The organism is Streptomyces dysideae, from assembly GCF_001514305.1.
GTDB lineage: Bacteria > Actinomycetota > Actinomycetes > Streptomycetales > Streptomycetaceae > Streptomyces > Streptomyces dysideae.
Window position 1 is genome coordinate 1 of sequence record NZ_KQ949122.1, and the last position, 57,671, is coordinate 57,671.

42 protein-coding genes and 2 pseudogenes (1 of these 44 running past the window's edge) are annotated in these 57,671 nt (G+C 69.8%); 9 read left to right on the top strand and 35 right to left on the bottom strand.

Annotated elements, in window-relative coordinates; translation table 11 throughout:
* Nucleotides 1-121: 121 nt before the first annotated feature.
* The 7 genes from ispG to AQJ91_RS43065 all read right to left on the bottom strand — a co-directional run bounded on the left by ispG (nt 122) and on the right by AQJ91_RS43065 (nt 8,811).
* Entirely contained in the window at nt 122-1,279 is a 1,158-nt protein-coding gene (gene ispG / locus AQJ91_RS43035; RefSeq protein WP_067033921.1) for a flavodoxin-dependent (E)-4-hydroxy-3-methylbut-2-enyl-diphosphate synthase, read from the bottom strand.
* 212 nt (nt 1,280-1,491) lie between these two features.
* Nucleotides 1,492-3,402, bottom strand: coding sequence for a recombinase family protein (locus AQJ91_RS43040; RefSeq protein ID WP_067033923.1), 1,911 nt, complete (start codon nt 3,400-3,402; stop codon nt 1,492-1,494).
* A 183-nt stretch (nt 3,403-3,585) separates the two neighbouring features.
* Nucleotides 3,586-4,878 carry a M50 family metallopeptidase gene (locus AQJ91_RS43045; RefSeq protein WP_199848176.1) on the bottom strand — a complete coding sequence of 431 codons (1,293 nt, stop codon included), beginning with the start codon at nt 4,876-4,878 and terminating at the stop codon, nt 3,586-3,588.
* Between the two features lie 8 nt (nt 4,879-4,886).
* Nucleotides 4,887-6,143, bottom strand: coding sequence for a 1-deoxy-D-xylulose-5-phosphate reductoisomerase (dxr, locus tag AQJ91_RS43050; RefSeq protein ID WP_067033927.1), 1,257 nt, complete (start codon nt 6,141-6,143; stop codon nt 4,887-4,889).
* Between the two features lie 89 nt (nt 6,144-6,232).
* Entirely contained in the window at nt 6,233-8,164 is a 1,932-nt protein-coding gene (locus AQJ91_RS43055; protein WP_067033929.1) for an acyl-CoA dehydrogenase family protein, read from the bottom strand.
* Between the two features lie 111 nt (nt 8,165-8,275).
* The gene (locus AQJ91_RS43060) at nt 8,276-8,575 is read right to left on the bottom strand and encodes a GH12 family glycosyl hydrolase domain-containing protein (RefSeq protein WP_234383389.1); all 300 of its coding nucleotides are present in this window, start codon (nt 8,573-8,575) and stop codon (nt 8,276-8,278) included.
* Entirely contained in the window at nt 8,572-8,811 is a 240-nt protein-coding gene (locus AQJ91_RS43065) for a hypothetical protein (RefSeq protein WP_067033932.1), read from the bottom strand. Before AQJ91_RS43065 ends, AQJ91_RS43060 begins: the two co-directional genes overlap by 4 nt.
* 269 nt (nt 8,812-9,080) lie before the next feature.
* On the opposite strand from AQJ91_RS43065, the gene AQJ91_RS43070 reads away from it, so the two are divergent.
* The 3 genes from AQJ91_RS43070 to AQJ91_RS43080 all read left to right on the top strand — a co-directional run bounded on the left by AQJ91_RS43070 (nt 9,081) and on the right by AQJ91_RS43080 (nt 13,565).
* Nucleotides 9,081-10,094: a LacI family DNA-binding transcriptional regulator gene (locus AQJ91_RS43070; RefSeq protein WP_067033934.1), complete on the top strand. Its 1,014-nt coding sequence runs from the start codon at nt 9,081-9,083 to the stop codon at nt 10,092-10,094.
* 70 nt (nt 10,095-10,164) lie between these two features.
* Nucleotides 10,165-12,216, top strand: a complete 2,052-nt coding sequence (locus AQJ91_RS43075; protein WP_067033937.1) for a glycoside hydrolase family 31 protein — start codon at nt 10,165-10,167, stop codon at nt 12,214-12,216.
* A 320-nt stretch (nt 12,217-12,536) separates the two neighbouring features.
* Nucleotides 12,537-13,565, top strand: coding sequence for an AI-2E family transporter (locus AQJ91_RS43080; RefSeq protein ID WP_067033939.1), 1,029 nt, complete (start codon nt 12,537-12,539; stop codon nt 13,563-13,565).
* Nucleotide 13,566: 1 nt separating this feature from the next.
* Here the strand turns inward: AQJ91_RS43080 and AQJ91_RS43085 are convergent, their stop codons facing one another.
* Nucleotides 13,567-15,495, bottom strand: coding sequence for a rhamnogalacturonan lyase (locus tag AQJ91_RS43085; protein WP_067033941.1), 1,929 nt, complete (start codon nt 15,493-15,495; stop codon nt 13,567-13,569).
* A 143-nt stretch (nt 15,496-15,638) separates the two neighbouring features.
* Here AQJ91_RS43085 and AQJ91_RS43090 point away from each other — a divergent pair, with 143 nt between their 5' ends.
* Nucleotides 15,639-16,826, top strand: coding sequence for a sulfotransferase family protein (locus tag AQJ91_RS43090; protein WP_067033943.1), 1,188 nt, complete (start codon nt 15,639-15,641; stop codon nt 16,824-16,826).
* A gap of 52 nt (nt 16,827-16,878) precedes the next feature.
* Here AQJ91_RS43090 and AQJ91_RS43095 read toward each other — a convergent pair whose 3' ends face one another.
* The 5 genes from AQJ91_RS43095 to AQJ91_RS43115 all read right to left on the bottom strand — a co-directional run bounded on the left by AQJ91_RS43095 (nt 16,879) and on the right by AQJ91_RS43115 (nt 23,656).
* A complete protein-coding gene (locus AQJ91_RS43095; protein WP_067033956.1) occupies nt 16,879-19,380 on the bottom strand; it encodes a CBM35 domain-containing protein in 2,502 nt (833 codons plus the stop codon).
* Nucleotides 19,381-19,480: 100 nt separating this feature from the next.
* Complete coding sequence (locus AQJ91_RS43100; RefSeq protein WP_067033962.1) at nt 19,481-20,311, bottom strand: carbohydrate ABC transporter permease; 831 nt, start codon at nt 20,309-20,311, stop codon at nt 19,481-19,483.
* Nucleotides 20,308-21,231 (bottom strand): carbohydrate ABC transporter permease, encoded by a 924-nt coding sequence (locus AQJ91_RS43105; protein WP_067033965.1) that lies wholly within the window; start codon nt 21,229-21,231, stop codon nt 20,308-20,310. The genes AQJ91_RS43100 and AQJ91_RS43105 overlap by 4 nt, the downstream gene beginning before the upstream one ends.
* A gap of 2 nt (nt 21,232-21,233) precedes the next feature.
* On the bottom strand, nt 21,234-22,562 hold the full coding sequence (locus AQJ91_RS43110; protein ID WP_067033972.1) for an ABC transporter substrate-binding protein: 1,329 nt from the start codon (nt 22,560-22,562) through the stop codon (nt 21,234-21,236).
* A gap of 56 nt (nt 22,563-22,618) precedes the next feature.
* Complete coding sequence (locus tag AQJ91_RS43115) at nt 22,619-23,656, bottom strand: LacI family DNA-binding transcriptional regulator (protein ID WP_067033974.1); 1,038 nt, start codon at nt 23,654-23,656, stop codon at nt 22,619-22,621.
* A gap of 110 nt (nt 23,657-23,766) precedes the next feature.
* Between AQJ91_RS43115 and AQJ91_RS43120 the strand changes: the two genes are divergently transcribed.
* Nucleotides 23,767-25,893, top strand: coding sequence for an alpha-galactosidase (locus AQJ91_RS43120; RefSeq protein ID WP_067033978.1), 2,127 nt, complete (start codon nt 23,767-23,769; stop codon nt 25,891-25,893).
* 10 nt (nt 25,894-25,903) lie between these two features.
* On the opposite strand, the pseudogene AQJ91_RS56870 reads toward AQJ91_RS43120, so the two are convergent.
* Together AQJ91_RS56870 and AQJ91_RS56875 are read right to left on the bottom strand one after the other, a co-directional pair.
* Nucleotides 25,904-26,038: pseudogene (locus AQJ91_RS56870) on the bottom strand (TetR family transcriptional regulator); the annotation flags it as partial.
* Nucleotides 26,039-26,192: 154 nt separating this feature from the next.
* Nucleotides 26,193-26,534 (bottom strand): hypothetical protein, encoded by a 342-nt coding sequence (locus AQJ91_RS56875; protein ID WP_234383390.1) that lies wholly within the window; start codon nt 26,532-26,534, stop codon nt 26,193-26,195.
* Here AQJ91_RS56875 and AQJ91_RS56880 point away from each other — a divergent pair.
* A complete protein-coding gene (locus AQJ91_RS56880) occupies nt 26,521-26,877 on the top strand; it encodes a hypothetical protein (protein ID WP_234383391.1) in 357 nt (118 codons plus the stop codon). The two genes, AQJ91_RS56875 and AQJ91_RS56880, sit on opposite strands and share 14 nt — an antisense overlap.
* Nucleotides 26,878-27,083: 206 nt before the next feature.
* Here AQJ91_RS56880 and AQJ91_RS43130 read toward each other — a convergent pair whose 3' ends face one another.
* The 11 genes from AQJ91_RS43130 to AQJ91_RS43180 all read right to left on the bottom strand — a co-directional run bounded on the left by AQJ91_RS43130 (nt 27,084) and on the right by AQJ91_RS43180 (nt 41,293).
* Complete coding sequence (locus AQJ91_RS43130) at nt 27,084-27,653, bottom strand: hypothetical protein (RefSeq protein WP_067033983.1); 570 nt, start codon at nt 27,651-27,653, stop codon at nt 27,084-27,086.
* Nucleotides 27,654-27,698: 45 nt separating this feature from the next.
* Entirely contained in the window at nt 27,699-28,247 is a 549-nt protein-coding gene (locus tag AQJ91_RS43135) for a hypothetical protein (RefSeq protein WP_067033986.1), read from the bottom strand.
* A gap of 109 nt (nt 28,248-28,356) precedes the next feature.
* A complete protein-coding gene (locus AQJ91_RS43140) occupies nt 28,357-28,950 on the bottom strand; it encodes a hypothetical protein (RefSeq protein ID WP_067033990.1) in 594 nt (197 codons plus the stop codon).
* Nucleotides 28,943-29,461, bottom strand: a complete 519-nt coding sequence (locus tag AQJ91_RS43145) for an RNA polymerase sigma factor (protein ID WP_067033999.1) — start codon at nt 29,459-29,461, stop codon at nt 28,943-28,945. The genes AQJ91_RS43140 and AQJ91_RS43145 overlap by 8 nt, the downstream gene beginning before the upstream one ends.
* A gap of 829 nt (nt 29,462-30,290) precedes the next feature.
* Complete coding sequence (locus tag AQJ91_RS43150; RefSeq protein ID WP_067034004.1) at nt 30,291-31,004, bottom strand: glycoside hydrolase family 12 protein; 714 nt, start codon at nt 31,002-31,004, stop codon at nt 30,291-30,293.
* Between the two features lie 40 nt (nt 31,005-31,044).
* Complete coding sequence (locus AQJ91_RS43155; RefSeq protein WP_067034007.1) at nt 31,045-33,246, bottom strand: glycosyl hydrolase family 95 catalytic domain-containing protein; 2,202 nt, start codon at nt 33,244-33,246, stop codon at nt 31,045-31,047.
* Nucleotides 33,243-35,225 (bottom strand): beta-galactosidase, encoded by a 1,983-nt coding sequence (locus AQJ91_RS43160; RefSeq protein ID WP_067034009.1) that lies wholly within the window; start codon nt 35,223-35,225, stop codon nt 33,243-33,245. The genes AQJ91_RS43155 and AQJ91_RS43160 overlap by 4 nt, the downstream gene beginning before the upstream one ends.
* A complete protein-coding gene (locus tag AQJ91_RS43165; RefSeq protein ID WP_067034011.1) occupies nt 35,225-37,447 on the bottom strand; it encodes a sialidase family protein in 2,223 nt (740 codons plus the stop codon). The genes AQJ91_RS43160 and AQJ91_RS43165 overlap by 1 nt, the downstream gene beginning before the upstream one ends.
* Nucleotides 37,448-37,599: 152 nt before the next feature.
* Complete coding sequence (locus AQJ91_RS43170; protein ID WP_067034013.1) at nt 37,600-38,535, bottom strand: carbohydrate ABC transporter permease; 936 nt, start codon at nt 38,533-38,535, stop codon at nt 37,600-37,602.
* The gene (locus tag AQJ91_RS43175; protein WP_067034016.1) at nt 38,532-39,572 is read right to left on the bottom strand and encodes an ABC transporter permease; all 1,041 of its coding nucleotides are present in this window, start codon (nt 39,570-39,572) and stop codon (nt 38,532-38,534) included. The genes AQJ91_RS43170 and AQJ91_RS43175 overlap by 4 nt, the downstream gene beginning before the upstream one ends.
* A gap of 26 nt (nt 39,573-39,598) precedes the next feature.
* The gene (locus AQJ91_RS43180) at nt 39,599-41,293 is read right to left on the bottom strand and encodes an extracellular solute-binding protein (RefSeq protein ID WP_067034019.1); all 1,695 of its coding nucleotides are present in this window, start codon (nt 41,291-41,293) and stop codon (nt 39,599-39,601) included.
* A 370-nt stretch (nt 41,294-41,663) separates the two neighbouring features.
* Between AQJ91_RS43180 and AQJ91_RS43185 the strand changes: the two genes are divergently transcribed.
* Nucleotides 41,664-44,519 carry a glycoside hydrolase family 3 C-terminal domain-containing protein gene (locus tag AQJ91_RS43185; protein ID WP_067034022.1) on the top strand — a complete coding sequence of 952 codons (2,856 nt, stop codon included), beginning with the start codon at nt 41,664-41,666 and terminating at the stop codon, nt 44,517-44,519.
* Between the two features lie 97 nt (nt 44,520-44,616).
* Here the strand turns inward: AQJ91_RS43185 and AQJ91_RS43190 are convergent, their stop codons facing one another.
* The 3 genes from AQJ91_RS43190 to AQJ91_RS43200 form a co-directional block, all read right to left on the bottom strand.
* A complete protein-coding gene (locus AQJ91_RS43190) occupies nt 44,617-46,062 on the bottom strand; it encodes an aldehyde dehydrogenase family protein (RefSeq protein ID WP_067034024.1) in 1,446 nt (481 codons plus the stop codon).
* 247 nt (nt 46,063-46,309) lie between these two features.
* Complete coding sequence (locus AQJ91_RS43195; RefSeq protein WP_067034027.1) at nt 46,310-47,983, bottom strand: PucR family transcriptional regulator; 1,674 nt, start codon at nt 47,981-47,983, stop codon at nt 46,310-46,312.
* A 103-nt stretch (nt 47,984-48,086) separates the two neighbouring features.
* Entirely contained in the window at nt 48,087-50,201 is a 2,115-nt protein-coding gene (locus AQJ91_RS43200; RefSeq protein ID WP_079085644.1) for an ATP-binding protein, read from the bottom strand.
* A gap of 233 nt (nt 50,202-50,434) precedes the next feature.
* Here AQJ91_RS43200 and gabT point away from each other — a divergent pair, with 233 nt between their 5' ends.
* Entirely contained in the window at nt 50,435-51,769 is a 1,335-nt protein-coding gene (gene gabT / locus AQJ91_RS43205) for a 4-aminobutyrate--2-oxoglutarate transaminase (RefSeq protein ID WP_067034033.1), read from the top strand.
* 190 nt (nt 51,770-51,959) lie between these two features.
* On the top strand, nt 51,960-52,835 hold the full coding sequence (locus AQJ91_RS43210) for a phosphatase PAP2 family protein (protein WP_079085645.1): 876 nt from the start codon (nt 51,960-51,962) through the stop codon (nt 52,833-52,835).
* A 5-nt stretch (nt 52,836-52,840) separates the two neighbouring features.
* On the opposite strand, the pseudogene AQJ91_RS56885 reads toward AQJ91_RS43210, so the two are convergent.
* The 6 genes and pseudogenes from AQJ91_RS56885 to AQJ91_RS43235 all read right to left on the bottom strand — a co-directional run.
* Nucleotides 52,841-53,034 (bottom strand): annotated as a pseudogene (locus tag AQJ91_RS56885) (hypothetical protein); the annotation flags it as partial.
* Nucleotides 53,035-53,043: 9 nt separating this feature from the next.
* The gene (locus AQJ91_RS43215; RefSeq protein WP_067034036.1) at nt 53,044-54,471 is read right to left on the bottom strand and encodes an NAD(P)/FAD-dependent oxidoreductase; all 1,428 of its coding nucleotides are present in this window, start codon (nt 54,469-54,471) and stop codon (nt 53,044-53,046) included.
* A 31-nt stretch (nt 54,472-54,502) separates the two neighbouring features.
* On the bottom strand, nt 54,503-55,303 hold the full coding sequence (locus AQJ91_RS43220; RefSeq protein WP_067034039.1) for an ABC transporter permease: 801 nt from the start codon (nt 55,301-55,303) through the stop codon (nt 54,503-54,505).
* Nucleotides 55,304-56,233: an ABC transporter permease gene (locus AQJ91_RS43225; protein ID WP_067034042.1), complete on the bottom strand. Its 930-nt coding sequence runs from the start codon at nt 56,231-56,233 to the stop codon at nt 55,304-55,306. It lies immediately after the preceding gene.
* The gene (locus AQJ91_RS43230; protein ID WP_199848177.1) at nt 56,233-57,396 is read right to left on the bottom strand and encodes an ABC transporter ATP-binding protein; all 1,164 of its coding nucleotides are present in this window, start codon (nt 57,394-57,396) and stop codon (nt 56,233-56,235) included. The genes AQJ91_RS43225 and AQJ91_RS43230 overlap by 1 nt, the downstream gene beginning before the upstream one ends.
* Nucleotides 57,397-57,401: 5 nt before the next feature.
* Nucleotides 57,402-57,671, bottom strand: partial view of a polyamine ABC transporter substrate-binding protein gene (locus tag AQJ91_RS43235; RefSeq protein ID WP_067034047.1) — the end only. 978 nt of this gene lie beyond the right edge of the window; the window shows 270 of its 1,248 coding nt (coding positions 979-1,248); the start codon falls outside the window, past its right edge; its stop codon occupies nt 57,402-57,404.

Genomic DNA, 57,671 nt, shown 5'->3' on the forward strand with positions numbered 1-57,671 from the left:
CTCGGGCTGTTGTGGTTGGTGGGCGGCTGAAGGTAGTGGGGGCTGATCGCGCCCACGCGGCGGAGCCGCACATCGATACAGCCCCGCGCCCCTTCAGGGGCGCAGCCGCAGCCCCCTTTTTTTAGCCCGCCACCGATACCGACGGCTCGCCCGAGGTGATGCCGTCCGCCTCCATCTGTTCGGCCAGCTTCATGGCCTCCTCGATGAGGGTCTCTACGATCTTTGACTCGGGGACGGTCTTGATGACCTCGCCCTTGACGAAGATCTGCCCCTTGCCGTTGCCGGAGGCGACGCCGAGGTCGGCTTCGCGGGCCTCGCCGGGGCCGTTCACGACGCAGCCCATGACGGCGACGCGCAGCGGGACCTCCATACCGGTCAGGCCCGCCGTGACCTCTTCGGCCAGCTTGTAGACGTCGACCTGGGCGCGCCCGCAGGACGGGCAGGAGACGATCTCCAGGCCGCGCTGCTTGAGGTTCAGGGACTCCAGGATCTGGATGCCGACCTTGACCTCCTCCGCCGGAGGCGCGGACAACGACACACGGATCGTGTCACCGATGCCCTGGCTGAGCAGCGCCCCGAAGGCCACCGCCGACTTGATCGTGCCCTGGAAAGCGGGACCGGCCTCGGTCACCCCCAGGTGCAGCGGGTACTCGCACTGGGCGGCGAGCTGCTTGTACGCCTCGACCATCACGACGGGGTCGTTGTGCTTGACCGAGATCTTGATGTCCCGGAAGTCGTGCTCCTCGAAGAGGGACGCCTCCCAGAGGGCCGACTCGACCAGGGCCTCAGGGGTCGCCTTGCCGTACTTCTGGAGCAGGCGACGGTCCAGCGACCCAGCGTTCACGCCGATACGGATCGGCGTGCCGTGGTCCTTCGCCGCCTTGGCGATCTCCTTGACCTTGTCATCGAACTGCTTGATGTTGCCGGGGTTGACGCGGACCGCCGCGCAGCCCGCCTCGATGGCGGCGAAGACGTACTTCGGCTGGAAGTGGATGTCGGCGATGACCGGGATCTGGGACTTCTTCGCGATCACGGGCAGGGCGTCCGCATCGTCCTGGGTGGGACACGCCACACGCACGATCTGGCAGCCCGAGGCCGTCAGCTCGGCGATCTGCTGAAGCGTCGCCCCGATGTCCGACGTCCGGGTCGTGGTCATCGACTGGACCGACACGGGGGCGTCACCGCCGACCGCCACGGATCCGACCTGGATCTGCCGGCTCTTCCGACGCTCGGCAATCCTGGTCGGAACGGACGGCATGCCGAGAGAAATCGCAGTCATCTGCTGTGCAACCCCAAGTCGTGGATCAAGGTCCGGTCCCGTCAGCAGCGGGCTCCGGCCTTCGAGATTACGGCACGAGCGTGAACGGAAGCGCACGGCGTCCCATCGGTTCACCCAATGGCGCCCCATCGCAGCGGGCCGGGCATGGCGCCCGATCGAGAGGACATGCTCTCTGGCTGATCACCATGCCCGGACCTGCCCGTTCTGGATGATCAGTAGAGAGCCTCGGCGTCGAGGTCCGTGCGGATGACCAGCGCCGGGGCGGCCTCGTAGCCCAGGACTGGTGTGCTCTCCCCCTCCTCGTTGAGGATCTTCACCATGTCCGCCCACACGCCGTCCGCCAGCCATGTGCGCTGCCTGCAACGAACCTTCCGAGAATCACCGAACTGCTCAGGAAGGTCACGCCACAGGATTCCGGTGCGCAGACGGTGCAGCATTCCTGTGCATGCCGCCCGCAGGTTCAGGGGCGAGCGGAAGTGGTGGGCCGGATACCTGGAGCGGAGCAGTTCTTCAATGCGATCCCACTGGCTGTCCGTGGGGTCGGGCGGGACCAGTGTGCCCGTGCGCTGGTGCCACTCCACCGTGAGACACCGCGTCCCCTCTCGGTATCGGAACGTGGGATCCGCGATTTCCACGCGTGCCCCTGTCAGCTCGATCATGCGGCGTTGCTCGGACTGTGTGAGAGAACGGATGTCCGGAGCCACCGATCCCAGAACGGCTGTCCGCCGGGCGGCCGTGCCGTCCACATTCTCAAGTTCGTCCAGCCACTCCCGTGCATGGACCAGGACTCTACGGAGGACTTCCAGATCCGATTCGATCTGGCGGACTGCCACAGCGACGATCCGATCCCCCTCCACCCGGCTCCGCAGCACATCGAGTTCCCCTCCGTACTCTGCAACGAGCCGCTCCAGCGACCTCACGCGCTCAATGTGCCGGATCAAATGCACCGACGCATCGTCGGAAATCGGCAGCATGGGCCTGCGTCCCGATGGAATCGCGGCCAGCACGGCATTGACGTGTGCAATCACCTGCTTCTCAATGTCATCGGCGGGCAGGAAGACACACCCGCAGGAAGAGGCAGCACCCCACCCGGAACAGCGGTAGGTGCGTACGCCGGCCTTACTGCGGAAGCAGCCGACGTACGGCAGCCCACACGAGCCATGGATACGCCCCGCGAGCGGGTACTCCCCATTGGGTTTGCGGCGCGGCCTGGTCAGTTCGGCCAGTGCTTTCTGAAACGTCTTGATCCGATCTGCCGAGAGAATCGGAGGCAGCGGAATCACCACGCTGTCGCCGTGCAGTGGCTGTCCATCGTTTCCGAGCCTGGTGCAGTTGCCGTTCCACTGCCGATCGAGGCGGCGAAAGACCACTTCGCCGAGAAACGTCCCGCTCTTCAACCGATGAAACAGGTTTGCTGGCGTCCAGCGCTTTCCACTGCGCGTCAGGGCCCCGCGGTCGTTCAGCTCGTTCGCGAGGTCTTTGAGTCCGGGCACTCCGCCGATCACGAGGTCGGCGATGAGAAGCACCACTGGCGCCTCATCCGGATCGGCTTCGAGAGCGGACCCGAAAACCCCCTTGCCGCTGATCCTGTAGCCGTACGGGGCCGGACCACCCGGCCAGCCACCGTCGACCGCCTTCAACTGCCGCCCGGCCTGGGTGCGGGAGAGAATGCGCTGGTAGTCGGCCTCCACGGCCTGTGCCAGCCGATCGACCGTGAGCCACCGTTCGAAGCCCGCCTCACCCAGGGGTTCGGTGCAGCACTCCACCTCGCCCCCTGCGTCCTCGATCTGCCAGATACAGCGCCAGATGGCGGACTCCGTCCGTCCCAGACGGTCGAGGCGGTGAACAAGGACGAGCTTCGCCCGCCCCTCCGTGATGTCCTTGAGAAGTGCGTCCAGTCCGGGACGCGAGTACGTCGAGCCTGACTCGCCGACGTCTTCCCGGCACACGACGAGGCGCCACGACGGCTGCTGCTCCATGTAACCGCGGATGGCCTGCGCCTGGGTCGGAACCCCGTACCTGCCCTTCTGTTCCGCGGTCGAGACCCTCATGTACGCGGCGATATCGACGGTCTGCGTTTCCCCGCCCTTGTTATCTGCGCGCGTGGCAGTACCTTGCTGCATGTCAGTCCCTTTCAGACTGGCCAGACCCCAGGGTGTTGACGCACCGCTGGGGTCACCCATGAACAGCAGAAACGTACGAAGGTCGCAGGGGCGGCGAACAGACAAACGCCACCCTTCACTCGTATGGGCTACACGAGTGAAGGGTGGCGCCGGACGGTCACCGTGATAGAAAATGACCGATTTTCAGCTAATCCTGACCGGATTGACAACATCTGCCACCAAAACGAGCAAGGTAAAGCAAATGAAGATCCCCGCCACCACATAGGCCACCGGCATCAGCTTCGCCACATCGAACGGTCCCGGATCCGGCCGCCGCAGTACCTTCGCCAGGTTCCGCCGCAGCGCCTCCCACAGCGCCCCCGCGATGTGGCCGCCGTCGAGGGGCAGCAGCGGGAGCATGTTGAACAGGAACAGGGAGAGGTTGAAGCCGGCGAGCAGCATCACGAACATGGCGAGCTGCTGGGTGGCCGGGATGTCGAGCGTGGCGATCTCACCGCCGACCCGGGCCGCGCCGACGATGCCCATCGGGGAGTCCTGCTCGCGCGGGCCGTCACCGAAGGCGGCGTCCCACAGGGCGGGGACCTTGGAGGGCAGGGCGGCGAGGGAGTCGACGGCGTCGCCGACCCGGTCGGTCATCCAGCTGACGGAGTCGCCGAAGTCCTGTTTGACGACGCCGGTGGCGGCGCTGAAGCCGAGGAAGCCGGCCTTGACGTACTCGTCCTCGACGTAGGCGCCGCTGGAGTCCTTCTTCGCGACCAGGTTGGTGGCGATCTTCGCCTGGAGGGTGACCTCCTGGCCGTCCCGGTCGACGACGATCGGCACCGACTTGCCCGCGCTGTCGCGGATGAGGTCGGAGAGGGTGCTCCACTCGTCGGTGCGGACCCCCGCGAAGGAGACGATCTTGTCGCCGGCCTCCATGCCCGCGGCCTCGGCCGGGGACTGGGGGTCGGACTTCTTGCACTCGTCGCGGTTCTCGCTCTGCGAGATGACGCACGGGGAGACCGAGGCGACGGTGGTGGTCTGCTGCTGGATGCCGAAGCCCATCAGCACCGTGAGGAACAGGCCGAACGCGAGGACCAGGTTCATGAACGGGCCCGCGAACATCACGATGACGCGCTTCCAGGGCTTGCGCGTGTAGAAGAGGCGGGTCTCGTCACCCGGCCTGAGCTCCTCGAACGCGGCCGAGCGGGCGTCCTCGATCATGCCGCGCCAGGGCGAGGTGGAGCGGGCCTCCAGTCTGCCGTCGGGGCCGGGCGGGAACATGCCGATCATGCGGATGTAGCCGCCGAGCGGGATCGCCTTGATGCCGTACTCGGTGTCGCCCTTCTTCCGCGACCAGATGGTCGGGCCGAAGCCGACCATGTACTGCGGCACGCGGATGCCGAACAGCTTGGCCGTGGACAGGTGCCCCAGCTCGTGCCACGCGATCGAGGCCAGCAGGCCGACTGCGAAGACCACTATGCCGAGGATGAACATCAGGGTCGTCATGCACGGGCCTCCGCCGTCTGTGCCGTCAGTTCCCGGGCCCGGGTCCGCGCCCAGGTCTCCGCTTCGAGGACGTCCGCGACGGTGAGTGAGGTTCCCGTACGCGGCGTTCCGTGCTCCTCCACCACCTGTGTCACGGTCTCCATGATGCCGTTGAAGGGCAGCGCGCCGGCCCGGAACGCCTCCACGCACTCCTCGTTGGCCGCATTGAACACCGCCGGGGCGGTGCCCGCGAGCTGTCCCACGTGCCTCGCCAGGTTGACCGACGGGAACGCGTCGTTGTCGAGCGGGAAGAACTCCCAGGTCGACGCCTTGCTCCAGTCGAAGGTGGGGGCGGCGTCGGGGACGCGTTCGGGCCAGCCGAGGCCGATGGCGATCGGCCCGCGCATGTCGGGGGGCGTCGCCTGCGCGATCGTGGATCCGTCTGTGAACTCAACCATCGAGTGGACATACGACTGGGGATGCACGACGACCTCAATGCGGTCGAAGGGAATGTCGTAGAGAAGGTGTGCCTCGATGACCTCCAGGCCCTTGTTGACGAGGGTCGCGGAGTTGATCGTGATCACCGGGCCCATGGCCCAGGTGGGGTGCGCGAGGGCGTCCTCGACGGTGACGTCGGCCAGCTCCTCCTTCGTCCGGCCGCGGAAGGGGCCGCCGGAGGCGGTGACGACGATCTTGCGTACGTCGGCCCGGGTGCCGGAGGCCAGCGCCTGGAAGAGGGCGGCGTGCTCGGAGTCGACCGGAATGATCTGCCCGGGCTTGGCGAGGGCCTTGACCAGCGGCCCGCCGACGATGAGGGACTCCTTGTTGGCGAGCGCGAGGGTGCGGCCCGCCTCCAGGGCGGCGAGGGTCGGGGCCAGGCCGATGGAGCCGGTGATGCCGTTCAGCACGGTGTGGCAGTCGGAGGCGGCGAGCCGGGTGGCGCCGTCCGGGCCGGCCAGCACCTCGGGGAGCGGCTCCCCCGCGCCGTACTGAGCCTTCAAAGCCTCCCGCAGCGCCGGTACGACGTCCTCGCGGGCGACCGCGACGGTCCGCACCTTCAGCTGGTACGCCTGCTCGGCGAGGAGGCCGACCCGGCCGCCGTTGGCGGAGAGCGCGGTGACGCGGAACCGGTCCGGGTTGCGCAGCACGAGGTCTATGGCCTGGCTGCCGATCGAGCCGGTGGAGCCGAGGATCACCACGTCCTTCGGACCGTCACCCACCACAGGGTCGTAGACGAGGTGCGGGTCGGCGAGGGGGGCTGGACTGTCACTCATCCCCCCATTGTGGCCGTAAGGACGGTGTGTGAGGACAGCGCGTCCCCCTCGGAGGGGGATCCGAGGGGGGACGCCCTGTCATGAGTCGGTCACCGGATCGGGCGGTGCACGTTCTCCCGTTCGCTCGGTCCGGGTGTGGCGTCCGCGATCCACGGGCCCTCGCCCGACGGGTCGACGATGCCCTGCTCCAGCCACTCGTAGGTGCCCGACAGCACTCCCTTGACGACCTTGCGGTCGAGGTCGTCGGTGTTGGTCCACAGGCGGCCGAAGAGCTCCTCGACGCGGATCCGGGACTGGCGGCAGAAGACGTCGGCGAGCTGGTAGGCCTCGCGGCCGTGGTCGCCCTCGCTGCGCAGGAGTTCGGCGCGTACGCAGGCCGCGCTCATCGCGAACAGCTCGGCGCCGATGTCGACGATGCGGCCCAGGAAGCCCTGCTTGGTCTCCATCCGGCCCTGCCAGCGGGACATGGCGTAGAAGGTGGAGCGGGCGAGCTTGCGGGCGGTGCGTTCGATGTAGCGGAGGTGCGGGGAGAGGTCGACCTCGCGCTTGAACTCGCCGTACGAGTAGGGGAGTTGGCCCTGGCCTGCGACCAGTTTCGGCAGCCACTTGGCGTAGAAGACACCGGCGTTCGCGCCCGCCTTCGCCTTGTCCGACAGGGATTTCTCCGGGTCGATCAGGTCACCGGCCACCGACAGGTGGGCGTCGACCGCCTCCCGGGCGATGAGGAGGTGCATGATCTCCGTCGAGCCCTCGAAGATGCGGTTGATACGGAGGTCACGCAGGACCTGTTCGGCGGGGACCGCGCGTTCGCCGCGGGCGGCGAGGGAGGCCGCCGTCTCGAAGCCTCGGCCGCCGCGGATCTGGACCAGCTCGTCGGCCATCAGCCAGGCCATCTCGGAGGAGAAGAGCTTGGCCAGCGCGCCCTCGATGCGGATGTCGTTGCGGTCCTCGTCGGCCATCTGGCTCGACAGGTCCAGTACGGCCTCCAGGGCGAAGGTCGTCGCCGCGATGAAGCTGATCTTCGACCCGACCGCCTCGTGGTGGGCGATCGGCTTGCCCCACTGCTCGCGGGCCGCCGACCACTCGCGGGCGATCTTCAGGCACCACTTGCCGGCCGCCACGCAGGACGCCGGGAGCGACAGCCGGCCGGTGTTGAGGGTGGTCAGCGCGATCTTCAGGCCCGCGCCCTCGGGGCCGATGCGGTTGGCGGCGGGGACCCGGACCTGGTGGAAGCGGGTGACTCCGTTCTCGATGCCGCGCAGGCCCATGAAGGCGTTGCGGTTCTCGACGGTGATGCCGGGCGAGTTGGTCTCCACGACGAAGGCGGTGATGCCGCCCTTGTGGCCCTCGCTCTTCGGGACGCGGGCCATCACGACCAGCAGGTCGGCGACCACACCGTTGGTGGTCCACAGTTTCACTCCGTCGAGGACGTACTCGTCCCCGTCCGGGACCGCGCTCGTCGCCAGCCGTGCCGGGTCGGAGCCGACGTCCGGCTCGGTCAGGAGGAAGGCGCTGATGTCGGTGCGGGCGCAGCGCGGCAGGAACTGTTCCTTCTGCTCGGGCGTGCCGAACAGCTTCAGCGGCTGCGGTACGCCGATCGACTGGTGCGCCGACAGGAGCACACCGATCGCCGGGCTGGCCGAGCCCACCAGGGCCAGCGCCTTGTTGTAGTACACCTGGGTGAGGCCGAGGCCGCCGTACTTGGTGTCGATCTTCATGCCGAGGGCGCCGAGCTCCTTGAGCCCGTCGATCACCTCGTCGGGGATCCTGGCCTCGCGCTCGATGCGGGCCGCGTCCACCTTGGTCTCGCAGAAGTCGCGCAGCTTGGCCAGGAACTCCTCCCCGCGCTGCGCGTCGTCGTCGGGCGGGGTGGGGTGGGGGTGGATCAGGTCGAGCCGGAAGCGGCCGAGGAACAGTTCCTTGGCGAAGCTGGGCTTGCGCCAGTCCTGTTCCCGGGCGGCCTCCGCCACCTGGCGGGCCTCACGTTCGGTGACGGTGGGTGGGGTGGGTGTAGCGGACATGAGGCTCACCTCGCCGCGAATCGGGATCTCGGGCCGTTTTGGTTACCGACGGGTGCTACTCGATCGTATGTACCCGATTCAGGGCGAGGCCACCACCCCTGGCGCGGCCGTTCAGCCGATGTCGACGGAGTACGCCTTGGTGTCCAGGCGGCCGGTTCCCTTGAAGACCTCGGTGCCGGACTCGATGCCGGAGACGTACTTGTCGTCGGTCAGCAGCTTGCGGCGGACCAGGGCCTGGGTGAAGTCGTCGAGGTTGAGCGTGGGCTTGGTGGTGTCGGCGCGGCGGACGAAGGAGTGCACCTTCCAGCCGATGTCACCCTCGCAGATGTCCCACATCGCGCCGCCGAGGCTGACGCTGCCGTACTTGGTGCCCAGCGGTCCCGCGCCGCCCTGGCGGTTGAGCCGGATCATGATCTCGTCGGTGGGCTGGTCCTGCCAGGGCAGAGCACACCGCGGCCGGTGACGAGCGGGACGGGGCCGTCCAGGTCGTAGCGCAGTACCGGCGCGACTCCCGGTCCGCGCACCGCCGACGCCGCGTCGGCCTCACACCGGAAGCGCCGCACCATCGACTCGTCCTGCGCCAGTTCGCCCCGCAGCAACGCGGTACGGGCCGATCCACCTGCCGGGTTCGTCCGGTCCCGCTCCATGGCCCCCCACGGCCGGTCATGGTAGGCAGGAACCCGCACCCCGGAAAGGCCGCTCCCGGGAGGACCGGCGAGGCCGGACGAGGGTGGTCCCGCATGGCCGTTCCGGCGGCGCGCCCCCGCTGCCGCCGCCCCGCCCGGCAAGTCTTTGTCGAAGCGCTTCGACAACCTATGGACACCCACTCCCGGTGGAGCTACTGTCGAACCACCCTCACCCGCCCGTATTCGCACTGCGCACTGTCGAAGCGCTTCACAAAAACTTGGAGAGCTGGATGGTCACCCTCGCCGAGGTCGCCCAGCACGCCGGAGTCTCGGCGAGCACGGTGAGCTATGTCCTCAGCGGCAAGCGGTCCATCTCCGGGGCCACCCGGCAGCGGGTCGAGCAGAGCATCCGCGAGCTCGGGTACCACCCGAACGCGGGCGCCCGCGCCCTGGCCAGCAGCAAGTCGAACATCATCGCGCTGATGGTCCCACTGCGCACCGACATGTATGTGCCGGTGATGATGGAGATCGCCATCGCGGTCGCGACGACGGCGCGCATGCACGGCTACGACGTCCTGCTGCTCACCGGCGAGGAGGGTCCCGACGCCGTACGCCGGGTCACCGGCAGCGGGCTCGCCGACGCGATGATCCTGATGGACGTCCAGCTGGACGACGAGCGGCTGCCGTTGCTGCGCGGCACGGACCAGCCGTCGGTGCTCATCGGGCTGCCCGCCGACACCTCCGGACTGACCTGCGTCGATCTCGACTTCAAGGCGACGGGCGCACTGTGCGTCGAGCATCTCGCGATGCTCGGGCACCGCGACATCGCTGTCATAGGAGAAGCCGCGGCCGTCTATGAGCGGCACACCGGTTTCGCCGAGCGCACTCTCGACGGACTCCGGTCCCGGGCCCGGGAGTTGGGCGTACGGCTGCTGCACCGGCCGTGCGACGGCGGATACGACGCGATGGCCGTGACCCTCGCCCGGATCCTCGACGAGCGCCCGGACACCACGGGCTTCGTCGTGCAGAACGAGTCGGCGGTCGAACCCATGCTCGCCCTGCTGCGCCAGCAGGGCCGTGCCGTGCCCGAGGACGTGTCGGTGGTCGCGGTCTGCCCCGACCAGGTCGCCACCCAGGCCTCGGTGCGGCTGACGTCGGTCTCCATTCCCGCGCAGGAGATGGGCCGGCACGCCGTGGAACGTCTGGTCGCCAAGCTGGACGGCCACGGCAAGGACGAAGTGGTGCTGATCGCACCCGAGTTGACGGTCCGGGCGAGCACGGGCCCGGCTCCCGTCAGGTCCTGACCCAGCAGCCTCCGTCCACCTCGCCCTTACCCGGGCACCCCCTGTCTGCCCTCCTCCAGGAGCACGCCACGTGAATCAGCCTGCCGAAAACCAGACCCCGACCGGCACGGTCAGCCTCGCGCAGTCCTCCCCGACCGTCGGTACGTTCCGCGAGCGGGACGGCGCGCTGGAGTGGAGCGGCCGTCAGGAGACCGTACGTATCGAGCCGTGGGGTCCTGACGCGGTCCGGGTCCGGGCCCGGCTCGGCGGACCGGTCCTGGACGGGCTGCCCGGCGCTCTCCTGGACGAGGCCCCGGCGACCGAGTCCGCCGTCAAGATCGAGGACGGGCACGCGTCGCTGACCGTCGGCACGCTGACCGTCGAGGTCGACGCCGAGGGCATGATCCGCTTCCTGCGCACCGGGGACGGCGAGGAGCTCCTCGCCGAGGAGCGCGCCCACTTCTGGTGGCCCGGCCCCCGCCTCTACACGGCGGTCGGCAACGGCTACCACCGGCTGGAGCAGCGGTTCGCCGCGTACGACGACGAGAAGCTGTACGGCCTCGGCCAGCACCAGCACGGGCGGTTCGACCAGAAGGGCCTGGTCCTCGACCTGGTCCAGCGCAACGCCGAGGTCGGCATCCCGGTGCTCACCTCCAGCCGCGGCTACACCCTGCTGTGGAACAACCCGGCGATCGGCCGTGTCGAGCTGGCCGGCAACGGCACCCGCTGGGTGGCCGACTCGGCCCGCCAGATCGACTACTGGATCGCCGCGGGCGCCCCGGCCGAGGGCCAGCGCCGCTACAGCGCGGCGACCGGCCGGACGCCGATGCTGCCGGAGTGGGCGGCGGGCTTCTGGCAGTGCAAGCTGCGCTACCGCACCCAGGACGAACTTCTCTCAGTGGCCCGGGAGTACAAGCGCCGGGGCCTGCCCATCGACGTCATCGTCTGCGACTTCTTCCACTGGACGCACCTCGGCGAGTGGAAGTTCGACCCGAAGGAGTGGCCCGACCCGGCGGCGATGGTGCGTGAGCTGGAGGAGCTCGGTATCAAGCTGGTGGTGAGCGTGTGGCCGTCGGTGTCGCCGCTGTCCGAGAACCATCCGGTGATGGAGCAGCGCGGCTACTTCATCGGCACCCAGTACGGCCCGATGGCGCACGCCGACTGGCCGGACAAGGAGGTCGCCTCCACCGTCCAGGTCGCCTTCTACGACGCCACCAACCCGGACGCCCGTGAGTTCGTGTGGGAGCGCGTCCGCGACAACTACCTGACCCCGTACGGCATCACGGCCTTCTGGCTGGACGCCTGCGAGCCGGAGCTGAAGCCGGGCTTCCAGGAGAACCTGCGCTACTGGGCCGGCCCGGGCCTGGAGGTCGGCAACATGTATCCGGCCGAGAACGCCCGCACCTTCTACGAGGGCCTGCGCGCGTCCGGCGAGGACGAGATCATCACCCTCAACCGCTCGGCGTGGGCGGGCAGCCAGCGCTACGGCGCCGCCGTGTGGTCCGGTGACGTCGGCGTCGACTTCCCGACCCTGCGCAGCCAGATCGCGGCCGGCCTCAACACCGCGCTGTCCGGCATCCCCTGGTGGAACACCGACATCGGCGGCTTCCACGGCGGCGACCCGAACGACCCGGCGTACCAGGAGGTCATGGTCCGCTGGTTCCAGTTCGGCGCGCTGTCCCCGCTGATGCGCCTGCACGGCTTCCGCGACCCGGGCATGCCGCTCGGCCCGGCCATGACCGGCGGCCCCAACGAGGTCTGGTCGTACGGCGAGAAGGCCGGCGCGATCCTGGAGCAGTACCTGCGGCTGCGCGAGCGGCTGAAGCCGTACGTCCTCCAGGTCATGCGGGAGGCGCACGAGGAGGGGCTGCCGGTGATGCGGCCGCTGTTCCTGGAGTTCCCCGAGGACCAGGCGGCCTGGGGGGTCGACGACGCCTACCTGTTCGGCCGGGACCTGCTGGTGGCGCCGGTGCTGACGGCGGGTGCGACGGCCCGGACGACGTACCTCCCGGCGGGCGCGACCTGGACGGACGCGTGGACGGGTGAGACGTACCAGGGCGGTACGGCCGTGACGGTCGACGCCCCGCTGGACCGTATCCCGCTGTTCCTGCGGGACGGAGCGAGCCTCCCGGTCGCCGAGTAGCGGCGGCGGCCGGGAACCCGGCGGGGTGCGGTCGGCCTGTGAGGGAGAGGCCGACCGCACCCGCGCCGTCGGGCCCGTGGGGCCCGGGTCTACGCTGTGGCCCCTCGGCCGCAGCGTGATCTACGGGAGTGCACAACAACATGAACAGCCGTACGGGAGAAGCGCGTAGAGGCCCTCGCGGAAGACGGCCGGGGCGTCGGGTCCGTCCGCCCGTCCATCGGACGCGGACGACGATACGTACCGCCGGTGCCCCCGCGGTCCGGCCCGCGGCACCCGGCATACCCCGCGGCTTCCTCCCGGAACCCGCCCGGCACATCGCCGTGTGGAGCGCGCTCACGCTGCTCGTGACCGGTGTGGTCTCCGTGGGCGTGTGGCTCTGCATCACCTTCCAGACCGCTGTCACACCGGTGCTGCTGGCCCTGCTCGGGACCGCGCTGCTCGGGCCGTTCTACCGGCGGCTGGTGGCGATGAGGTTCAACAAGTCCCTTGCCGCCGCGCTGACTTGTGCGGCCGTGCTGCTGGTCGTGGGCGGTGCCGCGTACATCGTGGTGACCGCTCTGATCGACACCGGGGACCAGATCATCACCTCGCTGCGGAACGCGGCGAAGTCGCTCGGCGACGAGTTCGGTTTCGCCGGGACGTCACTGGACGACCTCGCCAAGAACGCGAAGGAGCTGCTGTCCAAGTTCGGCGGCACCGCGGCCTCCGGGGTGCTCAGCGGGGTCGGTGTCGTCACCGAGTTCATCGCGACGGCGATTCTGGCACTGCTGCTGATGTTCTTCTTCCTGCGCGACGGTGACCGGGCGGCCGCCTCGCTGCACTCGTTCGCGCCGCGCGGCACCGGGGACTCCCTGGAGGTGATGGCCCGGCGGGCCTTCCAGGCGATCGAGGGCTTCATGCGGGGGACGACGATCATCGCCTTCATCGACGGTGTCTGTATCGCCGTCGGTCTGCTGATCCTCCAGGTGCCGGGTGCGCTGGGCCTCGGGGCGCTGGTGTTCGTCGGGGCCTACATCCCGTATCTGGGCGCCTTCCTGTCCGGCGCGGTGGCGATCCTGGTCGCGTTCGCGGACCGCGGCCTGGTGACGGCGCTGTGGGCACTCGGCGTGGTGCTGGCGGTGCAGGTCCTCGAGGGGAACGTGCTCCAGCCGATGATCCAGAGCCGGACCGTGCAGATGCACCCGGCGGCGATCCTGCTGGCGCTCACGGCGGGCGCGTCGATCGCAGGCATCCTCGGCATGCTGCTGTCGGTGCCGCTCACCGCGGCCGTGTTCGGTGTGCTGTCGGAGCTGCGGGCGCGGTACGGGGACGGGGCGGGCGCCCCGTCCCCGAAGGTGGCTGCTGCTTAGGTCACCTGGTGCCGAGGTAGTAGCTGACCTGCGGCGGCTGGTTGTAGCCCGTGTTCTGCCAGGCGACGCCGAGCCGGTAGACCGGGTCGTGCATCAGGGTCGGCAGCCGGAACCCGGTGGGGTGCGGGGTGGCATAGAGACGCAGGGCCGTGGAGTCGGCGTTGCGCCACAGCATCTCCTCGCGCCAGTCGCCCAGCAGGTCGGCGGAGAGTGCCGGGTTGCCCTTGGTCCAGTTGTTGGACTTGGCGTCCTGGTCGAGCCAGATGCGGGTGAGGTCGGTGGAGCCGGTGTACTTCAGGATCTGGGCGTAGCCGACCCCCGCACTCCCCGACCAGCGGTGGTCGAGGAGTTCGCGGTTCGCGTCGCCGTCCCACCAGATCGCCGAGTTGTACGAGGCTCCCCCGCCGAAGGTGGGCACGGCGTCGCTGATCTTCGTGCCGTTGGCCGTGTACAGCCCGCCCGCGCTCGACCAGCACTCGGCGCCTGCGTGGTCGCGGGTGAGGTCGGCGCAGATGCCGCGGCCGACGTCCGTGCCGGTGCGCGTGCCCCAGAGGATCTGGCCGGTGCGAGCGTCGTGCATCTCGTAGCCGTAGGCGGCGTCGGTGTGTTCGTGGACGTTGAAGGACTCCAGGCCGGGGCGGGCCGGGTTGAGATCGCCGACGTGCAGGGCGTCGCCGTGGCCCAGCTTGGTGGTCCACAGGGCGCTGCCGTTGTCGTCGACGGCCATGGCGCCGTAGAGGATCTCGTCCCGGCCGTCGGCGTCGACGTCGGCGACCGCGAGGTTGTGGTTGCCCTGCTGGTCGTAGCCCTTGCCGTAGTTGGTCGAGGAGTTGGTGTCGAACTTCCAGGTGCGGGTGAGGTCGGTGCCGTTCCAGGTGTACGCGGCCAGCGCGATCCGCTCGTAGATGCCCCGGCTGAACACCATGCTGGGCGTGGAGCCGTTGAGGTAGGCGGTCGCGGACAGCAGCCGTCCCTCGCGGTTGCCCCAGGTGTCACCCCAGTCGGAGACGGAGCCGCGGGCGGGTTCGAAGGGGACGGAGTCCATGACGCGGCCGGTCTGCCCGTTGAAGACGGACAGGTACTCCGGGCCGCTCAACACCGCGCAGTTGTCGGCGAGATGGGAGGCGGTCGCGCTGCCGATGACCGTGCCCGCCGAGTCGCGGGAGCCGTCGGAGGTGCGGACGGCCATCTCGGCCTTGCCGTCGCCGTTGTAGTCGTAGACCTGGAACGAGTCGTAGTGCGAGCCGCTGCGCACATTGGTGCCGAGGTTGACCCGCCACAGCCGGGTGCCGTTCAGCTCGTACGCGTCGAAGACCGTCGGGCCGGTGCAGGTACCGGAGTTGGCGACGTCGGTGGCGTTGGACGGCGCCCATTTGAGGACCAGCTCGTACTGGCCGTCGCCGTCGAGGTCGCCGACGCTCGCGTCGTTGGCGGCGTAGGTGTAGGTGACGCCGTCGCGGGTGGTGCCGCCCGGGGGCTTCTGCAGGGGGATGTCGAGGCGGCCGTTGGCCCAGACGGAGGCTGTGCCGCCTCTGGTCTCGGTGCCGTTCACGACGGCGCGGATCTCGTACGTCGAGCTCGAACCGCCGCCGGTGTCCAGGTGGTTGGTCTTGGCGGTCTCCTGGATGAGGGTGCCGCCGCGGTAGAGGCGGAAGGTCACGCCCTCCGGGTCGTCGCCCAGCATGCGCCAGGTGACGAGGTTGCCGCCGGTGGCGGGCACCGCGACCAGGCCGCGGTCCAGCTTCTCGGCGACGCGGGCGGCGGCCAGCGCCTTGGTGGCCCGGTTCGCCGGGGCCGGGATCTCCGGGGCGGCGGCGTCGGCGGTGTGCCGCACGGTCAGCATGCCGCCGGTGCCGACGAGCAGGGCGGCGAGTGTGCCGATGAGGAGCTTGCCGGGGAGACGGTGGGGGGTGCGGCTCGGTCTGGTCATCAGGGCCTCGTCCGTCGGGAATGGTTGTGTTGACGGGTCGCCGCCGGGCCGGGCAGAGGTTGCCGGGTCGGCAGAATGGGCAGGGCTGTCAACTCTCCGGCCCGGACGGCCAACTCACCCAACCCCCGGAAGGAATCCCTCCCGTGTCCTCCACCCCTCTCCCCCTCACCCTGGCCAACCTGGCGCTCCGGCCGGTGTTCGGCGGCCGTCACACCCCCGACCGGACCTTCGAACGGCTCCTCGACCGGGCCGGGCGGGCGGACGTGGACGAGGGGTTCGCCGACGGCTTCCGGTTGCTGCTGCGCCACTGGGCCGAGGACGAGACCCTCACGCCGGTCGGCTGGATGTCCGCGCAGACCCACGTCGGCAGACACCTCGCCAACCGGGCCCGGATCCGACGGCTGATCGCCGAGCACCCGGAGATCGAGCAGGAGCCCATAGAGCGGCCGGTGTTCGTGGTGGGCCTGCCGCGCACCGCCACCACGGTCACGCACGGCGTGCTGTCGATCTCGGACGAGCACCGATGTCCCCTGCTGTGGGAACTGATGACGCCGGACCTCGCGGTACCGCCCGAGAAGCGCCGGAAGGCGATCGCGCCCGCGAAGTGGCTGGTCGGCGGAACCAACCTGTTCACGCCGCGCTTCCGCGACATCCACCCCCTGGTCGCCGAGGGCCCCGAGGAGTGCACGTTCGTCCTCCCGCACGCCCTGATGCCTCTGTCCCAGGCCCGCATCCCCGCCTACCAGGCCTGGCACTACGAGCGGGACTTCGTCCCCGACTACCAGCACCTCAAGCAGGTGTACCAGGTCCTCCAGTACGGCCGTCCGCGGCGCCGCTGGATGCTGAAGTCCCCCATGCACCTGGAGAACCTCGACGCGCTGCGCACGGTGTTCCCGGACGCCACGATCGTCTGGACCCACCGCGACCCGGCCACCGCCGTGGCCTCCTACTGCAGCCTGGTCGAGCACGGCATGGGCGTCAGCGTCCGCCCCCTCGACCTGCACCACATCGGCGCCACCTGGCTTGAACTGCTGAGCCGCTCCGCCGCGCGCGGTGTCGCGGCCCGGGCCGCCATGCCCTCGGAGGCGCTGGTGGACGTCCCGTACTCCTGGCTCGGCTCCGACCCGGCCACCGGCGCCCCCAAGCTCTACGACGCGATCGGCGCCCGCTGGACCGAGGCGGACGCGGCCCGGCTCCCCGGGGTCGTCGCCCGCCCCAAGGGCACCCGCCGGCACACCTACGACCTGTCCCGCTACGGACTGACCAAAGCCGACGTCGACGCGGCCTTCGCCGACTACGACGCGGTGCGGGAGGAGGTCGACCGGGCGTGAACGGCGGGGGCCGGCCCCGCTGGTGAGCGGAGCCGGCCCGTGTGTCCTTGGCCTAGCCGACGACGCGGCCCAGTTCGATGCGGTCGATGTTCGGTGCCCAGGCGCTCGCGTTCCCGAACGTCACCTTGTTGGAGCCCGCCTTCAGGTCGACGGGGACGCCTTGCGTCCAGTAGTCGTCCCAGCTCCAGGTGTTCTTGAAGGTGACCTTCCGGGGCGCCGCGGTCCCGACCGTGATGTCCGCCGTACGGGACATGATGTCCGTGTTGTAGGCGTGGCCGTTGTCGCGCCGGTCGTTGTGGGCGTAGTGGACGACCAGGACGTAGCGGCCGGACCGGGGTGCGTCCACCGTGAACTCGGCGGTGCTGGCGGCGCTGTTGCCGAGCCACCCGATGTAGGACCCGGCGGAGGCGTGCGCGGAGTCGACGAGTTGGGCGCCGACCGCGAGGGTGGCCGCGGCGCCCTCGTAGGAGAGCGTGCCGGCGGTCGAGCCGGCGCCGGAGACGTCGAGGGAGCGGACGGCGGCCTGCTGGGCGGTCGTCGCGACGCGGTTGTTGCCCGCGACGAGGTAGAGCCGCAGGGGCCGGCCGGGCGCCGCCGTGACCGTCTCCCCGTGCAGGGCGAGCCGCACCGGCGCCGTGGCCTGGGACACGACCGTGTAGTAGCCGTCGCGCGGGGCGTAGACGTCGAAGACCGCCTTGTCGCCGGAGCGCAGGACGAGGGCGCCGGTCCCGACCCCGGCCGAGGAGGTGTAGTCGTAGGACGGCCGGCCGCTGATGTCGGCGAGCGTGGCCTCGTACCGGGCGGCGGGCTCGGCGGTGCGGGCGGTCAGGTCGACGCGGTCGAGGGTGACCTCGGCGTCGCCCTTGGCGAGGGTCAGTGTGTGGGTGCCGGCCGGCAGATCGAGGCTGACGTCCTTCTTGGCGCGGTAGGTCCAGTTCTCGGTGGAGGGGTAGGTCACCGTGACCGGGGTGCCTCCGTCGACCGACAGCTTCTGGGTGGCCGGGGTGCCGGACTGGTTGCCGTAGAGAATCGCCAGGTCGTAGGTGCCCGCCTCAGGGACCGTCACCGTGAAGTCGACCTTGCTGGTGGCGGTGTTGAGCGAGCCGACGTCCTTGGTGCCGGAGGCCGCGTAGCCGTTGGCGTTGCTCACCGTGCCCTGGGTGTAGACCCGGCCGCCGGTGATGGCGGCTTCCTCGGCCTCGTACGACGCCGACCAGGGGACGGAGGCGGCGGCCGGAGTGCCGGAGCCGCCGGGGGTGAGGACGATCCGGTACGCCGCCATCTTGTGCAGGCCCCGCAGCGGGACGCTCACCGTGCCGTCGTCCGCGACCTGGACCTTCGTACGCGCGAGGACCCGGGGCGTCGCGTGCTGCCCCTCGTATCCGGACCAGGCGGCCTCGGCGACGGTCGCGGTGACCGTACGGCCGAAGAGGGACCGTGAGACGTTCTGGACCACGACGTCGGAGTCACCGGCCGAGCCGCCCAGCAGGACCTGGGCCTGGCGGCGCGAGGCATCGAGGGAGGCGAGGCCCTGGAGGGTGTCGATGGTGTTGGCCTGCGGCGGGGTCACCTTGACGGTGTTGCCGGTCATCCCGGCGTACCAGCGGAAGAACCACCAGCCGCCGTTGGGGATGTTGGACCGGACGACGTTGCCGTCCATGTTGCCGGCGGCGTCCCAGTAGGCCTGGTTGGCGTACACCTTGTTCCGCTCGAACATCGACACCCACTGCACGAGCTGCCCGGGGACGGACAGGTCACGGCGGTTGGCGTACTCGTCGATGTTGATCTTCAGCGGGGCTATGCCCAACTCCCGCTCGACCGAACGGTAGTTGTCGTAGTGCCCCTGGAAGTCCCGCAGCGAGCCGGAGCCCAGCTCGTGCCAGGTCATCACCTGCGGCAGGACGTTCTCACGCTTGGCGAAGGCGAGGAAGTCGGTCAACAGGCGGGTGTGGTAGGCGGCTTCGTTGGGACCGGCGATCCTGGCATCCGGGTCGATCGCGCGGATCCGCTCGTACACCGTCTTCCAGTCCTTGAAGAACCGGTCCCGGTTGGCCTCGTACTGGGCCTGGTCGGAGACGCCGAGCTGGTACCAGATCTGGTCGGGCTCATTGAACGGGATGTAGACGAAACGGTCGCTGTTCGGGTCGGCCGACACCTCCTTGACGATCTTGTCGACCTTGGGGAGGTAGTCGTCGATGCCGAGGTCCTCGTAGGGCCACTTGGCGTAGATGTCCTGCATCATGACGTTGATCTCGCCGCCGCCGTTGCGGAAGAACGACTTGGAGACCGAGAGCGCGTCGCCGTTGGGGTGCTGGGCGCCGCCCTCCGGCTTCTGCGAGATGCTGGTGATCTTCAGGGGTGCCAGGGCGGCGTCGCTGGGCACGCCGTCGTCGCTGAGGCCGTAGAGGGCGCCGTTGGCGCCGAGCATCACCGGGCCCTCGGAGGCGGCGAGGTCTACGGTGAGGCGCTGTGGGATGGGGGCACCTCCCGCTCGAGCGAAGCCGAGAGTGGGGGAGGCTGCCGCTGGTCCCGCCGCGGGGAGGGTGACTGCCATGGTGGCTGCTCCAAGTAGGGCTGTGATCAGGGCGGTTCTGGTGCGGGATCTGGTGCGGGTGGGGGTGCGGGTGGGGGTGGTCACGCTGCTGGACCTCCGGTTATTTGACGGCTCCACTGGTGATTCCGGACACGATCTTTCGCTGGCCGACGAGGAACACGGCGACCATCGGCAGGCTCATCACCACGACGTACGCGAAGACGAGATGCCAGTTGTTGAGGTAGAGCTGGGCGCTGGCGACCTGGTAGAGATTCAGCGGGAGGGTCGCCCGGTCTCCGCCGCCGAGGATGAAGAAGGCGTAGAAGATGTCGCTCCAGGCGTAGAGCATCACCATGATCGTCGCGGTGGCGATGACAGGCCTGAGCAGCGGGAGGACGATCCGCAGGAAGATGCGGGCCGGTTTCGCGCCGTCGATGCGCGCGGCCTCCTCCAGCTCCATGGGGATGGCGCGGATGAAGCCGGTCATGAAGAAGATCGACGTGGAGAGGTACATCCCGGTGTAGACGGCGATCATGCCCGGCCGGGTGTTCGCGAGCCCGAGCTGCCGCAGCTCCATGACGATGGTGATGACGGCGGGCGGCAGCAGCAGTCCGCTGATGCACAGCGCGTACGCCGCCGAGACCAGCTTGGACTTGCGGCGGGCGAAGACCCAGGCGGCGCCGGCCCCGAGGAGCAGGACGAGGACGACGGAAGGCACCACGACGAGCAGGGAGTTGACGAAGCCGCGCAGCATCTCCCCCTGGCTGACCGCGTCTTCGTAGTTGCTGCCGGGCTGCCAGTGCCGCGGCAGGTCGAGGTTGGGTTTGATGGCCTCCGCCTGCGGCTTGGCGGAGGTGACGGCGACCAGCCACAGCGGTACGCCGACGGCCAGACCTGCGAGGAGGAGGACAAGGGCAGGACGGCCGTACCGCCATGCAACGGCCGGGTTCACAGCAGCTGCTCCCTTCGCCGCAGGCCGACGACCAGCGGGATCGCGACGGCGACCACCACCAGGAAGAGGACGAGGCTCATCGCGGAGGCCTGGGCGTACAGGCCCTGGCCGAAGATCCGGAACATGTAGATGTTGAAGACCTCCGTGGAGGCCGCGGGGCCGCCGCCGGTCGTGGCCTGCACGATGTCGAAGGTGTTCATCGAGCCGATCAGCGCGGTGGTGACGTTGAAGGTGACGGCGGGCGCGAGCATCGGCCGGCGCACCGACCAGAAGGTCCGCCACGGCCCGGCGCCGTCGCACTTCGAGGCCTCCAGCATCTCGCCGGGAATGCCCTTCAGCCCCGCCAGATAGATCAGCATCGACAGGCCCATCCACTTCCAGCCGTGGATGAGGGTGACCACGACCAGCGTCCAGGTAGTCGAGCCCAGCCACGGAATGTCCGTGCCGAGCACCGAGTTGAGGGCGCCGTCCTGGTCGAGGAGTGCCTGGAAGACGTAACCGGTGGCGAGCGCGGAGATGAGCACCGGCAGGAAGAAGACGGCGCGGAAGAACCGGTTGAAGCGGGTGTCGGACTCCAGCAGCAGCGCCAGCACCAGCCCGAAGCCGTTCTGGAACAGCGCCGCCAGCAGGGCGTACAGCAGGGTCGTGCGGATCGCGCGGAGCAGGGAGCCGTCGTCGGCGATGGTCCTGAAGTTGTCGAGGCCGGTGAAGGCGATGTCCGCGTGGTAGGAGGACCAGTTGGTGAACGGGTAGTAGAAGTTGAGCAGGTTGGGCACCAGGAAGAAGCCCGCGAAGACGACGATCGCGGGGAGCGCGAACCACCAGGGGTGGTGAACGGCGGCGCGGGGCAGTCGGCCCACGCCCTTCGGTGCGCCCTGCGCGGACGGCTGCTTTCGCGTACGTACGACCGTGTCCGCCATCGCTAGAACCCGGACGCGCCCTGGGCCTTGGCCACCTGCGCGAACTGGTCCTGGATCGCCTGCGCGACCTGCTGCGGGCTCTTCTTTCCGTAGATCATGTCGGCGAGGTAGAGGTGCGTGTCGGGGGCGACGATCGCCTTGGCCTGGAAGACGCCGATGGCCGTGGGCAGGGCCTCGACCTGGTCCTTGGAGGCCTGCGGCAGCCCGTCGGGGGTGGGCACGGACGGCTGCACGGACGGGATCTTCATCGCCTTGATGTAGTCGGCGTAGTTCGGGCCGAGCCAGAAGGCGAGGAACTGCCGGGCGGCGTTCTGCCGCTTCTCGTCGCCGGTCTTGAAGGCGACGACGCCGTTGGTCTGGTCGGGCGAGTACATGCCGGTCGCGGTGGAGTTGGCGACCGGGAACCAGCCGATCTTCTCGTCGATCTCGGCGGTGGAGTACTTGGCCTGCAACTGGCTCTGGAAGGAGGTGACGTTGAGGACCATGCCGGCCTCGCCCTTCCACAGTGCGTCGGCCTGTCCGGTGAAGGTGCCCGTGCGGTAGTTCTTCTGGGCGAGTCCGGCGTCGAGCAACTTCTCCTTGTACTTCTTGACCGCGGCGACCACAACCGGGTCGGTCCACTTCTCCTTGTTGTGGTTCAGCCCGTCCCACCACTGCTTGTCGAGGTCGGTGAGCTGGACCTGCATCTGCCACTGCAGGGGCCACTTGTCGCCGCCGGCCTCGTAGAAGCCGGCCGCGTCGGTCTTGTCCGTGACGGTGCGGCCGAGGGCCAGGAGATCGTCGTACGACTTGGGGAAGTCCTGCTCGCTCAGCCCGGCCTGCTTGAAGACGTCCTTGTTGTAGTAGACGCCGAGCATGGCGGGGCTGGTGACGATCGCCGCGTACCGCTTGCCGTCGATCATGCCGAGGGACTTCTCGGTGTCGCCGAGCCGATCCTCCCACTCCTCCCCGTCGAGGGTGAGGAGGTTCTGCTGCGGCTGGATGAACGGCAGCGTGGAGATGGACGGCTGCCAGAACATCAGGTCGGGGCGGTCGCCGGAGGCGAGCTTGGTGGGCACGTTCTGCTCGTAGAGGTCCGGGATGGCCTGGGTCTCCACCTCGGCGCCGGTGGCCTTCTCGAAGGCGTCGATGACCCGCTTGGGTGCGTTGACCGTGTTCTGCGCGGTCCACATGGTCAACTTCACGCCGTCGAGACGGGCGGTCGGGTTCACGGCCGTCTGCTGGGCGTCATCCGCGCCGGAGTCACCGGCGGTGGGGTCGCTGCACGCGGTGGCGGCCAGGGCGGAGATGCATATCAGGGCCAGCGCGGGGAGAGCTCTTCTCTTCGTCATCACGTATCCCAAGTGCCTTTCGCGGACGGGTGGTTCAGGACGGCGGTGCCGAGATCTCAGTCGTGGGCGGGCGGCGGCCCCGAGCTCTCCCGCACCACCAGTTCCGGTACCGAGACGGGGTGCGGGGCGATCCGCGCGGACTCCTCCAGCACCCCGTGCAGCAGGGCGAACGCCGACCGTCCGAGGCCGGTGAAGTCGAGGCGTACGGTCGTCAGCGACGGGGTCAGATAGGCGGAGTGCGGGGCGTCGTCGAACCCGGCCACGCTGACCTCGCCCGGGACGGACCGGCCGGACTCGTGCAGGGCGCGCAGCACCCCGAGCGCCAGGTCGTCGTTGCCGCACAGGATCGCCGTGACGGCCGGGTCCTTGGCCAGCCTGCGGCCCGCCGCATGACCGCCCGCCGGGCCCCAACTCCCCTGCACGGGACGGGGTTCCGGGGCTCCGGCCTCCTTCAGCGCCTGCCGCCAGCCGGTGGTGCGGGCGCTGGTGCGCCGGGTGCTGGACGGGATGGCGACGTAGTGCACGGTCTCGTGGCCGAGGGCGAGCAGATGCCGGGTCGCCTGGTAGGCGGCCTCGCGGTCGTCGGCCCACACCCAGGGGTGGCCGGGGTCGGGCGGGGTCGCGGGGGTCTCGACCACGCCGACGACCGGCAGCTCGGCGGGGACGGCACCCAACGCCCGTACACCGGCCGGATCGTAGGCGATCACGATCAGTCCGCCGCCCGCGTCGGCGGCCCGCTGCACCTCGGCGGCGACCGCGGCCTCGTCGGCCGACTCGAGGACGCCTATCCCGACGGCGTAGCTCGCGGCGCGGGCGGCCTCCTCGATGCCCTGGAGGATCGAGGCGTAGCCGTAGTGGGTGGTGTTGGCGGTGAGCACGGTCACGGCCCGGGTACGGCCGCTGGCCAGGGCGAGCGCGGTGGCGTTGCGGCGGAAGCCCAGCTCGTCGATGGCGGCGAGCACCCGTTCCCGGGTGGACGGCTTGACGCTGGGATGGCCGTTGATCACCCGGGAGACGGTCTGGTAGGAGACCCCGGCCGCCGTCGCGACGTCCCTGATGCTCGCCGGGCGCCTTGTGTGACCGGTCACATTCATGCCAGGATTGTGACCGGTCACACAGGGGCCGTCAAGAGACCGTAACGATGGATTCACTCGGCTGACCCAGATGGAGGAACACATTGACCGGTACGGCGGATTCGGCGCGTATGGCCTCCAACCACCCGGCATTCGGGTTCAGTTGGGGGCATTCGGCACTGGAGGCCGAGTTCGCGACCGCCTCGGACGGGACCCTGCGACTGGTACGGCTGGCGCTCCCCCACTCTCAACTTCGTTCGAGCGGGGGGACCCCCATCGGTGACCCGGAATCCGCTGACCTCGAATCCGCCCTACCCCTCGTCGAGTTGACGGCCCTCGGCCATGGCAGCGGCTGGTCGGGCCCGCGTTTCACGGGCACGGCCTTCGGTTCGCGGCTGAGATACCGGGATCACCGCAGCGGCTCGGAGTCGCTGACCGTCGAACTCCACGACCCGGTGACCGGATTGACGGCGTTCGTCGAGCTGTCCTCCCCCACCGGCCTGCCCGTCCTCCGCTCCCGAGTCCGGCTCCGCAACGACGGTACCGAACCTCTCGTCGTCCAGTCGGTCAGCAGTCTGCTGCTCGGCGGGCTGCCGTCGCCGGACGCGCTGGACGTGCACCGGGCCCGCAACGACTGGCTCGCGGAGTGCCGTTGGTACGCCGAGCCGCTGCGCGCCGCCGTCGCCGACATCAGCAGGGACGTCCACCAGCACGACAGCCGGGCCGCCCTCGTCCTCGCCGGGCGCGGCAGCTGGTCCAGCGACGGTCATCTGCCGATGGGGGCGCTGGTGGAGCGGGGCGGCGGACGGGCCTGGGCGTGGCAGGTGGAGTCCCCGGCCGGCTGGCGCTGGGACCTGGGCGAACGCGGCCACGGTACGTATCTGGCGCTGAACGGTCCCAGGGACGCGGAGCACCAGTGGCGGGTACGGCTGGCTCCGGGTGCGGAGCACACCACCGTGCCGGCCGCCCTGGCTCTCGGCTCCGGGCTCGACGAGGCGATGGGCGCCCTGACCTCGTACCGGCGTGCCGTGCGCCGCCCACACCCGGACCACTCGGCCCTCCCCGTGGTCTTCAACGACTACATGAACACGCTGATGGGCGACCCGACGACGGAGAAGCTGCTGCCGTTGATCGACGCGGCGGCCGAGGCGGGCGCGGAGTACTTCTGCATCGACTCGGGCTGGTACGACGACGACACCGAGGGCTGGTGGGACAGCGTCGGCGAGTGGCTGCCGTCGCCGCGCCGCTTTCCCGACGGCGGTATCCAGGCGGTCCTGGAGCGGATCCGGGAGCGCGGGATGGTGCCCGGGCTGTGGCTGGAGCCGGAGGTGGTGGGCGTACGCAGTCCGGTCGCGTCGGCGCTGCCGCCGGAGGCCTTCTTCCAGCGGGACGGTGTCCGTCTCGCCGAGCAGGGCCGCCACCAGCTCGACCTGCGGCACCCGGCCGCCCGCGCGCACCTCGACAAGGCGGTGGACCGGATCGTCGGCGACTGGGGCGTCGGCTATCTCAAGCTGGACTACAACGTCGTGATCGACCCCGGCACCTGCGCTCCCGGCGACCTCGCCCCGGGCGCCGGTCTGCTCGGCCACGCGCAGGCCTACCTGGACTGGCTGTCCGACGTGCTGGACCGCCACCCGGGCCTGGTGATCGAGAACTGCGCCTCCGGCGGCATGCGGATGGACGGCGCCACCCTGGCCGTCGCCCAGCTCCAGTCCACCAGCGACCAGCAGGACCCCCTGCGCTACCCGCCCATCGCCGCGTCCGCGCCCACGGCGGTGCCGCCGGAGCAGGGTGCCGTCTGGGCGTACCCGCAGCCGGAGTTCGAGGACGACCTGATCACCTTCACCCTGGGCGGGGCGCTGCTCGGCCGGATCCATCTCTCCGGCCATCTCAACCGCATGTCCGGGCAGCAACTCGCCCTCGTACGGGACGCCGTGGACACGTACAAGGCGATCCGCGGGGATCTCGCCCGGGCCGTCCCCTTCTGGCCGCTGGGCCTGCCCGGATGGACGGACGAGTGGCTGGCGCTGGGCATGCGGGTGCCGGACGGGCCGTCGTACGTGTCGGTGTGGCGGCGCGACGGAGAGAGCGAACTGCGGTTGCCGGTACGGCACTTGGCGGGGCGTAGGGCCGCGGCGATGGTCCTGCACCCGTCCGCCCCGTCCGCCGGCGCGGCGATCTGGGACGGGGACGCCCTGCGGGTGTCGCTGCCGCACGCGCCGGGCGCGCTGCTGATCCGGCTCACTGCGGGCGAGTAAGGGAGCGGTTTCACGGCAACGCCGCCGCCACCAGCCTGCGGATCTCCTGGTCGAACACGCTTCCGCCATGCACCAGGCGATCGAAGACCAGCCCATCCACGCAGGTGAGCAACGTGACAGTGCGATCCCCAGCGTCCGCGAGGCCGTGACGGTGGCCGCACCCGTCTCCGCACCGGCCCGACCAGCAAGATCACGATCCAGAGCTGGAGTACTGAGCCACGGCATTGGCCCGTGGACGACGGGGGGTTGGGTGTCCCGGGCACCCGTTGAGCCGCGACCGGGTGGACGACGTGGTCCCGTCAGGGCCTGTACAGCGACTTCAGGCTGGTCACCTGACCCGCTCCGTCGAAGACCAGGTCGTACCCGATGCCGTCGTAGAGGCCGGAGTCCAGCTGGTTCAGCAGGGTGACGAACCGGGCCGGGGAGTACGGCAGCAGCTCGGCGCGGCCGGCCCCGGCAACCTCGTCGCGAACCGGGCAGGTCAGCAGAGCCTGGGCGTCCTTGGCCATGGGCACCGTGGTGAACGGGTCCGTGCCCGGGGTGATCTCCCAGGTGTCGAACTGGGTGTTGATCTTCTTCTGGGCGGGCCGCACCGACAGATAGGTCAGTCCGTCCTCGGTCCAGGCCTTGTTGATCGTCACGAACTGCTGGGTGTCAGCAAAGGGGGCCTGGCTGGTCGAGGCCGACGTGTCCTTTGCCGCCTCGCTGCTGTCGGACCGGGTGCCCGAATTCCCGGCGGGCGCGGAAGGCGACGCCTTCTTCTCGGCCTCGGCAGGGTCCGCGGAATCTTTGACGCCATTAGGCCGGGCGTCCGTCTTGTCGGCCGACGCGGAAGATGACGCCGGCTTTGCGGCCGCGGCGGATTCCATTCCATCCGCGGGCTTCTGGCTGCACCCGGTCAGAGTAAGGGCGCCGAGAGCGACAACGGTGAGCCAGCGCTTGGCGGTCCGGCGGCGTGAGATGTTCATCGTCAACTGCTCCTGAAAACCGGTGTGGTTGGGTTACATGGTCTCTACGTCCCACACCTCCACCGGGTTGCATCCCGGTCGGATTTCTATTTTGGGAGTTTCACGAGCGCACCGAACTGTGATGTCGCCGCATCCCCACGCAAAGATCCCGGCCGATCAAGAAGATCGGCCGGGATCTCGTCATCCGTTCCCGAACGAACTCAGGAACTGCCGTTGATTACCTCACTTGACGGTCAGCCAGAAGGCCTCCCTCAGCGATTGGACTCGGCCCTCGCCGTCGTAGTCGACGGCGAACACCCACCGCGGTCCGGTACCCAACCGGCCCAGCAGTTCCCCCAGCCGCATGTCCGCCGGCTTCCCGTCGGTCACATGCTTCACCTCCACCGGGGTCTGCGTCGGTACGGTCACCTTGTGCACCACTCCGGTACGAAGCTGCTCCACGGTGACCTGGACCGTATCCCCCTCCAGCAGCACCACGTCGTACACGTAGCCGAACTCGCTGGCGTACTCCTCGCCCGGGGCCGGCGTCGGGGGCACGAACCGTGAAGTGCTCGGCGCTGTCGGCCTCACGGCGGCTGGTGCCGGCTGTGGACCGAGCCCGACCAGCGACAGGACGCCCACGGCCAGAGCCGTGGTCAGCACCACGCCACCCGATGTCAGAACCGCCTGCTTGCGCCGCCGCCGCTGATCGCCGCGTGCCCTGATCCGCTCCGCGGCCGGCGGCACGGCGAACCGCTGACCCGAGGCGGCAAGATCGGCGAGGTGATCCCCCAACCCGGTCTCGTCAACCATGCGCCACCTCCTCCGCGGTCCCCATGAGGCCCAGGCGTGCGCGACTCACGGCCTGAATAGGGACTGCAGCTTGGCTATCTGACCCTCTCCGTCGAAGCTCAGGTCGTACCCGATGCCTGCAGAGAGCCCGGAGTCCAGTTGCGTCAGCAGGGTGACGAACTCGGCCTGGGAGGACGGCAGAGGCTCGCCCCGGCTGGCACCGGACGCGTCGTCGCCTCGGACCGGGACCGTCAGCAGAACCCGGGCGTCCTTGGCCATGGTCACCGTGGTGAAGGCCCCCGTGCCGGGGATGATCTCCCAGGTGTCGAACTGGGTGTTGACCTTCTTCTGGGCGGGCCGCACCGACAGATAGGTCAGTCCGCCCTCGGTCCAGGCCTTGTCGATCGTCACGAACTGCTTGGTTCCCGCCCACGGGGTCTTACTGGTCGACGGGGCGGCCGTCTGGTCACTGCCGGCCTGTGCGGTGTCCGCCGCCGCGATCGCGGCGGGATCCGTGGACTCCTTGTCGCTCTCGCCGCATCCGGTCAGGACAAGGGCGCCGAAGGCGACGACGGTGAGCAGGCGCAGGGTGGCGCGGCGGTGTGAGGCAGACATGGTCAACGTTCTCCTGGAAGCCGGTGTGGTGGGGTTACACGGTCTCTACGCCGCACACCGTCCCCCGGGTTGCATCCCGGTCAGATTTCTTCGGGGCCTCTGCCGAAGCTCACTCGACGGTCAGCCAGAACGCTTCCCGCAGCGATTGAATGCGGCCCTCGCCGTCGTAGTCGACGGCGAACACCCACCGTGGCCCGCCACGCAGCCGGTCCACCAGCTCCCCCAACCGCATGTCCCCCGGCTTCCCACCGGCCACCTGCTCCACCTCGACCGGGGTCTGCGGCGACAGGGTCACCTTGTGCACCACTCCGGTGGGCACGGCCGTTCCCCGCTCGGTACGAAGCTGCTTCACGGTGACCTGGACCCCGTCCGCCAGCACCATCGCGTCGTACACATAGCCGATCTCGCTGGCGTACTCCTCACCCGGGGCCGGCGTCGGGGGCACGAACTGGGGAGCGTTCCGCGACGGCGTCGGCTTCGCGACGCTCGGTGGCGACTCCGGGCCGGGCCGGACCAGCGACAGGCCTCCCACGGCGACGGCAGCGGCCAGCAGCACGCCGCCCGACATCTGTGCTGCCCGCTTACGGCGCCGACGCCGGTCACCGCGCACCCGGATCTGCTCCGCGGCCATCGGCTCGGCGAACCGCCGGCCCTCGGCGGCAAGACCGGCAAGGTGATCATCCAAGCTGGTCTCGTCAACCATGCTCCACCTCCGTAACTCGGCCCGCCCGCGGATCCAGCTCAGTGTCGGCCAGAATCCTTGCCAGCGCGGCCCGACCCCGGCTCAGCTGTGCCTTGACCGTACCGACGGGGCAGTTGGTCTCGGCGGCCACCTGCTTCACCTCCAGATCGCACAGGTGGTGGAGCACGATGGCCCGTCGCTGCGCCGCGGGGATCTGCCGCAGCGCCTGCACCAGCAGCACGTGGTGGGTGTCCGGCGGCGGTACGTTCGGGGGCGGGCCCTGGCGCCGCGCGAAGGAGAGCGAGGTTCGCACGCGTCGCCACCGGCTGACCGCCAGCCGCCAGGCCACGGTACGCACCCATGCCTCGGGCGCACCGTCCTTGTCCAGCTGGGCCCGGTGCTCCCAGGCCCGGACGAAGGCTTCCTGGACCACGTCCTGCGCCTCAGTGCGGTCGCCGATCATGGCGTACAGCTGGCCGATGAGCCGCCCCACGCTCCCGGCATAAAAGGCGTCGAACGCCTGCTCGTCCATCCCCCGCCTGCGGTTCCTGGTGGCCGTACATCTGTTCAATCATGCGAACGATGCCACCTGGCAGGCTTGTGGCGCAAGGAGCCCGTCACACCACCGAGACCTGCGACGACGGCAGGGTGAACGTGATCACCGGCACGTGCAGGTCCGACGCAAACGACAGCATCGCCCCCTGGCCCGGCCTGCCAGAGCCGCCCGTGGTGAACTGGCCCGCTCCACCGACGACGAACCGGCGGACGAGATCCAGCGCCTGTTCGTGGCTATCGCTGTCCGACCCACTTCCAGTTCGGCAGCACGGAGGAAAAGCAGGCCGCGCTCGACCTCTTCGACACCCGTGCGAGGACCATCGATTACCGCAACGAAGCGCTCCTGAACGTGGGTGACTCTGAATGCGACATGGCCGCGGCCCGCTATGAGGACGAGACCGCGGCCTCCCTGGCTGACTGCCTGGCCAACAGGGCGAGGCTCACAAGGAGGTCATCCCCCAGCTCATGGAGCATGCGGTCAACAACTGACGGCGTCGGCGTTGTTCATTGTGAGCTGTCAGCCGAGCGGCTCATCCGTGATTCTGCGGCGGAGGATGCCGATCTGAACGGGCGACAGCCCGCACGATGCAGCGGTCCGTCTGTCCACGCCGCCGATGACGGCGGTTCCGCGGAGGCGGGCTCCGTCCGCAGCCTGAGCGGGAGTAAATCCCTGATGTCGCCCCCCGACCCGACCGAGGTACGACGAACGGCGCCGCGCCCGTGCTCCCTGCACGGGTATGGAGCATGGGCCTGCCCAGACCCGGGCCGGCGCCGTATGGGGGAACGGCGCCGGCTCGGCTGTTCGGTCAGCTGCTGCTGACCGTCAGGTTGTTCGTGGCGAAGTCCAGGCCGCCGGACGACGAGGTGATCTCGAAGCCGAACTGGACGTCACCGATGGTCTCGTTGCCCATCCAGCCCTTGGTGTCCTTGATCCACTTGAGGATCGGCAGGATGTTGACGTTGCCGGAGTTGGAGTCGGAGGTCCGCAGGAACGAGAAGACCTCGTTGGCTCCGTTGTCGCCCTTGTAGACGTTCCAGGAGTGGCCGCCGAGCGTGACACTGCCCTGCGAGGTGCCCAGCGGGCCGACGGCGCCGTTGTAGTTGACCCAGAGCATGATCTCGTAGTCGTAGTCCGTGTCCCAGATGTCGTACGACGTGTTGTACGCGCCGGACGACGGGACGCTGACGTTGTAGCTGCTGGAGAGCGAACCCAGCGAGGTGATCGTCTTGTTGACCACCTTCTTGGAGTTCGGGTACGACTTGATGCCGCCGGTGTTGGGGTGGTTGGCCCAGACGCCCCAGCTGGTGCCGGAGTTGGCCCAGATGCACTGGCTGCCGGCGCCGGAGCCCCAGATGTTGTTGTAGAGCGTGTAGCCGTTGAGACTGGTGTTGCCCCACTGGTCGCAGGAGTACCAGACGGCGGCGGAGGCGGGTGCGGCGGCGAGGCCGATGGTGGCGCCGAGCGCGAGCGCCGGGGCCAGGAGGGCCTTGCTGACCTTGCTCAGAGTGCGTGTTGCCATGGTGTCCCTTCCATGGGTGGGGGGGGAATTGCGGGGGGAGTTACCACACCTCCAGACGGAGGACGTGGTCTTCTCCGGCGACCAGGTCGAGCGGCTCGGCGCCGGAGAAAGTCCGGAGTTCGACGCGGTGGGTGCGCGTGGGGCGGATCACCGCGGTCGCTTCGTTCGGGGTCCAGATGAGGTCGATCTCGGCGCCGAACCGGGTGCGGATGCCGAGGAGCCGGCCCTGCGGGTACGCCGCCGGGAGCGCGGGCAGCAGGACCAGCCGGTCGGGCGTGGACTGGACGAGCATCTCGATCAGCACGGCCGGGAGCGTGTGCGCCGCGTCCGCGTTGTAGACATGCCGGTTGGGGTAGTGGCCGCTCATCAGCGAGTCGTGGAAGAAGTCGCCGTCCAGGACCTGGCCGAGGGCTTGGGCGACCCGCTCCCCGTCCCGCAGCCGGGCCGCGATCAGGGCGTGGTGCAGGTGGCCGTGCGCGGAGTCGTTCTCGGCGCCGCGGAGTTCGAGGGCGCGGTGGGCGGCCGTGGCGAGGTCGGGGGTGTCGTAGGGGTTGATCTCGTCGAGCGGCCAGACGCCGTAGAGGTGGCTGAGGTGGCGGTGGTCGTAGGTGTCCTCCAGGCCCGGCCAGGCCCATTCGGCGAGGGCGCCGTCGGTGTTGGTCCGGTGCGGCGGGAGTCGGTCGGCGAGGGCCCGCCAGTCGTCCGCCCGGTCGGGGTGGTAGTCCGCGGCCGTGCGCAGCGCGTGCCGGGCGGCGGAGAGGTCCATGGCCGCGTTCACAGTGATCCAGCTCGCGTTGGCGGGCCGGTTCTCCGGGGAGTAGGAGGGGACGATCACCAGGTCGCCGTCGGCGTCGGTGCGGGTGAGGAAGTCCTCGTAGAAGTAGGCCACTTCGGCGAGCGCGGCGGCCAGGCGCGGGTCGCGTTCACCGCGGGTCTCGTCGTGGTCGACGAGGGGCTTGAGGAGCCAGTCGGCGCCCGCGGTCCACACGTGCAGCGGATACTCGCGGCTGAAGTGGTAGATGTGCCCGGACTCGCCGTCGGTGTGCGCGGGGGCGACGACTCCACGGGTACCGAAGACGGCGCGGGCGTTGTCGCGCCAGTGCGGCAGCTGGCCGTGGATCAGGGTGGCGTGGGCGTCCGTCACCTCGGGGAGCGCGGCCGCCGCGGCCGCCGCGGTCTGGAGGTTGACGTTGGCGTCGGTGGTGAACGCGCCCGACCAGGCGGTGTCCCAGTCGCCGGTCCACAGGCCGGTCAGGCGGGGCGGCAGCATTCCGGCGGCGGAGAGCAGGTGGTAGCGGCCGGCGGCGAAGAGGCGTTCAAGGAGGGCGGGGCTGTGCGGGCTCTTGAGCAACTCGGACCCCGAGAGGGCCCGTTCGGCATCGTCGGCGTCCAGGTCGAGGCCGACGCGGAGGTAGGCGGGGCGGTGCGGGTCGAGGTGGCGGGCGAGGAGACGGGCGTACGGGTCCCTGCCGCCGTCGGGCAGCAGGGCGCGCAGCTCACGGGCCTCGGCGAGGGCGTCCAGCTCGCCGGTGTGCCGCCGTACCCGGGTGAGGAGGAGCAGCGAGCGGGCGCCCTCGACCCGGGCGCCGGGCAGCGAGGTGTACGTACGGCCGCCGGAGACGACGGCGAGGGTGACGCCCGTGTAGGCCAGGTCGCTGCCGGGATAGCGGACCCGCAGGGTGAGCGCGGCGCCCTCGGGGGTGAGGACGGCACTGTGTCCGACCGCCAGGTCGCGGGGGGCGTTGGGAAGTTGGTGGTCCAGGGTGAGGTCGGTGGTGAGGCCGGGCTCGGTGACGTACTGGACGATCACGTCGTCGGCGCGGGAGACGAACACCTCGCTGCGCCAGGCTCCGCACCGGGCGCTCACCACGCCGGTGGTGAAGTCGACCTCGCGGCGGTAGTCGTCGCGCCCCTCGGCGGCCGGACGGCGCAACCGCACCTGGAAGGCGGGGTGGAAGGGCTGCACCCACTGCAGCTCCCGCCCGTCGGTGAACCCCTCCCCCGCCGTGACGTCTCCGGCGAGCAACCGGTCCTGGAGCAGCGGGAGTTCGGCGGCGAGGGCGGGGGGACGGGCGCGTTCGCCGCCGTTGGGGCGGACCAGGGTGTGGTGGTTGACGATGACGCGGTCGCCGTTCGGATCACCGAACACCATGATGCCGTGGCGGCCGTTGCCGCTCAGGAAGGCGTCCTCCCAGCGGGTGGCGGGGCTGGGCTCCCAGGTGCCCTGGACGGGGCCGGTCATGAGAGGGCCTCCAGGACGGCCACGCCGTACCGGCCCAGCTCCACGCCGCCGTCGGTGACATCCGTGCCGGTCAGCAGGTCGCGGTGGCGGCCGGGCACCGGGACGGTGACGCCGTCGCGGCTGTGGTTGAGCAGGAACAGCAGCCCGCCCCGGCGTACCGCCTCCACGTCGGCCGGAAGACCGTCGAGGACCGGCCGCACCCCCACCTCCGCGGCGATGTCGGCGAGCAGGGTGCGCAGGGCGTGCGGCTCGGGAAGGGTGGACAGATACCAGGCGCGCCCCTTGTGCAGCACGGCCGGGAGTCCGTCCAGCTCGCCGCCCTTGTACGGCATGACGGAGTCGACGCCGTCCATCGCCTCGATCTCCTCGGACCACAGGGTGCCGTGGAAGCCCTCGACGTCGACCTTCTCGCCGGCGTCCAGCGGCCACCACTCGTGCAGGGTGCGGATGCCGAACAGCTCACGGAGCCGGGCGTCCATGCCGCCCGCTCGCACCCGGTCGTCCTCGTCGGCGACGCCGGTCTGGAAACCGGCGACGAGGGTGCCGCCGTTCTCGGCGTAGGCGACGAGGTTGTCGATCGCCGCGTCCGTCATCAGGTACAGCTGTGGCACGACGACCAGCTTGTACGCGGACAGGTCGTGCTCGGGGTGGGCGAAGTCGGCGGTGGTGTGCGCCTCCCACAGGGCGCGGTGCCAGGCGCGGACGACCTGCTGGTGGTCGACCTCGTGGGAGAGCCGCCCGTCCTGCTCGACGGCCCACCAGGAGTGCCAGTCGAGGAGTACGGCGACCTCGGCGGCCTCGACCCGAGTGTCCGTCACCTTCTCGCCGAGCAGGGCGAGTTCGGCGCCGATCCGCTTGGCCTCCTGGAAGGTACGACCGTGCTCCCCGGCATGACTGACCATCCCGGAGTGGAACTTCTCCGAGCCCTGCCGGGACTGCCGCCACTGGAAGTAGCAGACGGCGTCGGCACCGCGCGCCACGGCCTGGAGGGACCACAGACGGTTCAGCCCGGCCGGCTTGGGATGGTTGACCCCACGCCAGTTGACGGGCCCGGCCGCCTGCTCCATGACCATCCACGGGCCACCACGGGCCTGCGACCGCGTCATGTCATGGATCATCGCGCCGTACTGCCCCCCGAAGGGATCGCGCGGATCCGGATAGACGTCGACGGAGACGACGTCCTCCTGCTCGGCCCACGCCCAGGCGTCCTGGCCCCGCCAGAACGGCATGAAGTTGGTCGTCACCGGAATGTGCGGGGTGTGCCGGGCGACGATGTCGCGCTCGGCGAGGTAGCACTCCAGCAGCGCGTCGGACGTGAACCGTCTGAAGTCCAGCACCTGCGCGGGGTTCTTCATGTAGTGCGCGCGGCGCGGCGGCAGGACTTCGTACCAGTCGCCGTAGCCCTGACTCCAGAAGGCGGTCCCCCATGCCTCGTTGAGGGCATCCAGCGAGGCGTACCTGTCCTGGAGCCAGCGGCGGAAGGCGGCCTCGGCCTCGTCGCCCCAGTCGTAGGTGCAGTACTCGTTGTTGATGTGCCACATCAGCAGGGCGGGGTGGCCGCCGTAGCGGGCGGCCAGGTCCTCGGTGATGGCGGCGGCGTAGCGCCGGTAGGTGGCGCTGGAGTGCGAGAAGTGTTGCCGGGAGCCCCACCACTCGGTCCGGCCGTCCTCGTCACGCGGCAGCGTCTCGGGATGCAGCCGCCCCATCCACGGCGGCGGCGAGGAAGTGGGCGTGGCGAGGACGACACCGATGCCGTTGGCGTGCATCAGGTCCATCAGCCGGTCCAGCCAGCCGAACTCCCGTGCCCCCGGGCGAGGTTCGAGCCTCGCCCAGGAGAACACGCCGAGGGTGACGGAGGTGACCCCGGCGTCCTTCATCAGCCGGACGTCCTCGAGCCAGGTCTCCTCCGGCCACTGCTCGGGGTTGTAGTCGCCCCCGAAGAGGAGGCGACCACGGGTGGCATCGGTCAGGCTCGGCATCAGACGGGCTCTCCGTACTGGACGCCGCGCCCGTTGGTGGCCAGGTACACCCGCCCGTGGATCCGCGGGTCGCCGGTGATCATCTCGCCGGTCCAGCCCCACTGGTGCTGGTCGTCGTTGATCCGCACCCAGGTCTTCGCGCCGTCGTCGGAGCGGTAGACGGCGGTGATGGTCTCGGTGGCGCCGACCTGGTAGATCGCCGGGTAGTCGGCACCGTCGGCGGCCTTGCCGAAGCCGAGGGTGTAGGAGGCCCAGCAGCTCTCGACCCTGGCGAAGCTCGCACCGCCGTCGGTGGACCGGTAAAGCCCGTTCCACTTCACGCTCAGCCACAGGTCACCGGATCTGCCGGGCGCCGCGACCAGTTTGAACTGGCTGTCACCGGAGGGCAGGCCGGTGGCTCGCGCGGCGAAGGTGAGCCCGCTGTCCGTGCTGGCGAGCAGCGTCCCCGTGTCGGTGTCGTACGCGTAGAAGAGCGTCGGGTCGGCCGGGTCGGCGACCGGAGTGGCGCCCTTCGGGAAGGAGGAGACCTCGGCCCAGGTGGCGCCGTTGTCGGCCGAGCGGTGGGCCGGGTACTTGGTGCCGTCCCAGTGCACGAACGTCCACAGCAGCACACTGCCGTCGGCGTTGGTGGCGATCGGCCCCGGTGCGTCCTTGGCGATGGCAGGCTGGGCCGCGAAGGGCGCCCAGGTCTGCCCGCCGTCGTTGGAGTGGGCGCCGTTGCCGTTGTCACCCCAGCCGGCACGGACGACGTACGCCGGCTTCTTCGCGGCCTGGGCGAGTCCCGTCGACGACCCGAAGACGGGGTTGGAGGCCATGCCACGCGAGGGAGAGGCGGTGAGCGACTCGTGGTACATCACGCCGATGTCCCCGTTACCGCTGATCAGGTGCGCCTCTCCGACGGGGGGCGAAAGCAGCTGGCGCGCGGACGCCTCCTCGATGCCGCGGATCTGCGGGGCCCAGTTCTTCAGGTCCCGGGTGCCGTAGAGGGTGGCGCCGGTGCCGTAGAGGATGTGCCGGGAGTCGTACGGGTCGAGGGCGAGCGCCTGGATCCACCAGCCGAACTTGGGCTTGTCGGCACCCCACTTGAGGTAAGGGGTCTCGGACACGTCGAACACGGCGGTGTCCTTGAGGGACGTCCAGGTGCGACCACCGTCGGTGGTCCGGAAGAGCGTGTCGACGTCCGCCCACCGGTTGTTGGTGGAGACGACGACGGTACCGGCCCGCCGAGCGTCCACGGCGACGCCGCCGTACCCGAAGTCGTCGGCGGACCCGTCGGCCGTGGTGCCGCCCGGCTTCACCGGCGTGACGTCCTTCCAGACGCCGGTCGCGGTGCACAGCTTGCGCACGGCGCCGTCGGACTGCCCGTTGGGGCCGGGGGCGTTGGCGTAGGTGATGTACAGGTCGCGCGTGAAGCGGTCGTACGCGGCGCGGATCGGGACCTTGACGGCGGTGCCGGCGGGCTGGCCGGGTACGGCCTCCCAGGTGATCCCGTCAGAGGTGCGGTACAGATTCTTCGTACCGGAGGTGCCGTCGCCGTCGCCCCAGCCGGCGTAGAGGACGCGGCCTGCGGCGACGAGGAAGGTGACGCCCTGCCCGGTGGCGCTCGCGGCACCCGGGAAGTCGGTCGCGGCGGCCCAAGTGGCGCCCCGGTCCGTGGACTTGAGCAGCCCGTCGTGCCGCGTGCCGAGCCACAGGACATCGCTGTTACGCGGGTCGACGAGCAGCCGCTCCCCCGCACCGCGCCCGTCCTCGTTGGCACCGAGCTTCACGGTGAGGTCGGAGCGGGCCCAGGTGGCACCCCGGTCGTCCGAACGCAGCACGGCACCGTTGCCGGCCCAGGACTGGGCGTAGGTGCCGAGGGCGAGGTAGAGGCGGTCGGGGTTCGCGGGGTCGACGGCCATGGCCTCGACACCGAGAAGGTTCCAGTCGTCCCAGCCAAGGTGGTCGGTCAGCGGGACCCAGGTGGCGGCTCGGTCGTCCCAGCGGTAGGCACCGCCGATGTCGGTACGGGCGTAGGCGAGGCCGCGCACGGAGGGGTGGAAGAGGACGCCGGTGACGAATCCGGTGCCGCCCATGACGGCGTTGCGCCAGCGGTAGGTGGGGGTGGTGGCGGTGGGCTCGGCGGCATGCGCACGCCCGGGGAGGAACGGGACGGTGGTGAGCGCGGCGGCGGCCGCGGTCCCGGCAAGAACGGCACGTCGGCTAAGGCGGGACGCGTTCATGACACATACCTCGTTCCAGGAAGGGAGGGTGAGGAGAGATACCTAAGGGGCGCGGGGCTGCATCGATATGCGGCTCCGCCGCGGGGCGCGACCAGCCACGACACACCTGCAGCCGCCGAACTACAGAGAGCCCCCCGCTGGAAAGGCGCAGGTCAACCCTTAACCGCACCCGTGAGCATGCCCTTCTTGAAGTGCCGCTGGACAAAGGGCGAGAGGACAGCCACCGGCAGCAGAGCCATCACCATGACCGCCATCTGCACGGCCAGCCCCGACAGCTGGCCGGTCTTGATGGCCTGGCCCAGCCCGACCGGAGCCTCCTGCTTCTGCACAAGCTGGATCATGACGTTCTGCAGCGGCATCATGTCCTGGTCGTTGAGGTACAGGGACGCGTTGAACCAGGCGCTCCAGTACCCGACGGCGTAGAACAGCGTGATCACCGCGATCACCGCACGGGACAGCGGCATGATGATCTGCCACAGGATCCGGAAGTCACCGGCGCCGTCGATGCGCGCGCTGTCGACGAGTTCCTGCGATATCCCCGTGAAGAACCCACGCAGGACAAGTATGTTGAAGACACTCACCGCACTCGGCAGGATCAGCGCGAGATAGCTGTCCGTCAGGCCGAGGGTCTGCACCAGCAGATAGGTCGGGATGAGGCCGGCGCTGAAGAACATGGTCGCCAGCAGGATCATCAGGATCCAGCGGTGAGCGAGCGATCCTGGGCGGGACAGCCCATACGCGCACAGCACGGACACGGTCATGGAGAACGCCGTGCCGATCAGGGTGACGAGGATGCTGACGATCGCGGCGCGGGTGACCTGGCCGCCGCTGAGCAGCTCCTTGTAGGCGATGAAGGTGATGCCCTTGGGCACCATCACCAGGCCGCCGACCTCGTCGATGGTCTTGCGTGAGGAGAGGCTGGTGACGACGACGATCCACAGCGGGAAGAGGATCGCCAAGCAGGCCAGCGTCAGGGCGAGCCCCTTGCCCGCGAGGCCGGCCTTGGAGGGCTCCTCCTCCCAGGTGGGCCGGGGCGGGGCCTGCCACCAGCGGGGTTCCCGAACCGGCTTGTCGATGACGGCGGTCACTTCTTGTACACCCCCTGCTCGCCCATGAGATGGGCCACCTTGTTCGCGGCGAGGACCAGGCCGAGGCTGATGACGCCCTTGACCAGGCCGGCGGCGGCCGCGTAGCTGAAGTCCTGGTTGCGCACGCCGTTCCACCACACGAAGGTGTCGAGGACTTCACCGGCGCCCGGTCCGACGGCATCGCGTTGCAGCAGGATCTGCTCGAAACCCACAGTCAGCGCGTCACCGACCCGCAGCACCAGCAGCAGGGCGATCACCGGCCGCAGCGCGGGCAGCGTGACGTGCCACATGCGGCGCCAGCGCCCCGCGCCGTCCATCGCGGCGGCCTCGTAGAGGTCCGGGCTGACCGAGGCCAGCGCGGCGAGGAAGACGATGATCCCCCAGCCGGCGTCCTTCCACACGCTCTGCGCGGTGATCAGCAGCGGGAAGGTGTCCGGGTTGGTCATGATGTTGATGCCGTCGTACCCGTTCTCCCTCAGCAGTTGGGAGAGGACCCCGGCGCCGCCGAAGAGCTGCTGGAACACGGCGATGACCAGCACCCAGGAGAAGAAGTGCGGCAGGTAGAGCACGGCCTGCGCGACCGCCCGCACCCGGGGCCTGACCACGCTGTTGATGAGGAGCGCGACCAGGATCGGGATCGGGAAGAACAGCACGAGCTGGAGGAAGAACAGGATCAGGGTGTTCTGGACGGCGTTCCAGAAGGCCGAGTCCTCGAAGATCCGCTGGAAGTTCTCCAGGCCCACGAAGGGGCTGTTCAGAATGGAGATGACGCCGTTGTCGCTGATGTAGGGGTCGTATTCCTGAAAGGCGATGACGTTGCCGAGGATCGGTATGTAGTTGAACACCAGGACCAGCAGGACGACCGGCAGCGTCATCAGGAGCAGAACGCGGTCGCGTCTGAACCTGAGCCGCAGGCTGAGCTTGCCCGACGCCTTCTGGTCCCCCGGGCCGGTGGTGCCGCCGGACGCCGCCGGAGTCTGTGTCGGGCTCTTCTTCTTGGCCTCGGCCCTGCTGCGAGGCACCGTGCTGTGGGACACGGCCTTCTCCTTGCCTCAGCCCCGGATCAGTTGGCCGCGCTGCCGTTCTCGTCGAGGATCTTCTTGTACCAGTCCCGCAGCTTGTCGCCGCCCTTGTTCTTCCAGTCGGAGACAGCCTGCTGCATGTCGCTGATCTTCTTGCGACCGCGGATGATGTCGTCCTCGAGCTGCTCGAAGTCGTTGGCGAGGTTGGTGTAGCGGGAGGGCTCGGTGATCTGTAGGCCCCAGAAGGCCGACTTCTTGGTGAAGCCGCCCATGCGCCGCTCCCACTCGACCATGGCCTTGGTGTAGTCCGGCAGGTCGGGGTGGGCGGTGGTGGCGGCGGGGCTTGCCACCATGACGTAGGCGTTGAGGACCTCGTTGTTGCCCTTGTCGTTCTTGACGGGGATGCCGTCCTTGATCGTGTAGTGCGTGCCCTCGACGCCGTAGTTGGTCATCATCCACTCCTTGGTGCCGTACGGCGCCGCGGTGACGTTGGCGACCGCCAGGACGTCGCGGATGACGGACTCGGAGGCCTTCTTGTTGACGAAGGCGAAGATGCCGGCCGGGTTCGCGGCATACAGCGTCGGGTCACCGCCGTCGTGGCCCCAGATGTCCATGCCCCAGACCTTGAAGTCGGGGTTCTGGGTGGCCTGGGAGGCCTGCTGGCCGTACCAGTTGACGATGTTGTTGTTCCAGATCAGGAACTCGCCGGCGGCGAACTTGGGGGCGGGGTCGGTGGCCTGGCTCTTGCCCAGCTCGAAGTCGGGGTGGACGACTCCGGCGGCGAACAGCTTGCGCGTCCACTCGATGGCTTCCAGGTACTCCTGGGTCTCGATGCGGTTGATCAGCTTGCCGTCGACGAGGTTCCACCAGAGCGGCTTCTCCCCGCCCCCGAGCACGCTGAACGTGTTGAACGCGGTCCACTTCATGTCACCGCAGGCCCACCGCTTGGCCCTGGCGTTGGTGATGTCCTTGCACAGGGCCATGAACTCGTCGGCGGACTGCGGGACTTCGTAGCCCTCCTTGTCGAAGATGTCCTGGCGGTAGAGGGGCGCGATGGTCGGGACGGACGGGGCGGGCATCGGCAGCCCCATCAGCTTGCCGCCGAAGATGGAGCGCTGCCAGGCGTCGCTGGGGATCGCCGCGAGGTTCGGGTACTCCTTGACCTTGTCCCCGGACAGGTACGGGCCGAGGTCGGCGAACTTGCTGATGATGGCGCTGGGTATCTTGCCCATCATGTTCCAGCCGGGGACGACCACCACGTCCGGGACGTCGCTGGAGGCGAGGACCGCGCCGAGCTTCTGGTCGTAGGTGTTGCCGTCCTGGTTCCGCCACTGGACGTCGACGCCGATCAGGTCGTTCATCGACGTGTAGTAGGGGTTGTTCTGCTTGGGCGGCGAGCCCCAGAACGGCGACATGATGGTGACCTTGCCGCCCTTGCCGAGCTTCTTCGCGACCGAGGTCTTGAGGGTGTCGACGTCGAGCTTGGCGGTGAAACCCATTGACGACCCGTTCTTGGACGGGATGTCCGGCGTCACCACGTTGCTGGCCACGTAGGCCGGCAGGATCTTCTTCGCGTCCTTGTCCGACGTGGTTCCGTCACGCGAGCCGCTGTCCGAACCGCCGCAGGCGGAGAGCAGCGGCATCCCTCCCGCCACCGCTGCGGTGGCGACCGCCGTGGAGGCGAGGAAACTTCTCCGGCTGGGTCCGGAGGATGCGGAGGCGGCATTCGGCGTCATTGCGTCAACCCTTCATGGCGCACCAGGACACCCGGCGGTGGGCCGTCGGCTGCGGTGTCTTAAGTGGAACTGGCTGAGCTGAAGCGGTCCTCCGACGAATACCGAGGTCTGCGCCCCACAGAGTGGGCGGGCCTCATAGTCGAAGCGCTTCGATGTTGCTGCGAGGTTAAGTGAAGGCAAGGGGGTGCACAAGGGTCGTATCCAAGATTCCTCCGCGGTACGGCCCGACCAGCGCCTCTCCCGCGCTGCTTGAAATACGGTCCGGAGACAGAGTTGTTGCGCCGGGGTGTCTTGACACCCACCCCCGGGTCGAATGAGCATCGAAGCGCTTCGAAAGCACCTCGTCGCTCCATCGCAAGGGGATCCCCACGTGACCGCACAAACGCCGCCTACGCCGCCTTTCCGCGACCCGCACCTGCCGTTCGCGAAGCGCATCGACGACCTGCTGTCGCGGCTCACCCTCGACGAGAAGATCGCGTTCCTGCACCAGTTCGCCCCCGCGGTCGAACGGCTCGGCGTCGCCGCGTTCCGCACCGGCCAGGAGGCGCTGCACGGTGTGGCGTGGATGGGTCCGGCGACGGTCTTCCCGCAGTCGGTCGGTCTCGGCGCGACCTGGAACACCGAGCTCGTACGCCGCGTCGGCGAGGCCGTCTCCAAGGAGACCCGCGCGATGCGCGCCAAGGACGACCGCGTGGGCCTCAACGTCTGGGCCCCCACCGTGAACCTCCTGCGGCACCCGCTGTGGGGCCGTAACGAGGAGGGCTACTCGGAGGACCCGAAGCTCACCTCGGCGATCGCCACCGCGTACACGCACGGCCTGCGCGGCGACCACCCGACATACTGGCGCACCGCGCCCGTCCTCAAGCACTGGCTCGCGCACAACAACGAGACGGACCGGGCCACGACGTCGAGTTCCGTCCGCCCGCGCGTGCTGCACGAGTACGACCTGCGTGCCTTCCGCGAGACGGTCGAGGCGGGCGCGGTGGCCGGCGTCATGCCCGCGTACAACCTGGTCAACGGCCGCCCGAACCACGTCTCGCCGTATCTGCGCGAGCACCTGCGCGCCTGGACCGACGCGGACCTGCTGGTCTGCTCGGACGCGGGCGCGCCCTCCAACCTGGTCGACCACGAGCACTACTACGACACCCACGAGGAGGCCACGGCCGCCTCGCTGCTGGCCGGCGTGGACAGCTTCACCGACCACGGCACGGACGGCTCGCAGATCACCGCCCGGATCCGCGGAGCCCTCGACCGGGGCCTGCTGACCGAGGCGGACATCGACACGGCGGTCCGCCGTCAGCTGTCGGTCCGCTTCCGCCTCGGCGAGTTCGACCCGGAGTACGACCCGCACGCGCTCACCAGGGACTTCGACACCCCGGCCCACCGGGCCCTCGCCCAGGAGGCCGCCGAGCAGTCGGTCGTGCTGCTGAAGAACGACGGCGTGCTGCCGCTCGCCCCGGACACCCGCGTCGCCGTGGTCGGCCTGCTCGCCGACGAGTGCAAGCTCGACTGGTACAGCGGCACGCTCATCCACCGTTCGACGCCGCTGGAGGGCCTGTACGAGCGGTTCGGCGCGGGCCGTGCGGAGTTCGCGGAGGGCGTGGACCGCGTCCTGCTGAAGACCTCCGCCGGTACGTTCCTCCAGGTGCCGGACGTCGAGGACGCCACCGACGAGGTGCGCGGCGCCGAGGGCGCCCTGGACCCGGCGCTGCTCGCGGGCCGGACGGACCTGCCCCCGCTCACCACCGACGCGACCGGCACCGAGTTCGCGCTGGTCGACTGGGGCGAGGGCGTGCTGACCCTGCGCGCCCCCGACGGCCGCTATCTCTCGGTCGCCGAGGACGGCTATGTCCGCGCCTCCGCCGACCAGCCAGGAGGCTGGGTCGTCCAGGAGACATTCCACCTGGAACCCCATGAGAACGGTCACCTCCTCAAGCACGCCGGCACGGGTCGCCACGTCTCTGTCGCCGCCGACGGCGTCAAGGTTGCCGATGCGAATCCGGAAATCTTCGAGCTGATCATCGCCGAGCGGGGTGAAGACGCGGTGGCCAGGGTCGCCGAGCAGGCCGACGTGGTCGTGGTGGTCGCGGGCAACGACCCGCACATCAACGGCCGCGAGACCGAGGACCGTACGACCCTGGCCCTCCCCGCCCACCAGGAGCGCCTGCTGCGCGCGGCCCGCGCGGCCAACCCGAACACGGTGCTCGCGCTGGTTTCGGCGTACCCGTACGCATGCGAGACCGGCTCCCTCCCCGCGATCCTGTGGATGTCCCACGGCGGCCAGGCGGCCGGCACCGCACTGGCCCGGATCCTGGCCGGCGACGTCTCCCCCGCGGGCCGCCTCCCGCAGACCTGGTACGAGGACGACGCCGACCTGCCCGGCCTCCTCGACTACGACGTGATCGGCGGCCGCCAGACGTACCTCTACTTCGAGGGCACCCCACTGTTCCCGTTCGGACACGGCCTGTCCTACGCGGCCTTCTCCTACTCCGACTTGACGACCCGCGCGGACGACGGCGCACTGCACGTCTCCTTCACGGTCACCAACACCGGTGACGTGCGGGCCGACGAGGTCGCCCAGCTCTACACGCGCGCCGTCGAACCGACGGTCCCGCGCCCGCGCCGCGAGTTGCTGACGCACAGCAGGGTGAGCCTGGCGCCGGGCGAGCGGACGGAGCTGCGGTTCGAAGTCCCGCTGTCCGCCTTCGACTTCTGGGACGTGGCGCGAGGCGCCTGGCGCCGCGAGCCGGGCCCGTACGACATCCTGGCGGGCGCCTCCAGCGAGGACATCCGCCTGCGTACGACCGCGCTCCTCGACGGAGAGTCCGCCGCACCGCGCGCCGTCCTCCAACACGGCCTGGACGCGGCCGACTTCGACGAGCAGCGCGGCGTCGAGATCGTCGACCGCACGAAGACGTCGGGCGACGCGGTGACGGCGGCGCAGGGCCGGGCGGGCGAACTGATCTACCGGGACTGCGACTTCGGAGACGGCATCACGGAGCTGACGGCGACCGTGGCGGGCAAGGGCGCGGTCGAGGTGTCGCTGGACGGCGGCCCGGTGCTCGCGATCCTGTCGCCGGAGTCGTCGGACGCGTCGGACTCATCGCACTCCGACCCGTACGACTACACGACGCTCGGCGCCGGAATCCGCGCCGAGGGCGTCCGCGACGTCCACCTGAGACTGCGGGGCCCGCTGCGGCTCGCACACGTCGGCTTCTCCGGTTGAGGGTCCGGAGAAGACCGGCACAGAGAAAGGGCCCGGCACCGGAAGGCATCGGTGCCGGGCCCTTTCGGGAACCTTATCTGAAAATGGTTCCCATTAGCTAGAGGTTGAGCCCGGTGAGGACCATCACCCGCTCGTACGTGTAGTCGTCCATCGCGAACTTCACGCCCTCGCGCCCCACTCCGGACTGCTTGGCACCGCCGTACGGCATCTGGTCGGCGCGGTAGGAGGGCACGTCGCCGATGACGACGCCGCCGACCTCGAGCGCGCGGTGCGCACGGAAGGCGGTCTGCAGATCGCGGGTGAACACACCCGCCTGCAGCCCGTACTTGGAGTCGTTGACTGCGGCGAAGGCGGCGGCCTCCCCGTCGGCCCTCTGCACGGTGAGGACGGGCCCGAAGACCTCCTCGCAGGAGAGGGCGACGTCGGCGGGCACGTCGGTGAGGACGGTGGGCGCGTAGGAGGCGCCGTCGCGCTTGCCGCCGGTGAGCAGAGCGGCCCCGGCCTCGACCGCCTCGTCGACCCACGCCTCGACGCGCTTGGCGGCGTCCTCGCTGACCAACGGCCCGACGTCGGTCTTGTCATCGCCCGGATCGCCGGTGATCTGGGCCTCGACGGCGGCGACGATACGGGGCAGCAGCCGGTCGTACACGGAGGTGTCCGCGATGACCCGCTGGACGGAGATGCAGGACTGCCCGCCCTGGTAGTTGGAGAAGGTGGCGATGCGCCCGGCGGCCCAGTCGAGGTCCTCGTCGCTCGCGAAGTCGGCGAGGACGACGGCCGCGCCGTTGCCCCCCAGCTCCAGGGTGCAGTGCTTGCGCGGCACGGAGTCCATGATCGCGTAGCCGACCTTCTCGGAACCGGTGAAGGAGATGACCGGCAGCCGCGGATCCTGCACGAGGGCCGGCATCCGGTCGTTCGGCACGGGAAGGATGCTCCAGGCCCCGGCCGGCAGCTCGGTCTCGGCGAGGAGCTCACCGATGACGAGCCCCGAGAGCGGGGTGGCCGGGGCGGGCTTCAGGATGATCGGCGCGCCGGCGGCGATGGCCGGGGCGATCTTGTGGGCGCACAGGTTGAGCGGGAAGTTGAAGGGCGCGATGCCGAGGACGACCCCCTTCGGGAAGCGCCGTGTGAAGGCGAGGCGCCCCTGACCGCCGAGGTCGGTGTCGAGCCGCTGGGCCTCACCGCCGTTGAACCGCCGGGCTTCCTCGGCGGCGAACCGAAACACGGAAACGGCGCGCCCGACCTCGCCCCGGGCCCACTTGAGGGGCTTGCCGTTCTCGGCGGAGATGAGCCGGGCGATCTCCTCGGTCCGCTCGACGAGCCGCCGGCTCACGTGGTCGAGGGCGGCGGCCCGTACGTGTGCCGGGGTCGCTGCGAAGTCCTCGCGGACGGCGTACGCGGCGGCCACGGCCTCCTCGGTCTGCGCGTCCGTAGGCACACTGACCTTGCCGACGAGCCGATCGTCCCACGGGGAGGTGACGTCGAAGCTGTCCTCGCCGGTGACCTGGCGGCCGGCGAGCCAGAAGGCATGGGTGGAAGTCATGTGCGAATCCCGGCCCTTCCGCGTTGGGGGTGTTCTTGGGGTCCGGGGTCCACGGTAGGGGTGCGGGGACGGAGGGGCGTTTGTCCGAGTCGTATGAGTGGGGGTGGGGGGTGCGCCGAAGTGGCGGGGTAATGGGGTGATGGGCCCACCTCTCTCCTGACAGTCAACGGGTGGTGGGTAGGCATAGGCCGGGGGTCTGGGGGCGGAGCCCCCAGGGACGCGCACCCCCACACACCCGCACCCGCACTCACTCCGCAGACGTCGCCTTCAACGCCAGCCACAGCTCCATCCGCACATCCGGATCATCCAGCGACCGCCCGAGAATCTCCTCGACCCGCCGCATCCGATACCGCAACGTATGCCGATGCACCCCCAGATCCGCAGCCGCCGCATCCCACTGCCCATGCCGCGACAACCACGCCCGCAACGAGGCCACCAGATCCCCCCGACCCGTCGCATCATGCTCGCGCAACGCCCGCAACAACCCGTCCGCGAACGCCTTCACCGCATCATCAGCCAGCAACGGCACCACAGACCCCGCCGCCAACTGCTCATGCTCCACGAGCACCCGCCCCCGCCGCCGAGCCACCGACAACGCCTGCTCGGCCTGCTTGTAGGCCGCCGCCGCAGCGATCGGCCCGGCCGGCGCGGACAACCCCACGACCAGTTCGTCCTCGTCGGCGCCGACCTCCTGCTCCCCGGCCCGGGCCGCCTCCAGCGCCGCCGCGTACTCCCCGCACGCCCCGACGGCAGCCCCCTCATCCACGGCCAGCACCACCAGCCGCTCCCTCTCCCCGCCCCCTTCGGGCACGACCAGCACAGCTTCCCCCGCCCGAGCGGCCGCCGCCTCGAGAACCTCGGCAAGGGCACCGAGCGGATCGCCGTTCACATCGGACGCGGCGGCCAGCGCGGCAGCCGACGGCTTGCCCACCGGCAGCCCCACCCGCCCGTCGACGGACACCCGCGCGGCCGACGCCGACACCGCCTCGGCGACGATCATCCGGAAGGGCGCGTCGAGCAACTCGCCGTACAGATCCCCGGCCACCGCCCGCGCGTGGTCGGGCTCCCCGGCCAACAGCATCCGCAGGACCGCCACCCCCACCCGCTGCTCGGCCGCCTGCAACGCCCGCGACCGTTCCGTCGTCAGCGTCAGCAGCGCGATCGCCGAGTGGACGGCGTAGCGTTCCGCCGTCCCGAGCGTCGCCGCGGTACCGACCGCGAGCGCCGCCCGGGGCCGCCGTCCCGTGCCCAGCGTGTGCAGTTCGACGCGGTCCTCGTACTCCGGCCCGCCCACCACGGACGACGCCGGCGCCGGCCGCTCCCGCAGCCGCTCCACGTCCGCCGTCAGCCGTGCCGCCCGCCGTCCGGCCCACTCGGGGGCGGTCGCGACGACGGCACCGGACGCGTCGTAGAGCGCCGCCCAGCCGTCCACCTGCGCGGCCAGCGCCCCCAGCAGCCCCTCCGGCCCGTCCGTCAACGCCTGTTTCGTCAGCTCCCGTTGAGCCGCGAAGCCGGCTGTCACCGCCCGGTACTGGTCCGCCGCGATGGCCGCGGAGACCGCCTTGCTGATGGCGAGGAAGGGGGTGCGGCGCGGCACCTCGAGCAGCGGCAGCCCCTCGCGCTCCGCCGCATCGACAAGAGCCTTGGGGATGTCCTCGTAATTGACCCCGACGGCGAAGCCGAGCCCGACGACCCCCGCCCCGACCAGCCGCTTCACATAGCGGCTCATGGCCTGCGGATCCTCCGCGTCCAGCTTGAGCGCGGTGATCAGCAGCAGCTCCCCGCCCTCCATGTACGGCACGGGGTCGGCCAGCTCACTGACATGCGCCCAGCGGACGGGCACGTCCAGCCGGTCCTCACCCGCGCGTACGGTCAGCTTGAGCGTGGAGTGGTGGACGAGCGAGGCGAGCGTCGGGGGCATGAGGCCTTCAGGTCTGTGTGATCTCTGTGATCCTTTGGCCGCGATGTATGAACGACCTATGGCGATTCTGCCTCACCGTACGGTCACCACCCAGCCGATCCCCTCAGTCCCGCAGATCCACGAGCAGCGGCGGAGCGTGCTCCCCCGTCACATTCGTCAACGACAACACCGCATGCCCCGCCGGCACCGCATGAGCCAACTCAGAGGCCGACCACCGCTCCCGCTCGACCTGCCGCACGGTCACGGCCCGCGCGGTCGGCGCCTTGCCGGTGATGACCCGGCGCAGCGCGTGCGCCGCTTTCCCGGCCGGCGTCTCGGCGATGATCTGCCGGTCGGTGACGTCCCGCGCCTCGGTCCACTCCTTGCCCCACACCTCGGCGAAGTCCTGCCCGTCCCACGGCGTGACCCCGGCCAGCGCCATCCGGCATCCGGTGGCGCCCAGCAGCGGCCCGCGCAACGGCCTCGGTACGTCGTCGAGCGACCGCAGCGTCAGTACGGTCCCCGCGTTGCCCGACCGCAGCCGCTGGATCCCGCGCACCGCCTCGGGCGTCACGACCCCCGTCGCGTCGTCCAGCACCAGGCACGCGAACAGCGACCGGTCCTCCCGTACCGCCACACTCGCCGTGAACTGCGCCAGCACCAGCCGAGCCAGCATCCGTGAGGCCTCGGCGTGTCCGCGCTGGGGCAGGTCGATGCGCACCCGCACAGGGTGGTCGAGGGCCTTCAGCGAGAACGGCCGCGACTGCCCCGACGTGTCGAAAAACCCCGCGAACGCCGGCCGGTCGAGCAGCGCCACCCGGTCCGCGAGCACCCCCGCCACATCCCCGGGATGCCCCAACTGCCGTTCCCGGGCGTCCAGTTCCCGCAGCAGCGACTCCTGCCCCGACCCTTCCAGCGCCGTACGCAGCGCACCGAGCTCCCCGGGCGCGCCGTCCAGCAGCTGCCGCAGCTCCGGTACGGAGGGGAAGCGGCCGTGGACGGCCCGGAACGGTCCGAGGAGCTGGGCCAGCACGGTCGTGGAGCGGCGGCTGTCGCTGCCCGGGTGCGGGTCGGCGAGGTCACCGACGAGCGCCTCGGCGAGCACGGCCGCGGCCTCGTCGGGGTCGGTGGTCCCGCCGTACAGGTCGAGGTCGTAGACGGACTCCGGATTCCCGATCCGCACGACGACGTCGTACGAGTCCGCCGCGCCGAGCCCGGCGCCCGCCGCGCCCACCACGACGACCGCGGCGCGCCCGGCGAGCGCGTGCAGGCAGAGCGACTCGGCGAGCGGCCGGACCACCGTGCCGGTCTTGCCGGACCCGGCCGGGCCGACGGCGAGCAGGGACGTGCCGAGGAGTTCGGGGCCGAGGGCGAGGCCGGTGCCGCGGTAGGCATACGGGTTGCGCGGGTCGTCGGCGGTCGTGCCGAGCCGGACCTGTTCGGCGACGAGGTCGTGCCGGGCGAGCCGGGTGGGCAGGTCGCGGGCGCCGGAGGGGTGCGGACAGGCGGCGGCGCCGTCCTTGAGCACGGCCGAGGCGAAGGTGGCGAGGCTGTGCCGGCCGCTGCGTACGCCCTGCCAGGCGCGGGCGATCCGGGCGTAGTCGACGTCCCTCATCAGCCCGGAACGGGCGTCGGCGGCCAGCCGGTCGGCGGCGTCGACGGCGCCGGCGCTGCGCAGCGTGGGCCACGCGGCGCGGTCCTGTTCGGGTGCGGGCGGCCGCTCGTTCACCGGTGCGGTGCGGCGGCGCCAGGCGGGCCAGCCGTAGCGGCGCCAGACCTCGCCCCAGCGGCCCAGGCGGCCGACGCTGATCATGATCGCCGACGCGACGATGACGTACCACGTGTAGCTGAAAACCACACGGCTGTACGACTTGGGCGACGTCCAGGAGTCCGTCATCGCGTGGAGAGGCAGCAGCCACCAACCGCCGAGATAGCCGTTCCACACCAATGACCAGATCAGCCACCCGACCAGGAACGCGATCAGCGCCCCGCTCAGCAGCTGGCGCCCGGGAATCCGCTCCGGCTCCTCCTCGGGCCGGGGTACGTGCCCGAACCGCCACACCCCCGGTCGCTCCTCCGGTCGCGGCGTCCGCAGCCAGGTCAGGAACGCCGAACCGTCCGGCAACGGCGGCATCGCGGGCGGTCGCGGCGGCATCGCCGGGGCGTCCGGCGGCACCGTTGGACGCGGCACAGGCGTCGCATGCGTGCCCCGCGCGTCCTGCGTCCCGTCGCTGTCCATCGCCGTTGCCCCCTGACCAGCCGTTCCGTCCACCATCAGCAAGTCAATCTAACGCCCCCGCAAGGGCAGTTCACCGCACACACGGCCGGAACCCGTCTCCGTCGCCATGTCCACCACGGACAACCCGCCCGCCCGACAACGCCCACATGGAGCATGCCCACCCCCCATTCCCCGCCCTAGCCTGCGAGAAAAGAACCCAAGCGTCCGCAAAACCCCCACCCCAGGAGCCCCTCATGAGCGCACTTCCGCAGGAGCGCCGCGTCGTCACCGCCATCCCCGGTCCGAAGTCGCAGGAGCTGCAGGCCCGCCGTACCGCCGCGGTCGCGCAGGGCGTGGGCTCCGTGCTGCCCGTGTTCACCGCGCGTGCGGGCGGCGGGATCATCGAGGACGTCGACGGGAACCGGCTGATCGACTTCGGTTCCGGCATCGCCGTGACGTCGGTCGGCGCGTCCGCGGAGGCCGTCGTACGCCGGGCGTCCGCGCAGCTCGCCGACTTCACCCACACCTGCTTCATGGTCACGCCGTACGAGGGGTACGTGGCGGTCGCCGAGGCGCTGGCCGAGCTGACGCCCGGTGACCACGCCAAGAAGAGCGCCCTCTTCAACTCCGGCGCCGAGGCCGTCGAGAACGCCGTGAAGATCGCCCGTGCGTACACCAAGCGCCAGGCCGTCGTCGTGTTCGACCACGGCTACCACGGCCGCACCAACCTGACGATGGCCCTGACGGCGAAGAACATGCCGTACAAGCACGGCTTCGGGCCGTTCGCGCCCGAGGTGTACCGCGTCCCGGTGGCGTACGGCTACCGCTGGCCGACCGGCGCCGACAACTGCGGTCCCGAGGCCGCCGCGCAGGCCATCGACCAGATGTCCAAGCAGGTCGGCGCGGACAACATCGCCGCGATCATCATCGAGCCGGTCCTCGGCGAGGGCGGCTTCATCGAGCCCGCCAAGGGCTTCCTCCCGGCGGTCCGCCAGTTCGCCGCCGACAACGGCATCGTCTTCGTAGCCGACGAGATCCAGTCCGGCTTCTGCCGTACGGGCCAGTGGTTCGCGTGTGAGGACGAGGGCATCGTGCCCGACCTGATCACGACCGCGAAGGGCATCGCCGGCGGGCTGCCGCTCGCCGCCGTCACCGGCCGCGCCGAGATCATGGACGCCGCGCACGCGGGTGGCCTGGGCGGCACCTACGGCGGCAACCCGGTCGCCTGCGCCGGTGCGCTGGGCTCGATCGAGACGATGAAGGAGCTCGACCTCAACGCCAAGGCGAAGAACATCGAGGCCGTCATGAAGGCCCGGCTCGGTGCCATGGCCGAGAAGTTCGACATCGTCGGCGACGTCCGCGGCCGTGGCGCGATGATCGCCATCGAGCTGGTCAAGGACCGTACGACGAAGGAGCCGAACCCGGAGGCGACCGCCGCCCTCGCCAAGGCCTGCCACCAGGAGGGCCTGCTGGTCCTGACCTGTGGCACCTACGGCAACGTGCTGCGTTTCCTGCCCCCGCTCGTCATCGGCGAGGATCTGCTCAACGAGGGCCTCGACATCATCGAGCAGGCCTTCGCTCGCATCTGACGCCACAGGAAAACCACTGGTGAGCGACAGGTCCTGGCCACAGGGACCCCATCCGCCCCAGCCTGGCATCCGCCGTGGTTCCGGGGCTGGGGCGGCCACCGTCAGAGCGTGTGAAGAAGGTGTGCGAGGTGGATGTCAGGACGCCATTCCGGCTGTCCTACGTCCGGACGCTGTCGTAGGTTCTACCCAGATGAGAGATACACCCCGCCCACAGGGAACTGTGGGCGACATCAGGACGGGGCCTCCCCAGCTTCGACCTGGTCGTGCCCTCGCGCACACAAACGGAGCCTCCGGCTCCGGATCTCCTCACCGATCGGACAGTCGCCCGCCCCAAACCCCCCGGGGCGGCCGACCATCCGATCCGGACGGCCACCTCGGAACCACCCCCCCTGTTCCGGGGTGGCCGACCTCCCTCTTCCTCCTTCTCGGGCTTCCGGCCCTCCTCTTCGCGCTCAGTACCTGGCAGGTCGTCATCGACGGCCCGCTGCTGGCTGCCGACGCTCGCGTCAGCCGCGCCCTGGTCCACCCGGACCGCTTCTCCGGGCTCCTCGCCGATCTGGGCAGTGTGCAGGTCGCGGTGCCGGTCCTCGCCGTAGTCCTGGTGTACGTCGCCGTACGCGCCCGCGGTATCGGTACAGACCGCTGGTGGCTACCGGCCACAGCCGCGGTCCTCCTGATGGCTCTGGTCCCGGTGCTGGTCATCCCCCTCAAGGAACTGACCGACCGCCCCGGCGCCCCGGTCGTGCCGCTCGCCACCGGCTTGTACCCGTCCGGCCACACAGCCACGGCCGCCGTCGCCTACGGCGCCGCGACCCTGCTCCTGTTCCCCTGGCTGCGCTCCGCCTATGCCCGCCGTGAGCTCGTCATCGGCTGCGCCGTCGTCAACGCGGGCGTGGGCTTGGGGCTGGTCCGGCAGGGCTATCACTGGCCCCTGGACGTCGTGGCCAGCTGGTGTCTGTGTGCGGTGCTGCTGACGTCTCTGTGGCTGTTCCTCGCAAAGCCGCGGGCGTGGCCCCGCGCCGACCGCACGGTCGGCCGGCGAGGTGACCGGAATCCGTCCGCCTGACTCTCCTCCTGCATGGCCAGTTCGAGGAGGGCCGGGTCGGTGAGGGTGCCGGAGCCGTCCAGGGGGGACCAGCCAGCGCACCCCACCGGTGGACCGGCCCGGAGCCGGCACGACGATCCAGGTGCTGGCTTCCGGCCGTACGGATGCCCGTGCCGACCCGGCGCGCGGCCGTGCCCGGCGGCACGAAGAAGCCCGTCCTGCACGGCGCTCAACTGTCGAAGCCGAGTCCCAGCCGGTCCATCGCCTTCAGCCACAGGTTGCGCCGCCCGCCGTGCGCGTCGGCGCGGGCCAGCGACCACTTCGTGAGCGCGATGCCGGTCCAGGCGAACGGCTCCGGCGGGAAGGGCAGGGGCTTCTTGCGGACCATCTCGAGCGAGGTGCGCTCCGTGGTCTCCCCCGCCAGCAGGTCCAGCATCACGTCCGCGCCGAACCGGGTCGCCCCGACACCGAGGCCCGTGAAGCCCGCCGCGTACGCCACCTTGCCGTGGTGGGCGGTGCCGTAGAAGGCGGAGAAGCGGGAGCAGGTGTCGATGGCGCCACCCCACGCGTGCGTGAAGCGGACGCCCTCCAGCTGCGGGAAGCAGGTGAAGAAGTGCCCGGCGAGCTTGGCGTAGGTCTCCGGGCGGTCGTCGTACTCGGCGCGCACCCGGCCGCCATACGGGTAGATCGCGTCGTAGCCGCCCCACAGGACGCGGTTGTCGGCGGAGAGGCGGAAGTAGTGGAACTGGTTGGCGCTGTCCCCGAGTCCCTGCCGGTTCTGCCAGCCGATCGACACCCTTTGCTCCGCGCTCAGCGGCTCGGTCATCAGGGCGTAGTCGTAGACCGGGACGGTGTAGGCGCGGACGCGTCTGACCAGGTTCGGGAAGATGTTCGTGCCGAGGGCGACCTTGCGGGCGCGTACCGAACCGTACGGAGTGCTTACGGCCATCCCGGCGCCGTACGGCTTCAGGGTGAGAGCGGGTGTGTGCTCGTAGACGCGGACACCGAGTTCGGCGCACGCGCGCTTCAGGCCCCACGCCAGCTTGGCCGGGTTGAGCATGGCGACGCCGCGGCGGTCGTGGAGGCCGGCCTGGAAGGTCGGTGAGTCGACCTGCGCGCGTACCGCGTCGGCGTCCAGGAACTCCATGCCGTCGGCGAGGCCCTTGCGTTCCAACTCCTCGTACCAGTCGCGCAGTTCCCACGCCTGGTATGTCTCCGTCGCGACGTCGATCTCGCCGGTGCGCTCGAAGTCGCAGTCCAGGGAGTAGCGGGCGACCGCCTTCTCGATCTCGTCGAGGTTGCGGGCGCCCAGTTCCTCCAGCCGGTGGATCTCGTCCGGCCAGCGGGTCAGGCCGTTGGGCAGACCGTGGGTGAGGGAGGCGGCGCAGAAGCCGCCGTTGCGGCCCGAGGCGGCCCAGCCCACCTCGCGGCCTTCGAGCAGCACCACGTCCCGCTGCGGGTCGCGCTCCTTGGCGAGGAGCGCGGTCCACAGTCCGCTGTATCCGCCGCCGACGACCAGCAGGTCGCAGGACTCGGCGGAGGTGAGGGCGGGTTCGGGGTGGGGCTTGCCGGGGTCGTCCAGCCAGTACGGGACCGGCTGGGCTTCGGAAAGTGACTTGGTCCAGTTCCTGCCACGGCTCATGGCGCTTGGGGCCATGATTTCAACTCCCTACAGGGGTTGTTCGGGGTTATGCCTTCTGCTTCGTACGGCGATTTCCGATGACCATGGAGGCCAGGACGAACAGTACGGCGACGAGGAACATGGCCGTGCCGATGACATTGATCTGGACGGGCGTTCCGCGCTGTGCCGAGCCCCAGACGAACATCGGGAAGGTGACGGTCGAGCCCGCGTTGAAATTGGTGATGATGAAGTCGTCGAAGGAGAGCGCGAAAGCGAGCAGGGCGCCGGCGGCGATTCCGGGCGCCGCGATCGGCAGCGTGACGCGGATGAAGGTCTGGAAGGGGCCCGCGTACAGGTCCTGCGCCGCCTGCTCCAGCCTCGGGTCCATCGACATCACGCGCGCCTTGACCGCCGTCACGACGAAGCTGAGGCAGAACATGACGTGCGCGATGAGGATCGTCCAGAATCCCAACTGCGCACCCATGTTGAGGAACAGGGTGAGCAGCGAGGCCGCCATGACGACCTCGGGCATCGCCATCGGCAGGAAGATCAGCGAGTTGATCGCGCCCCGCGCGCGGAAGCGGTAGCGGACCAGCGCGAAGGCGATCATCGTGCCGAGGGCGGTGGCGCCGAGCGTCGCCCAGAAGGCGATCCGGAGGCTGACCGACAGCGAGCCGCACAGGTCGGAGACCCCGCACGGGTCCTTCCAGGCGTCCGCGGAGAACTGCTGCCATTCGTAGTTGAAGCGCCCCCTCGGTTCGTTGAAGGAGAACACCGTCACGATGATGTTCGGCAGCAGCAGATATCCGAGCGTCAGCAGTCCCGCGATGACGACGAGATTGCGCCTGAGCCAGTTGACGAGGGCCATTTAAACCAGATCCTCCGTCCCGGACTTGCGGATGTAGACCGTGACCATGACGAGGATGGCGGCCATCAGGATGAAAGAGAGGGCGGCGGCCGTCGGATAGTCCAGAATCCGCAGGAACTGCGTCTGGATGACGTTGCCGACCATGCGGGTGTCGGCCGAGCCGAGCAGATCCGCGTTGACGTAGTCACCGGCGGCCGGGATGAAGGTCAGCAGCGTGCCGGAGACCACGCCCGGCATCGACAACGGGAAGGTGACCTTGCGGAAGGTGGTGATCGGCTTGGCGTACAGGTCGCCCGCCGCCTCGTGCAGCCTGCCGTCGATGCGCTCCAGCGAGCTGTAGAGCGGCAGGATCATGAACGGCAGGAAGTTGTACGTCAGACCGCAGACCACCGCGAGCGGGGTGGCCAGGACGCGGTCGCCGGAGGTCATGCCGAGCCAGCTGGTGACGTCCAGGACGTGCAGCGTGTTGAGGGCGCCGACGACCGGGCCGCCGTCCGCGAGGATCGTCTTCCAGGCGAGGGTGCGGATCAGGAAGCTGGTGAAGAACGGCGCGATCACCAGGATCATGATCAGGTTCCGCCAGCGGCCCGCGCGGAAGGCGATGAGGTACGCGAGCGGGTAGCCGAGGATCAGGCACAGGACGGTCGCCGAGCCCGCGTAGAGCACCGAGCGCAGGAACTGCGGGTAGTACTCGGACAGCGCGTCCCAGTAGGTGGCGAAGTGCCAGGTGACCTCGTAGCCCTCCTCCAGGGAGCCCGTCTGCACGGACGTGGAGGCCTGGTAGATCATCGGCAGCGCGAAGAAGACCAGCAGCCAGAGGATGCCGGGCAGCAGCAGCCAGTACGGGACGAGACGGCCGCGTCTGCGGGGCGGCGTCTTGGCGGGGGCGGTCGGGGAGAGAGGCGGTGGCGCCTCGGTGAGGGTCGCCATCAGACCGCCGCCTCTTCTTCGATGCCGACGGAGCCCACTGTCCCGGCAAGCAGGGACTGGGTGGCGTCCAGTCCGAAGGTGTGCGCCGGGTTCCAGTGCAGGACGACGTCGGCGCCGGGCACCAGCCGGGTGTCGCGGTCGATGTTCTGGGCGTAGACCTCGAAGTCGGGGCAGACGGGGCTGTCGACGACGTACTGCGTGGAGACGCCGATGAACCTGGAGTCGGCGATCTTGCCGGTGATGCGGTTGCGGCCCGCCGGGATCTCGCCCGCGTCGTGGGCGTGGGTGAGGGAGATCTTCTCCGGGCGGACGCCGACCAGCACCTTGCCGCCGGTCGTCGTGGGCGCGGAGCAGCGGGCCTCGGGGAGGACCAGCTTGCCGCCGCCCGCCTTGAGGACGATCTCGTCGCCGCTCCTGGAGTCGACGTCGGCCTCGATCAGGTTCGAGGTGCCGAGGAAGTTGGCGACGAACGTCGTCCGCGGGTTCTCGTAGAGGTCGGCGGGCGAACCGAGCTGTTCGACACGGCCCGCGTTCATCACGGCGACCGTGTCGGCCATGGTCATGGCCTCCTCCTGGTCGTGCGTGACATGGACGAAGGTGATGCCGACCTCGGTCTGGATGCGCTTGAGCTCCAGCTGCATCTGGCGGCGCAGCTTGAGGTCGAGGGCGCCGAGGGGCTCGTCGAGGAGGAGCACCTTGGGGTGGTTGATGAGGGCGCGGGCGACGGCCACACGCTGCTGCTGGCCACCCGACAGCTGGTGCGGCTTCTTGCGGGCCTGCTCGCCGAGCTGAACGAGGTCGAGCATCTCCTCGACCTGCTTCTTCACCGACTTGATGCCGCGTCGGCGCAGGCCGAAGGCGACGTTCTCGAAGATGTCGAGGTGCGGGAAGAGGGCGTAGGACTGGAAGACCGTGTTCACGGGCCGCTTGTACGGCGGCAGCCGGGTGACCTCCTGGTCGCCGAGGAAGACGGTGCCGGCGGAAGGTTCCTCCAGGCCCGCGATCATGCGCAGGGTGGTGGTCTTGCCGCAGCCGGAGGCGCCGAGCAGGGCGAAGAAGGAACCCTGCGGCACGGTCAGGTCGAGCGGGTGTACGGCGGTGAAGGAGCCGTAGGCCTTGCTGATCCCGGAGAGGCGGACGTCGCCGCTGGTGTCGTTCGTCATCGTGGTCACGCCCCTGTGAGCTTCGCGAACTTCTCTTCGTAGGCCGTCTCTTCCTTCGAGCTCAGGGAGCGGAAGGCATGGGACTTCGCCTGCATGGCCTGGTCGGGGAGGATCAGCGGGTTGTTCGCCGCGTCCTCGTCGATCTTCGCAAGCTCTTCCTTCACGCCGTCGACAGGACAGACGTAGTTGATGTAGGCGGCGAGCTCGGCGGCCGCCCGCGGCTCGAAGTAGTAGTCGATGAGCCGCTCGGCGTTCGTCTTGTGACGGGCCTTGTT

Bases quoted from the DNA above. Each gene is read 5' to 3' on its own strand.
- ispG (WP_067033921.1), bottom strand. From the start codon at position 1,279: ATGACTGCGATTTCTCTCGGCATGCCGTCCGTTCCGACCAGGATTGCC.
- AQJ91_RS43040 (WP_067033923.1), bottom strand. From the start codon at position 3,402: ATGCAGCAAGGTACTGCCACGCGCGCAGATAACAAGGGCGGGGAAACG.
- AQJ91_RS43045 (WP_199848176.1), bottom strand. From the start codon at position 4,878: ATGTTCATCCTCGGCATAGTGGTCTTCGCAGTCGGCCTGCTGGCCTCG.
- dxr (WP_067033927.1), bottom strand. From the start codon at position 6,143: ATGAGTGACAGTCCAGCCCCCCTCGCCGACCCGCACCTCGTCTACGAC.
- AQJ91_RS43055 (WP_067033929.1), bottom strand. From the start codon at position 8,164: ATGTCCGCTACACCCACCCCACCCACCGTCACCGAACGTGAGGCCCGC.
- AQJ91_RS43060 (WP_234383389.1), bottom strand. From the start codon at position 8,575: ATGATCCGGCTCAACCGCCAGGGCGGCGCGGGACCGCTGGGCACCAAG.
- AQJ91_RS43065 (WP_067033932.1), bottom strand. From the start codon at position 8,811: ATGGAGCGGGACCGGACGAACCCGGCAGGTGGATCGGCCCGTACCGCG.
- AQJ91_RS43070 (WP_067033934.1), top strand. From the start codon at position 9,081: ATGGTCACCCTCGCCGAGGTCGCCCAGCACGCCGGAGTCTCGGCGAGC.
- AQJ91_RS43085 (WP_067033941.1), bottom strand. From the start codon at position 15,495: ATGACCAGACCGAGCCGCACCCCCCACCGTCTCCCCGGCAAGCTCCTC.
- AQJ91_RS43095 (WP_067033956.1), bottom strand. From the start codon at position 19,380: ATGGCAGTCACCCTCCCCGCGGCGGGACCAGCGGCAGCCTCCCCCACT.
- AQJ91_RS43105 (WP_067033965.1), bottom strand. From the start codon at position 21,231: ATGGCGGACACGGTCGTACGTACGCGAAAGCAGCCGTCCGCGCAGGGC.
- AQJ91_RS43110 (WP_067033972.1), bottom strand. From the start codon at position 22,562: ATGACGAAGAGAAGAGCTCTCCCCGCGCTGGCCCTGATATGCATCTCC.
- AQJ91_RS43115 (WP_067033974.1), bottom strand. From the start codon at position 23,656: ATGAATGTGACCGGTCACACAAGGCGCCCGGCGAGCATCAGGGACGTC.
- AQJ91_RS43120 (WP_067033978.1), top strand. From the start codon at position 23,767: ATGGCCTCCAACCACCCGGCATTCGGGTTCAGTTGGGGGCATTCGGCA.
- AQJ91_RS43130 (WP_067033983.1), bottom strand. From the start codon at position 27,653: ATGGTTGACGAGACCGGGTTGGGGGATCACCTCGCCGATCTTGCCGCC.
- AQJ91_RS43135 (WP_067033986.1), bottom strand. From the start codon at position 28,247: ATGTCTGCCTCACACCGCCGCGCCACCCTGCGCCTGCTCACCGTCGTC.
- AQJ91_RS43140 (WP_067033990.1), bottom strand. From the start codon at position 28,950: ATGGTTGACGAGACCAGCTTGGATGATCACCTTGCCGGTCTTGCCGCC.
- AQJ91_RS43145 (WP_067033999.1), bottom strand. From the start codon at position 29,461: ATGGACGAGCAGGCGTTCGACGCCTTTTATGCCGGGAGCGTGGGGCGG.
- AQJ91_RS43150 (WP_067034004.1), bottom strand. From the start codon at position 31,004: ATGGCAACACGCACTCTGAGCAAGGTCAGCAAGGCCCTCCTGGCCCCG.
- AQJ91_RS43155 (WP_067034007.1), bottom strand. From the start codon at position 33,246: ATGACCGGCCCCGTCCAGGGCACCTGGGAGCCCAGCCCCGCCACCCGC.
- AQJ91_RS43160 (WP_067034009.1), bottom strand. From the start codon at position 35,225: ATGCCGAGCCTGACCGATGCCACCCGTGGTCGCCTCCTCTTCGGGGGC.
- AQJ91_RS43165 (WP_067034011.1), bottom strand. From the start codon at position 37,447: ATGAACGCGTCCCGCCTTAGCCGACGTGCCGTTCTTGCCGGGACCGCG.
- AQJ91_RS43180 (WP_067034019.1), bottom strand. From the start codon at position 41,293: ATGACGCCGAATGCCGCCTCCGCATCCTCCGGACCCAGCCGGAGAAGT.
- AQJ91_RS43190 (WP_067034024.1), bottom strand. From the start codon at position 46,062: ATGACTTCCACCCATGCCTTCTGGCTCGCCGGCCGCCAGGTCACCGGC.
- AQJ91_RS43195 (WP_067034027.1), bottom strand. From the start codon at position 47,983: ATGCCCCCGACGCTCGCCTCGCTCGTCCACCACTCCACGCTCAAGCTG.
- AQJ91_RS43200 (WP_079085644.1), bottom strand. From the start codon at position 50,201: ATGGACAGCGACGGGACGCAGGACGCGCGGGGCACGCATGCGACGCCT.
- gabT (WP_067034033.1), top strand. From the start codon at position 50,435: ATGAGCGCACTTCCGCAGGAGCGCCGCGTCGTCACCGCCATCCCCGGT.
- AQJ91_RS43210 (WP_079085645.1), top strand. From the start codon at position 51,960: ATGAGAGATACACCCCGCCCACAGGGAACTGTGGGCGACATCAGGACG.
- AQJ91_RS43215 (WP_067034036.1), bottom strand. From the start codon at position 54,471: ATGGCCCCAAGCGCCATGAGCCGTGGCAGGAACTGGACCAAGTCACTT.
- AQJ91_RS43220 (WP_067034039.1), bottom strand. From the start codon at position 55,303: ATGGCCCTCGTCAACTGGCTCAGGCGCAATCTCGTCGTCATCGCGGGA.
- AQJ91_RS43225 (WP_067034042.1), bottom strand. From the start codon at position 56,233: ATGGCGACCCTCACCGAGGCGCCACCGCCTCTCTCCCCGACCGCCCCC.
- AQJ91_RS43230 (WP_199848177.1), bottom strand. From the start codon at position 57,396: ATGACGAACGACACCAGCGGCGACGTCCGCCTCTCCGGGATCAGCAAG.